Raw genomic sequence first — 56395 nt, 5'->3', positions numbered from 1 at the left:
GCTTGCAGCCGCTGCAGCTCTGGCGCAGTCAGCGGCAGCTGCATCACGGTCAGCGGAGGGCGCGGGCGGTAGCGGCGCTGGGGAATGTTCTTGCGGGGACGACTCATGGCAAAGCAATCAAAGCGATTCAAAGTTTAGACAGGCCAGACCACGCCGTTGTCATTGAGGATGGCGTCCAGCGGCAGGTCATGGGCCTCGGGCTGGAAGTCATCGACATAGCCATTGGTATAGCCCAGACCCACGGTGAAGGGGCGCGGGCTCAGCTCGGCCAGCGTGCGGTCATAGAAGCCGCCGCCATAGCCCAGGCGGTAGCCGCCGGCCGCGTAGCCTACGCAGGGGACAAACAGCAGCGTGGGCACCAGCAGTTCGGTATCCTTGGGCTTGGGAATGCCATAGGCGTCCTCCTCCATCGGGCAACCGGGGTACCAGGCGTGAAAACTCAGCGTCTTGCGCTGTTTGTCTATCACCGGCAGCCCGATTCTGCGCCTTTGTGGAGTACCCTGTAGCTCGCCATCTTCCTTCCAGCGATGCAGGGCTGGCAGCGGATCGAACTCTGCCTTGATGGGCCAGTAGGCACCAATCACGGTATCGGGCCGCTCCATCAGCCAAAAGCGCATCACCTGCTGCAGCGCATCGGCGCGTTGCAGGCGATCTGGAAGGTTGAGGCGCAGTTCAATCAACTTGCGGCGTAACGCTGCTTTGTCCATCGGATAATTTCCTCCATGCACTGGCTGAAGATTTTGACACCGCTTTGTGCGGCATCCCTGCTGACTGTAGCTGCTCCGTTTGCGCAGGCACAGAACTCGGGCGATGCCGTGTTGCTGGACATGCAAAAAGCATTCCGCAGCCGCAATCAGACGGCGCTGACCCAGCTCCTGCCTCAGGCTGCCGGTCACCCTCTCGAACCTTGGGCCGCTTACTGGGAACTCAAGAACCGCCTGGAAACCGCATCGCCCGATGAAATCCAGGGCTTTCTGAACCGCTATGCCGGCACCTACCAGGAAGACCGCTTGCGCAACGACTGGCTGCTGCTGCTGGGCAAGCAGCGCGACTGGAACACCTTCAGTCAGGTCTATCCCAAGTTCCGTATGCGCGACGACAAGTCCGTCACCTGCTACGCCCTGCTGGCCGACGCCTTGCAAGGCCGGGGCGCGCCCAATGTGGGCCAGCAGGTGCGCGATCTGTGGATGGCGCAAAAAGATGCCGATGACGGCTGCACCACGGCTGCCGGCCAGCTGTATGCGAACAAGCTGATCACCGACGCCGATGTCTGGCGCCGTGCCCGTGTGGCCACCGAAGCCAATCGCCAGAAGGCGGCCCGTGATGCGGTGGCCATCGTCGCTCCCGAGGCCGCCGACCAGGTGGCGCAGGTGTTTGCCTCGCCCGCCAAATACCTGGCAGGCCAGAGCAAGGCACGCGGGCGCGAGCGCAAGGAGCTGGCCCTGCTGGCCCTGATCCGCATGGCGGCCAGCGACCCCGATGCGGCCGCCACGCAGATCGACGGCGGCTGGGGTGCCCAGCTCAACGGCGAGGAGCGCAACTGGGCCTGGGCCGTGGCCGGCAAGCAGGCCGCCTTCAAGCTCTCGCCCGATGCCAATAGCTATTTCGGCAAGGTACGCCGCAACGAGGACCTGAGCGACGACCTGCTGGGCTGGAAGGCCCGTGCTGCGTTGCGCGCCGGCGACTGGAAGGCCGTGCGCCGCGCCATCGACGCCATGGGGCCGGAGCGCACCGACCCGACCTGGGCCTACTGGAAAGCCAAGGCCATGCTGGCGGGCCGCCCCAATGCCGAGGAAAAGGCCGAAGCCCGCCAGCTGCTGGAGGACACGGCCGGCAGCAGCAGCTTCTACGAGCAGCTGGCGCTGGAGGAAATCGGGCAGCGCATCACCGTGCCGCCCGCGCCCGCGCCGTTGACGGCGCAGGAAAAGGCGGCGGCGCGCAGCAACCCCGGCCTGAGCCGCAGCCTGTATGCGATTGGCATGGGCCTGCGCAGCGAAGGCGTGCGCGAGTGGAACTACTCCACCAATCTGCACCAGCCGGGAGGCATGGAAGATCGCGAGCTGTATGCGGCGGCCGATCTGGCCTGCGAGCGTCAGGTCTGGGATCGCTGCATCAACACCAGCGAGCGCACCAAGACCTTTGCCGACTGGAAGCAGCGCTTTCCCATGCCCTATCACGACACGGTGCTGGCCAAGTCGCGCAATATCGGGCTGGATCCGGCCTATGTCTATGGCCTGATCCGTCAGGAGAGCCGCTTCATCATGGATGCACGCTCGGGCGTGGGCGCTTCGGGGCTGATGCAGGTGATGCCGGCCACGGCGCGCTGGACGGCCAGGAAGATCGGCATGACGGGCTTCACGCCCGACATGATCAACGACCGCGACACCAACATCACCATCGGCACCTCCTATCTCAAGCTGGCGCTGGATGACTTCGAGGGCTCAATGGCGCTGGCTGCCGCGGGTTACAACGCCGGCCCGGGCCGCCCGCGCAACTGGCGCAACGGCCCCACGCTGGATGCCGCCATCTGGGCCGAAAACGTGCCCTTCAGCGAGACCCGCGACTATGTGAAGAAGGTGCTCTCCAACACGACCAACTATGCGGCGCTGATCACCGGCCAGCCTCAGTCGCTCAAAAGCCGACTGGGCACCATAGGCCCGCGCCCGGCCAATGATCCCGAGACCATGAAGGACTTGCCATAAGTGGGTGTTTCGATGAGCTGATTGCTCATTTAATGATAGTAAAAAGCGCTCTGCCTGAAAGGTGTGGAGCGCTTTTTTTATTGAACTCTTCAAGTGCTCAAACAAGACCCGCGCCGAGGCGCGCGCGAAATAGCATGCAAAGCCCCTTGTAGGTGAATAACCTACAAACAGATGGCGAATGAGACTGGTTTGCGTTTACAAAAGTACATAATTGCAACCGTCAGAGCCCATAACGTCACATACAACCTCGGCTTTGTCTCCCATTAGCTGCTTGCCAGCTGTCCAGAAGGCCCACCGGGCCGCCGCTTCCTACCCGTATCTGTGAACGACCTGCCCAAGGCAGGCCGAGGAGTCATCATGTCCAACGCAGCTCTGAGTCGCACCCGCCATATTCGCTGGCAACCCCGTTTACTGGCCCTGGCCGCTGCCGCCGCATGCGCCGGCAATGCCTTTGCGCAGGCCAGGGAGTCCACCATGGAGGAGGTGGTGGTCTCGGCCTCCGGCTTCGAGCAAGAGCTGAAAAATGCCCCGGCCTCCATCTCCGTCGTGACGCGCCAGGAGCTTGAGACCAAGAACTTCCGCGATCTGGCTGAAGCCCTGCAGGGCGTGGAAGGCATTGATGTGATGGGCGGCACCGGCAAGACCGGCGGTCTCGACATCAGCATCCGTGGCATGCCCAGCGACTACACGCTGATCCTGATCGACGGGCGCCGCCAGAACGTGGCGGGCGACGTCACGCCCAACGGCTTTGGTGCGGCGCTGACCAGCTTCATGCCGCCCATGTCGGCCATCGAGCGTATCGAAGTCATTCGCGGCCCCATGTCCACGCTCTATGGCTCGGACGCCATGGGCGGCGTGATCAACATCATCACGCGCAAGGTCAGCAAGGAGTGGGGTGGCGAAGTCAGCGTGGGCGCCGGCATTCCACAAGACAGCGAATGGGGCAACCAGTACAGGAGCAGCTTCTACATCAACGGCCCCATCAAGCAGGACGTGCTGGGCCTGGCCGTGCGTGGCAGCACCTTCAACCGCGATGCGGCCGACTGGGTGCTGGCCCCTGGCGCCGCACAGCCCGCCGGTGCACGCAACCCTGCGCCGGCACAGAGCCGCCAGCACAGTCTGGGCGCCAAGCTGACGCTGACGCCCAGCCGCTATCACGATATCTGGCTGGACGTGGACCAGGCCCGCACCTGGTACAACAACGAGGATGGCCGTTTGGGCAATCGTGATGCGGTTGCCAAGCCTGGTTCGCAGCCCGGTTATCGCGATGCGCTACGTTTCAACCGCGACCAGGTCAGCATCGGTCACACCAGCCGCCTGGGCTTTGGCACGCTGGAAAGCAGTCTGATGCACACCGAGACCGAAACTATTGGCCGCACCATCCCCGGCGCGTCGGTGCCCAAGGGCGACCCGCGTGCTGGCGCCGATCGCGAGCTCAAGACCACCAATCTCGTGCTGGACAGCAAGCTGGTGGCGCCTCTGGGTGATGCCCATATGCTGACCGTGGGCGGCCAGTTCTGGGATGCCAAGCTCAAGGACGGGCTGCTGCCGCAAAGCCACAAGCAGACCATGTGGTCGCTGTTCGTGGAAGACGAGTGGCGCCTGCGCCAGGGCCTGACCGCCACGCTGGGCGGCCGCTATGACCACCATGACGCCTTTGGCGGCCAGTTCAGCCCGCGTGCCTATCTGGTCTGGGATGCGACGACGAACTGGACCTTCAAGGGCGGCGTGAGTCAGGGCTTCAAGGCTCCGCGCCTGAATCAGCTGATCGACGGTGTCAGCGGCATTAGCGGCCAGGGCCAGACCATCAATATCGGCAACCCCAACCTCAAGCCCGAGACCAGCACCAATGTGGAGCTGTCGGCCCTGTTCGACAACAAGGCAGGCTGGACCAGCGCAGCGACCTTCTTCCACAACGATGTCAAGGACAAGATCGCCTCGGGCGGCTCCTGCCTGACTTCGGCCATCTCCAGCTGCGCCTTCAATCCCACGGCCGATTACTCCATCAACGTGGACAAGGCCAAGACCTGGGGTCTGGAGCTGAGCAGCCGCGCCCAGCTGGCCAAGGACTGGGCTGTCAAGGCCGGCTATACCTGGACCAACAGCGAGGTGATCGAAGGAGGCCGCAAGAACGGTCAGCTGGCCAATACCGCCAAGCATATTGCCAGCGCCCAGCTGGACTGGACCCCGACCAGCCAGTGGCGTCTGTGGGCACGCGGCGAGTACCGCAGCAAGAGCCCGCGCTTCAGCGGCTCCTACGACAATCTGAGCTCAGCCAACAAGGCCGTGTTTGATGCCGTGGGCGATATCAAGGGCTATGCGCTGTTCCATCTGGGCGGCAGCTATCAGGTCAACAAGAGCCTGAGCATCAACGCCAGCATCTTCAATCTGTTCGACAAGGATTTCCGCAAGTACCAGCAGGTCAGCGTCAACGGCACGCCGACCTGGGTGAACAGCTACTTCCAGGGCGGCTCCTCGGTGTCGGGCGTGACCCAGGCCGGTCGTACCTTCTGGGTCACGGCGAACATGAAGTTCTGAGGCTGAGCGCTTCAGCCGCGGCATGAGCTTCTGAATCAGGAGCTGTCAGCGTACTTTAACCATGGGTTTCAAACTGATTTAGGTCTGAAATCAAGGATGAAGAAGCGCAGGCAGCTCCTGTTTTCATATTGCTGATTATTGTTTACACTTCTTTACAAAGATCGTTTCTGCGGATGGCAGATCCATACCGAGTGAGGGAGAAAGTAGCAATGTCAGCAGCAAGAGGCCGCGTGCTCATCGCCACGCTGGGACTGGTCTGGGTCGGTGCCCTGATGGCGCAGCCCGTCTACAAATGGGTGGATGCGCAGGGGCAGACGCATTACGGCTCGCAACTGCCGCCGCAGCAGGCGGATGCGTCGCAGGTCAAGGTCTCGCCCAACGGCAGCTCGGGGGCGGGCGCGGGGCGCTTTGGCGAAGGAGCCGAGGCACGCAATCCCGACGGCACCAGGAAGCTGCCCAAGGGCGCTCAGGAAATGGCCGACGGTCTGGCCCAGGGCCTGAGAAAGGTCGACGGCAAGGAGGTGGCGCTGAACTGCGCGCTGGCGGTGGACAACATTCGCAGCCAGATCGAGACCATGCTGGAAAACGGCCAGAAAAACCTCAAGGGCGGCTATATCACCCAGGCCCAGTACGACAGCTCGGCGGGCAACTTCGTGAAGCTGCGCTCCCAGGCCACGGTCAGCGACTGCAAGGCCGCCACGGGACGCTCGCGCGATATGTACCAGTGCATGACCAGCATGTACAACCATCTGGTCGGCTGCGCCGAAAAGCACAGGCCCTGAGCAGTTCGGCCGCTTTCAGAACACGTTCTCAGGTCTCGGCCCACATGCGCAGCAGGTTGTGATAGTGGCCGGTCAGGCTCACGGTCTCCTCGGTTTCGCCAAGTTTTCCGCGCAGGCCGGTGATGGCCTGATCCATCTCGAACAGCATGGCGCGGCGCGCATCGTCACGCACCATGCTCTGTGCCCAGAAGAAGGAGCAGACCCGCTCGCCGCGCGTGACGGGCTCGACCCGGTGCAAGCTGGTGGAGGGGTAGAGGATGAGGTCGCCCGCAGGCAGCTTGACCTCGTGCGTGCCATAGGTGTCGACCACGACCAGCTCGCCGCCCTCGTAGTCCTCGGGCTCGCAGAGAAACAGCGTGCAGGACACATCGGTGCGCAGCCACTGCTCGGAGCCTGCGACGCGGCGCGCCGCGCCGTCCACATGCAGGCCGTAGGTCTCGCTGTCGCTGTAGCGGTTGAACAGCGGCGGCATGGTGCGCGCGGGCAGGGCGGCGCTGAAAAACAGCGGGCTGGCTGCCAGCGCCTGCAAGATGATGCGGCCCTGCTCCTGGGCCACGGGCGAGTGCTCGGGCAGCTGCCGGTTGCGCTTGACCTGGGCGCCCTGGCTGCCCACGGTGGCGCGGCCGTCGACCCAGTCTGCGGCATCGATGGCAGCACGCATGCTGGCGACCTGCTCGCGGCTCAGGACCTGTGGGATATGCAGCATCATGGTGAGAATTCTTTGAAATGGAGAAGCCCCGCTTGGGCGAGGCTGCAAGTCGGAAAGTGGATCGCTGCCGCTGAAGACGGCGCGATCCAGGTAAGAGACAGCGAGCAAGGGCCGCCCCGCAGCGAAGATGTCGTCCCCCTCCGGCGCTCAGCGCCAGAGAGGGGGAAGGCGCGGAGCGCCTCAGGGGGAGAACTTCCAATCAGAACTTGAAGTTTGCCGTCAGGCGGGCCGAGCGTGCAATGCCGGGGAAGTAGCGGTAGCCGCTCTTGTTGATGGCCGCCACATAGTCCTTGTCGAACAGATTGAAGACATTGAGCTGGATGTCCAGATTCTTGTTCACGCGGTAGCTGGCCATGGCGTCAAACACCCAGTAGGAGTCCGTGTGGCTGGGCGTGCCCACGGCACCGTCGGTGCCGCGCTTGAGGCCGCCCGCATAGCGCGCGCCGCCGCCAATCGTCAGGCCGAAGGGCAACTGGTAGGTGCTCCACAGGCTGAAGGCATTCTTGGGCGTATAGGTCAGGCCGTTACTGGCGTCGGCTGCCACCAGGGCGCCGGTGTCGACCTTGGTGTTCTGCACGGTATAGCCCGCGCTCACGCCCCAGGCCTTGTTGATCTGGCCGATCACGCCCAGCTCCAGGCCCTGCACGATCTTCTTGCCGGTCTGGCCCACGGTGCCGTCGGAGTTGGTGACGATCTCATTGGTCACCTCAGTACGGAACAGCGCGCCGCTGAGCATCAGATTCTTTTCCGCCAGCTCCCATTTGCTGCCCAGCTCCAGCGTCTTGGCCTTTTGCGGGTCCATATTCGGGTTGGCGGCATTGTTCACCGCGGCCGACAGCGCAAAGTTGCTGCCGCCCGGTGGCTGCTGCGAGAGAGCGTAGTTCAGATAGACGCTGCCATTGGGGGCGGGCTTGTAGAGCACGCCGGCCTTCCAGCTCAGCAAGGTGCCGGATTTGCTCAGGCCGTCCGACGTGGTGGGCACCACGGTGCCCACAGGGTTGCTGCCGCAGGGCTGGGTAGTCGAGCTGGCCGCGCAGACCGCCATGGCGTTGTACGAGGTCTTGTAACGGTCCAGGCGCAGACCCAGATTGGCCTGCCACTGGTCGTTGAATTTCAGCGTGTCGAAGGCATACAGCGCCACGGTGTCGGTCTTGCCCTTGCTGTCGGCACCGTTGCGTACATAGGCAGGCAAAGTGACGCTGGCGTCGGGGTTGTATACGCTGACCCGGCTGGGTACCGAGCCCGAGGTGGCCAGGCCGTAATTGGTCTGTTCCTCGCGCGTCAGCTCCAGGCCCAGGCTCAGATCATGCTGCACGCTGCCGGTGGCAAGGCTGGTGTTCAGATTGGTCTGGTTGGTCAGGATGCGGTTGACCTGATCCTTGGTGTTGATGAGGCGCGCCATCGACCATGTGGATGGATCGGCGGGGTTGGGAGTCTGCAGACCATTGCTGCCCAGTACTCCGCTCGCAGAATAGCCCTGGCCCATGATGGCCGAGAGCAGATAGTCCTGCTTGGTCTCGCCCCAGCGCGTGGTGTTGCGCAGCTTGGTGGTGGATGTGAAGTCATGTTCCACCTTCAGCGTGGCCATGGTGGCCGTCACATCGTCGTGATCGGAGGCCGTGCCGTAGAAGTTCTTGCTGTTGACGCGTGCTGCCGAATCCAGAAAGGCGCGGCGGCCTGCATAGCCTGCAGCGTCGGGCGAGGTGTAGCCGGGCAGGCCGATGGTGGCGACGCCGCCGTCGGGCACATTGCTCTGCTTGATGTGCAGCAGGTTCACGAACACGCGGGTGGGAGAGTTCAGGCCGAAAGCAATCGAAGGTGCAATACCCCAGCGGTTGTTCTCGATGCCGTTGCGGCCCGCCACATTGGCGTCCTGCGCCATGGCGTTCAGGCGCACGGCCGTGCCGGTCTCGGCATTGACGACGCGATTCAGGTCGATGCTGGCGCGCTTGTAGCTGGCCGAACCCAGGCCCAGCGAGCCGCCGAAGCTGTTGTTCAGATTGGCCTGCTTGCTCACCAGGTTGATGGCACCGGTGGGGGCGCTGCGGCCGTAGTCGGTGCCGGCTGGGCCCTTGGTGACCTCGACCTGATCAATGTTGAACATATCGCGCGAGATCGAGCCGATGTCGCGCACGCCGTCCACATAGATGCTGCTGGAGCTGTCGAAGCCACGCATATAGACGGCGTCGCCCGTGCTGGTGTTGCCGTTCTCGCCTGCGTAGAAGGTGCCGGCGCCGGGCACATTGCGCAGCGCCTCTGTCAGCGTGGTGGCGCCTTGCTCCTGCAGCAGCTGCTCCTTGATGACGTTGACGGTCTGCGTGGTGTTGACCAGCGGCTGGGTGAACTTGGGCGAAGACAGCTGGCCGGGCGTGTAGCCGGTGTCGGCATTGCCTTCCACCTTGACTTCCTTGAGTGTGGTTTCCGCAGACTGGGCCAGTGCCGGCATTGCCAGGGTGGCACCGGCCAGCACGGTGGCGCAGGCGACCAGACCGGCGGAGGAAGGCAAGCGACCCGCAGAATGCTTGCGGCTTTGGATATAGATGTTGGATTGAGCCATGTTGAAAGGACTTGGGTGAAGACAGTTGGCTGGCGGGTGTGGGCTGTCTGCACTTGTGATGCGGCCGCAGACGCCGGAGGGCGTGCTGGCGAAGTCCTGGCTGGCTAAAGCGTACTCGGGTACGAATGCAGCGAATGATAATGATTCTTAATATAACTTTGCGAAAGTTTACGGAGAATAATGTCTGGCGTTGTTGCACAGCAACATGGTCGGCATAGGCGGGCACTCGCTTCACTTCGAATATGAGAGCTGTTACCGCCCTTTCTATCTGCATTTCAAGGTACTAGAGCATTGAAATCATCGAGCAGCGTGCGCTGGATGCTTCTTTTTTAAGAGTCTTTACGGTCGCGTAGCCTGGGCGCTGTCCCTGGCCTGCAGCAGCAGCCCATGCAGCAAGCCCTGCTGGGCTTCGGGAAAGTCGCTGAGCAGCTCGGTGGCTATCTGCTCGCGCCGGTGTCTGAGCTGATCGAACAACTGTTGTCCCCGGGCGCTGAGCTGCAGGCAGCGCACGCGCTTGTCGGCTTCGCTGGCCGAACGCTCCAGCCAGCCCTTGTCCTGCAACTGGGCCAGGGTGCGCGCCATCTGGGCCTTGTCGGTGTGACTGTGCTCGACCAGTTCCTTTTGCGTGATGCCGGGGTGGCGGCCGGTGTGCATGAGGATGCGGAATTCGTTGAAGGTCAGCCCCGGTTGCACTGCTTCAAGCGACTCAAGCAGGCGCGCGCGAAACTGGTGCAGCAGATCGTGCAGCACCTCGAACACTTCGGCAGCGATGGATGAACTCATGGTGGGAAAGGTTGTTTGTTGACTTAGTCAACTTATTGATGGATATTTAGTGGACTTTATCAACTTAATGAAAATCATGTCCAACACCGAGACAGTGTCCATCATGCAGCGTGTACGCCACGAATTCCGCTCGCGCCATGTGCAGTTGCTGGCGCGCGAGCAGCTCAGCCCCGGCTTTATCCGCCTGACCGTGGGCGGCCCCGAGCTGGCAGGCTTTGTCAGCGCGGGCTTTGACGACCATACCAAGCTCATCCTGCCCCAGGCCGGGATGGACAGGCCCAATCTGCCGCAGATTGTTGACGGTCGCCCCCATATCGACGGCGAGCGCCCCACCATGCGCGACTACACGCCGCTGAACTACGACGCGGCCCGCAACACGCTGCAGCTGGAGTTCGCCGAGCATGGCTCGGGCCCGGCCGTGGAATGGGCGCGCACGGCACCCATCGGTCAGTGGCTGGGCCTGGCCGGCCCGCGCGGCAGCCTGGTCGTGCCCGCCGATTTGGACTGGCATGTGCTGCTGGGCGATGAAAGCGCCATGCCCGCCATGGAGCGCCGCCTGGCGGAACTGCCGGCCGGCAGCCGCGCCATCGTGCGGGTGCAGATCGGCAATCCGGCAGACCAGCGCCGCTGGAGCAGCGCTGCGCAGCTGGATCTGCAGTGGGTGGAGTCCCTGGCCGCTGCCGTCGATGCGCTGGAGCTGCCCGAAGGCGAGGGCTTTGTCTGGGCGGCGGGCGAGAATCGTGCCATGGCCGATCTGCGCAAGCGCATTCTGGCCAAGCCCGGTGCCAATCCCAAGCGCATGCGGATTGCCTCCTACTGGAAGCAGGGCGAGGCCGCCCACCACGAGGAACTGAGCGCGAATGACTGAGGAGGCAACCGCCTTCCTGATCCGCAGCCCTGGGGCGCCGAGCGCTCGATGCTCCTCCTGCCGCCATCGCGCGTCACTGATCGTACGTCATCCGACCCGCGTCAGCGGTTGAGCAGGATGGGAGTATCGGCCCCATCGCGCCGCAGCTCGGCTGCGCCGCTGGCCACAAGGCTCTCGATCAGGCTGTCCAGCCATTGCTGTGCAGTTTGCGCGCCAAAGTAGCTCTGGTGCAGAGTGTCGAAATAGGGGGTGGCATGAACCCAGTCCTGCAGCTCCTGCACTCCGATGCTTTGCCACTCCAGCAGCTTGTATTTGAGCAGCACCTTGGCGGCATAGCTGGCATGGCGCTCCGGCGCCTGGACAAAGCCGGCCAGCCGCTTGCGGGCAATGCCCAGAGCCGTCTGCACATCGCCAAACAAGCCGCCGTGTCCGGGTACGACAAGCTGAGGCTCCAGGCGCTCGATCACGTCCAGTGTCGCGGCGACCTCGTCAAAGGCGGCAATGCCTTCGATCTCGGGGAAGACCACGCCAAAGCCGTTTTCCCATAGCGCATCGGCAGAGATCAGGATGCGGCTGTCGGGCTCGAACACAATCACCGAATGCGGATCATGGCCCGGGGCTGCATGGATCTGCCAGTCGCGGCCCGACAGGCGTACCGTGCTGCCTGGCTGCAGCAGGCCCGTGATGGCAAAGCGTGGGCATTCCTGGCCCGTGGGGGCGTAGCTGAGGGCGGCTTCGTCCCAGCTGCGTACCTGCTCGGCCTGGCCTGGTGCGATAAAGGTCTGCACCTGTGGATAAGCCTGCTGCAGCGCGGCATTGCCGCCGCAATGGTCGCTGTGCAGATGGGTGTTGAGAATGCGCGCCAGCGGCTGACCTGCCAGCGTGCTTTCGATCAGCGCCAGGGTTTGCGCGCTATGCGTGACATAGCCGGTGTCGATGACGGCAGCGCCTTCGGCATCGCCGGCCTGCGCGGCAAAGACGATGTTGTTGGCCGACAGCCAGCCGCGCTCCAGCACGGTCATGCCGGGCGGCAGTGGGACATGCATTGCCGGGGATGCATTCATCGAGCTGGTCTCCTGTGCAGTGCTTGGTGTTTTGCCCAAGCCTAGCAGGCTGATCATCATGCAGCTGTCGCGCGGGCGGGCTGCTCAGTGCTGCTCAGTGCGATTCGGCCGAAGACAGGATGTTGCGGCGAATCACCACGGGCTTGCCGCCAAAGCGCTGCTTGGACAGCCAGTGCGCCAGGGCCGAATCGAGATGCGTGGCGTGGCCGGGAAACCAGTCCACCAGGGCTTTGGTCAGATCGCGGCAAAGGGCGACATTGCCTTCGGCGAGCTTGACGCGGACTTCTGCCACGGACTTGAGCACGGCCGCATGCTCGTCGATATGGCAGTCGCGTGGAGGGAAGCCGGTGCTCAGCATCCACTGGTCCTCTTCGGCAAAGTGGTGCTGCAGATGGGCCTCCATGGCTTGCAGCAGACTGGGCAGCTCGCTGTCTTCGGCGGTTTGCAGCGGGGCAATCAGCTCGACGAATTCCTCGTGCAGCTCGTCCATGGGCCCGTGGCCCATGAGCAGATGGTCTCCCCAGACCAGGGTGGCGGTGTGGCTCATGGCAATGTCTTCTTGTGAATGTTGCGGAGTGTGCGCAGCTTGTCTCTGAAGACCATTATGCAAGCCGTATCGGTGGACAGGCATCCTGCAAAAGAGGGAGGCGGTCTGCCGTGCAGGCAAAGAAAAAGCCTCTTGAACCGAAATTCAAGAGGCTTTGTCTGGTGCGCGATACATGGATCGAACATGTGACCCCTGCCGTGTGAAGGCAGTGCTCTACCGCTGAGCTAATCGCGCTGTAACTGGTGGGTGATACATGGATCGAACATGTGACCCCTGCCGTGTGAAGGCAGTGCTCTACCGCTGAGCTAATCACCCGAAGACCGCAATTCTAGCAGCAACTTTGGATGTCTTCGGGAAAACTCGTAAATTTTCTGAAAAAACTCAGTTCGACCGCAGCTCGCGCCGCAGGATCTTGCCCACATTGGTCTTGGGCAGTTCGTCGCGGAACTCGATATAGCGTGGCCGTTTGTAGCCCGTCAGCTGCTCCTGGCAGTAGCGCATGACCCGGTCTTCTGTCAGCGAGGGGTCGCTGCGCACCACATAGACCTTGATGGATTCGCCCTGCTGATCGTCCTTGACGCCCACGGCTGCACATTCGAGCACGCCGGGGCACATGGAGATGACGTTTTCCAGCTCGTTCGGATAGACGTTGAAGCCGCTGACCACCATCATGTCCTTTTTGCGGTCGATGATGCGGGTGTATCCCTCGTCGTCCAGCACACCGATATCGCCGGTGCGCATATAGCCGTCGGCCGTGAAGGCCTTGGCGGTTTCTGCAGGCTGGTTGTAGTAGCTGTGCATGACGTTGGGCCCCTTGATGCACAGCTCTCCCGCCTGGCCGTTGGGCAGGTTGCGGCCTTCATCGTCCTTGATGGCGACCGAGATGCTGGGCAGAGGCAGGCCTATGGTGCCGGTGAACTCCTTGTTGGTGACGGGATTGTTCGTGCCTATGGCGCAGGTCTCGCTCATGCCCCAGCCTTCAATCATGGCGCAGCCCGTGGTCTGCTGCCACTGACGCGCCGTGCCTTCGGACGCCGCCATGCCGCCGGCCTGGGAGATGAACAACTGAGAGAAATCGAGCTGGCGGAACTCCGGGTTGTTGAGCAGCGCATTGAACAAGGTGTTCACCGCAGGCAGCACATGGAAGGGCCGCTTCTTGAGCACCTTCACAAATTTCGGGATATCGCGTGGGTTGGGGATCAAACTGAGGCTTCCGCCCAGTCGCATGGCGAACAGGCTCACGGTGAGCGCGAAGATGTGATAGAGCGGCAAGGCCGCCACGATATGGGTTTCATTGGCCTTGACCCTGCCTTCCAGCGCAGGGGTGAACCAGGTATGGGCCTGCAGCGTGGCGGCGACGATATTGCGATGGGTCAGTACTGCCCCCTTGGACAGGCCTGTTGTGCCGCCCGTGTATTGCAGAAAGGCGATCGAGTCCAGCGTGGCCGTGCTGGGGATGAGCTTGCGTCCAGCGCCCTCGGCCAGGGCCTTGCTGAACTGGGTGACCTGGCGCTGCTGGCTGCCGGTGCCTGAATCCGAACCAAGGGGCAGGTCAAAGGCCGGCACCATCTTGGCCAGGTGGCGCACGGCAAAGGTGATCCAGCTGCCGTACAGGCCGCCGAGCAGATCGCCCATGCTGGTCAGGCAGATATGGCGGATATGGCTGCGCTCCAGCACCTGGGCCAGGGTGTGGGCAAAGTTCTCCAGGATGATGATGGCCGTGGCGCCCGAGTCCTTGAGCTGATGCTCGAGCTCGCGCGCGGTGTAGAGCGGATTGACGTTGACGCAGGTAAAGCCTGCGCGCAGCACGCCTGCCATGCTGACGGCGAACTGCGGCACATTGGGCAGCATGATGGCCACGCGAGCCCCTGGCTCCAGGCCCAGGCTCTGCAGCCAGGCCCCCATCTGTGCGGATAGCTTGTCCAGCTCGGCATAGCTCATCCAGCGGTCCATGCAGACGGAAAAAGGGCGTTCTGCATGCTGGGAAAAGGCTTCTTCGAGCAGATGTACCAGCGAGCGGTACTGCTCGGGCTGTACATCGTGCGGCACATTGGGCGGATAGTTCTTGAACCAGGGAGCGGCAGCGTCCATAAAAGAGGTACCTTGCAGAAGCCGCTCGTCGTCCAGGGAAGCGGGCGGCGGGTTGAACAAAGAAGGCCAGCGTGCAAAACCTGCGCTGCGGCTGATTCTGCGGATGCGCTCTGTCAGGGTCTACGGGGGCTTGTCCTAGGCGCTGAGCGGCATGCTTGCTACGCTAGCGCCTGGAGGTGCAGGCTTTGAATACCTGTTTCTGGCGCGCAGTGGTGATGGGCAGCTGGCTGGCGCTGCTGCTCTGGTGCGGCTATTGGTGGCCGCGCTCAGTGGCTGTGGCACTGCTGGGCGCGGGCCTGATTGCGGGCGGAGCCGGACTGCAGCTGGGCACGCAGATGCTGATGATGCGGGCGGTGCTGCGCCGCCGCGGTGTGCCGCTGCCATCCGCCATGATTGCGCTGCGGGCCTGGCTGTCGGAGTGGCGCTGGGCCTGGCGGCTGTTTGGCTGGCAGATTCCTTTTGGCGAACATGCAGAGCCCGATGGAGTGCCTGTAGATCGCGAGGGCATGCAGGTGCAAGGGTTGGTGCAAGGGCAGGTGGGTGTGGTGCTGGTGCACGGCTATTTCTGCAACCGTGGCGTGTGGACCGTCTGGCTGCGCAGGCTCAAGTCGCGCGGCATTGCCTGCATGGCCATGACGCTGGAGCCTGCGCATGGCAGCTCCGTCGACGCCATGGTGGACGATCTCGACAGATGCGTGAAAGCCATGGTCCAGCAAACCGGCTGTGCCCCGCTTCTGGTTGCGCACAGCATGGGCGGTCTGGTGGTGCGGGCCTGGCTCAAGCGGCTCGATGCAAATGAGCGTGCGCGTCATGCGGCCCATGTGGTCACCGTGGCCACGCCGCATGGGGGCGCCTGGCTGGCGCGGTTTGCGCAGCGCCTGCCGGCCGTGGAGATGCGCGAGGGCAGCGACTGGCTGCAGCGGCTGGGGCCGCCGCCCGAGGATGTGCCATTCAGCTGCTGGTGCAGCAGCAGCGACAACATCGTCTTTCCGCCCGATCAGGCTGTCCTGCCGAATGCGCAGCGCCATCAGGTCGACGATGCAGCGCATATGCAGCTGCTGTTCGATCCTCGGGTCTGGCAGCACTGTCTGCAGCTGCAGGCGCAACTGCAGGGGCGCCTGCAGGAGCGGTATCAGGCTGCAGAGGGCGGTGCCTCGGCAGCCGATGCCGGGGCGCGGGCCTGCGGGTCCTGAATCAGGTGGATGTCGGTGGCGGAGACCAGGGCGATATTCTGCTCGGCGCAGCGCTGCAGCAGGCCGAACAGCAGGTCGCTGCGCGTGCTGTAGACATTGCGCGAGCTCGAGACATGGCCGAAGCTGGTGATGTTGACCACGCTGCCATTGATGGAGTCCACATACATTGAAGGGGCCGGGGTGCTCAGCACGGCCTCATGCTCGGCATAAAGGCCCAGCAGCACCTCGCGCAGCTTGACGATATCGGTGTTCAGCGGCACCGAGAACGCGATCGATATGCGGCCCAGCGCGCCATCCATGGTCAGGTTCTGCACGGACTTGGTGATGAACTCCGAGTTGGGCACGATGACGGTGGATTTGTCATCGGTCTGGATCTCGGTGGCGCGCACGCTGATGCGGCGGATGTCGCCGACCTGATCGCCAATGCGCACGCGGTCGCCCAGCTTCACGGGGCGCTCGGCCAGCAAAATCAGGCCCGAGACAAAGTTCTGCGTGATGGCCTGCAGGCCGAAGCCGATGCCGACGGACAAGGCGCTGGCCAGCAGAGCCACTTTTTCAAAGCCTATGCCCAGGGCCGCCAGCGTCCACAGGCCGGACAGCAAAATGCCCATATAGCGGGCCACGGTGCTGATGGAGTTGCGTGCGCCTATATCCAGCTCGGTCTTGGGCAGAAAGGTCTCCACCAGCCAGTGCTGCAGGGCGCCAAACAGCGTCAGCCCCGCCACCAGCACCAGCAGGCCGCGCAAGATCGTCATGGGACGCAGGAAGGAGTCGCCCACGGGCAGGCCGTTGGTCAGCGTATCGGCCAGCACGATCAGGCTGCTGGAGTTGCCAAAGGGCGCGATCAGCGCCATCAGCCCCAGCAGCAGCAGGCAGACACGCGTGAATGCCGACAGCAGCACACCGACCTGCTCCAGGCGCGAGGGCTTGAGCCCCGTGCCGGCAGCGAAGCCCTGGCCGATACGGCTCTCGCTGGAGCACAGCCAGGTAAAGAGGTCGTCGGCAAACTTCATCAGCAGCGAGGTTGCCAGAACCACCACGGTGATCCAGACCATTTGCGTGGCTGCGAATACCGAGAAGTTCAGATAACCGATCAGCGCTGCGATCAGCGCGGCCAGCACCGTCAGATGCCCGCCCAGCCAGGCCAGCATCAGCCAGCGACTGGTTGCCGCAGGCCGGTAATCGTCACCATGGTGAGCGGCTTTCTCGCGCTCGGCCAGTTGCTGGCGCTTGCGCTGCTTGTTGATGACCATCAGCACCGACATGATGAGCAAGGCATAGACAAGCGCAATCAGTCCGTCAAGGGCCACGCTGCTGACGGCGCTGGTGCGTGCGGCAATGTCCACCGCGTTGAGCATCATGGAGAACCAGGTCAGACCGGCGGCTCCCCAGGCAAAGCGTGTGAGCGCAGGGGCGGCAATGTCGTCGATGTTGAGCAGTCGCCAGGTCGGACGCTTGGGCACCAGCAGGCAGGCGCTGACGGACAGGAAGAAGGCAGCGACAAATGAGGATTGAATCCAGGCATCGGCCACGGTCTGCAGGCGCGGTGCAATCGCGTCTATGGAGCGCAGGCTCTCGATGAATACCAGGCTGGCCAGGCCGGGTAGGGCTGTGCCTACTACCAGCATCCAGACAGCCAGACCCGTGCGGCGCAGCCGCCCGTTGGGCGCGCGTTCGGAGGCCGCAAATTTCCGGCCCGCATAGCGCAGGCCGATGCGCAGCGGAAACATTACGAACAGCGCCAGGGCGATGCCGGTCAGCGTGGCCGACCAGCCATGCTCGGCAATGGCGGCGTTGAAGCTGGTACGGCCCTGACGTGTCAGGGCTGCAATGCGTTGCAGATCGGTCGGCAGATGCTCGGCAAACTGCTTCCACAGCGAAGGCGACAGTGGGGATGCCACCTTGCGGGCGATCTGTGCGTTGAACTGCTGGGTGCGGATCTTCTCGATGCTGTCCGTGGTCTGCTTGGCCTCCATGGACAACAGCTTGCCGCGCTTGAGCGCGGAGTCCAGCTCGCTGTGTTGCTGCGCCAGATCCTTGCGCTGCAGGCTCAGTTCGGGGGATTCCTCGCTGCCTTCGGCCACCGGCCCCAGCTGGGCAATGCGGGCATCGATCTGCTTGAGCAGCGGCTCCAGCGCCGTGACGGCATTGTCGGCATCGCGTTTGGACTGCAGGGCTTTTTCGGACAGGGCCTGCAGCGTTTCGGACGTGTCGGCATCGTCCAGCGACTGGCGTACCTTGTCCAGCGTGTTCGACGCCTGTTGAATCTGGGCGATGGACGTGGTCTGGATATCGCCATTGGCAGGCAGTTCGGCCGCGACGGCCAGACCTATGCAAAGTTGGAGCGCTAAAAGCCAGCGCAGCAGTCGGTTGCAGCGGTAATGCATTGTGAAGAAGTGAGTGGGCGGCAGTTTGCCTCTGGCGCTCACTATAGGTGCAATGCTGCGGTCAGGGTTTCAGGGCGCAGCCAGGTCATGCAGTGCTTGCAGCCTGAATATTCCGCATTGATTGCTATTGAAAATGGAGCTTCACGCGCTTTTCTGAAAAGGGATAAAGCCGAATTTTCGTCAGAAAATTCGGCGCATGGACTCGCGCTTGCCGGGGCCCGAGCCGGTATACATCCGCTGACTAAATCAGCTGTTCGCCTGGCAGCAACTCCTTGGCACCAATGGTGGGCAGCTGACGCAGCTGCTCATACAGAGGCGCAAAGTCGGTATCGGCCAGGTTCAGCAGATGGGGCATGTCGTCGATCACGAAATAGGTCTGCTGATAGGTGTCGATCTTGTAGAGCGTGCGCATGGTGCGCTCCAGCTGCAGTGGCAGGCGATGCGGCTGCGGGCTGTTGACGCTGTACTCCAGCTCGCCCACGGAGCTGAGGATGCCTGCGCCATAGGCGCGTACGCCACCGCTCTCACGGATCAGGCCGAATTCCACCGTGTACCAGTACAGGCGCGACAGCATCTCGCAGGCGCCGAGCTCGGCGGCCTTGAGGCCGCCCTGTCCGTAGGCCTGGATGAAATCGGCCATGACGGGGTTGAACAGCAGCGGCACATGGCCGAAGAGGTCGTGGAAGATGTCGGGCTCGACGATGTATTCGAACTCCTCGGGCTTGCGTATCCAGTCGGTGACCGGAAATTTGCGCTGAGCCAGCAGCGAGAAGAACGGCACCTCGGGAATCAGACCCGGAACGCCGACGATCTCCCAGCCCGTGGCCTTGAACAGTCGTTCGTTGACTTCCTCGAAGCGCGGAATGCGCTCCTTGGCCCCCAGCGACGGCAGGGCGTCGATGAAATGCTGGCTGGCACGACCCGGCAGCAGCGCGGATTGGCGCTCGTAGAGGCGGTGGTAGGTGTCATGCTCGGCCTCGGTATAGGCGGCATAGTCCTGCGTGCAGGTGTAGTCGGCATGGGCACGCGTGTAGTCGCCGCGTGGTGGACGATCGGACTGGCCGTAGACGACGGGGGCCGCGCCGATGCCGCCGGTCATGGCGGTGCTGTTCTGGATGCTGTTCATAAGGCACTCCCTGAGATGAGGGGTCGCGAAGGCTGCGGCCGAAGCTCGTGGCCGGGGCGCAGCAGGGAAAAGGAGAAGCGAGCCGAAAGCTGGCTCAGTGCATCTGTATCTGGGCGCGCTTGACGAGCTGTCCGTAGCGCGCATGCTCGGACTGCACCAGACGGGCAAAGTCCTGCAGACGCAGGTCGTCGCGCACCACGCCCATGGCGTCGAAGTACTGCTGTATATCGGGCCTTTGCAGCGTCTGGGCAAAAGCGTCCGACCAGCGTTTGGCCTGGCTGTCCGCGATGCCGGCAGTGGCAAAGATGCCGAACCAGGTACTCAGATTCATGCCCTTGATGCTGTCGTCCAGGCTGGGCACCTCCGGCAGAGCCGGCAGCGGCGAGCGCCAGGTCACGCCAATGGCCTTGAGCCTGCCGGCGCGCAGATGGGGCAGGGCCGAGGCGATGTTGTCGAACATCAGATCGGCCGTGCCCTCGAGCAGGGCCGACAGAGCCGGTCTGGCTCCGCCAAACGGCAGGTGCTGCAGCGGAACCTGGGTCAGCGACTGGAACCACTGGCCCGCGATATGGCCGATGCTGCCGTTGCCCGCCGAGGCATAGCGCAGGGGCTGCCGGTGCTTGGACATGAAGCGCAGCAAATCTTCGGGCGTGTAGATGCGCCACTGCATGGCCAGCTCGCTGCGCATGACCAGCACATGAGGCATGCGGGCCACGAGTATCAGCGGCTGAAAGTCGCGCAGCGGATCGTAGGGCAGTTGGGGGTTGAGCCAGGGCAGGATGGCATGGGTGGCCACGGCGCCCATCAGCAGCATGGGCTCGCGCGCTCCCGCCCTGGCCACCATGGCTGCGCCCGTGGCTCCCCCCTCGCCCGCGACATTGAGCACATTGATGTTGCCCAGGGCCGTGGTTTCCTGCGTCAGCTTGCGCGCTGAACGGTCCAGCGGGCCGCCCGCTGTATAGGGCACGATCAGAGAGAGTTCGTTGCGGCTGCGGCTGGAATTCGACGGCAGGGCGCTGGCATCCCTGGCCGCATGCGCGTTGCTCGCGATCAAGGTAGTCGCGGAGGCCACCGCCAGCGACAGGGCCTGACGACGGGAAAGCACGGGCGCGTCCAGCCTCGGTGCTCTGCAGTCCTCTGGGGCTGTAGCGGGGGGCTGATGGGGGCGCGACACTTGATCCTTCCGGGCGTTGAAGCTGGCCGCGCCGACTCACGCCATGCGTGGATGCGGCAGTGCAGCATGACGGAAAGTATAGGGACGGAAAGCGATCGCCACATGGTCCGTTTGACGGAGTGGTAACCATTGGTATCTTTTTGAGGCAAGTCGTAGCACCAGAGCCCAGGCCGGCCACGCGGCAAGCGAGCGCAAGTGGCAGGTGCTGGGCGGGGTGGCGCATGATCGGCTCCGGAAGCGACTCAGGTCTTGAGCACGCCGCGGCGCATCTGGTCGAGCTCCATGGTTTCGAACAAGGCCTTGAAATTGCCCTCGCCAAAGCCGCTATTGCCCTTGCGCTGGATGAACTCGAAGAAGATGGGGCCCAGCTGGTTTTCGCTGAAGATCTGTAGCAGCAGCTCGCCGGGCTGGCCGTCCACCAGGATATTGCGCGCCAGCAGCTCGGCAATGGGCTCCTGCAGGTCCGGGATGCGCTTGGGCAGCAGCTCGTAATAGGTCTCGCTGGTGTTCAGCAGCTTGATGCCGTTCATCTGCAGACCGTCCACGGTGTCGTAGAGATTGGTCGAGCCCAGCGCGATGTGCTGTATGCCTTCGCCGTGGTACATGTCCAGATATTCCTGGATCTGGCCGGCCTTGTCGTTGCCTTCCTCGTTGATGGGAATGCGGATCTTGCCGCAGGGGCTGGTCATGGCCTTGCTCTTGACGCCTGTGGCCTGGCCTTCGATGTCGAAGTAGCGGATTTCGCGGAAGTTGAAGATGCGCTCGTAGAACTCGGCCAGCTCGGCCATGCGGCCGCGATAGACGTTGTTGGTCAGGTGGTCGATATAGGTCAGGCCCAGGCCCTCGGGGTGCAGATCGGCACCGGGCAGGGGCTCGAAGTCCACGTCGAAGAAGCTGATATTGCCCAGGTCCCCGTCTTTGGCGCCATTCTTGCCGCGCCATTTGTCGATGAAATAGATCAGGGAGTCGCCAATGCCCTTGATGGCGGGAATGCTCAGTTCACCGGGGGCGGCTTGCTGGGCATAGCCCCAGGCACCCAACGAGGTAGCGCGCTCGTAGGCGTACTTGGCGTCATTGACGCGCACGGCGATGGCGCAGACGCTGGGGCCGTGCAGACGCGCGAAGCGCTGGGCAAAGCTGTCGGGCTCTGCATTGATGATGAAGTTGATCTCGCCCTGGCGATACAGGGTCACGTTCTTGCGGCGGTGCTTGGCGATGGCCTGAAAGCCCATGCGCTCGAACAGCTGACCCATGGCCACGGGATCGGGGGCGGCGTATTCGACGAACTCGAAGCCGTCCGTGCCCATGGGGTTGTCCCAAGTCTGGAATGGGCTGGCGTTGCTTTGGGGCAGTGGGGCGTTCATGGCAGAGGTCTCCATCGGGTAGGGCTGCAACACATGAAGAACAGGTGTCGACGATGGATGCACTGTAGGGCAGGGCGCGAACAAGCTTCATGCAAAAATGCCTTGGCTGCAAACAGCTTGATGCATGAAAATTGCATGAAAAATCGATTTCGTGCAATTTAAATGGTTATAAAGGGTTAACCATTAATAAAAACTGCGCTGTTTTTATAATCTGCCGCCATGAGTCCCATGCACACCATCGACAAACTGGATAAGGCGATTTTGCGCCGATTGCAGGCCAATGGCCGAGAAACTTATGACGTCATCGGGGAGCAGGTCGGCCTGTCACCCAGTGCCGTGCTGCGCCGTGTCAAGCGTCTGGAGGAAAACGGTGTCATCGACCGCTATGTGGCTCTGGTGCAGCCCGAGACTGTGGGCCTGGGGCTGACTGCCTATATCAATGTGCGTCTGGAAAAATACACCGAAACCAGCAAGCGCAACCCCATGGATGTGTTCCGCGCCAGCGTGCAGACCTGGCCCGAGGTGGTGGAGTGCGTCTCCCTCACCGGCGAGATGGACTATCTGCTGCGGGTGGTGGTGGCAGACATGCAGCATTACAGTCGATTCATCATGGATACCCTGCTCAAACACCCCAGTGTGCAGGATTGCAAAACCAGCTTTGTCATGGATCGGGTCAAGGTCACGACGGCCGTGCCGCTGTAGACCTTCAGGGGAGTCCTTCATACGGACCATGACCTAGCTGGAAACAGGAGCTAAGGTGTTGAATTAGCGGAAAATCCTTACAGGATTGTTGCAATGCAACATGTGGCTTGTGAAACCTCGGGTTTTTACCTATATTTCAGGCTATGAACCTCCCCAAAGACTGGTTGAAATCGCCCTGGCAGGCCGGCTCCGGCTGGCTGCGAGACATGGGCAAGTCCCATGGCGCCGAGCGTCGCTCGCCGTCCTTGGTTCCCATCCGTTCGCTGAGTCCGCGCCATCGCGACCGCATCATCAAGCATCTGCTCAAGCTGGATGCGCGGGACCGCTATCTGCGCTTTGGCTATGCGGCCAACGATGAGCAGGTGCGCCGCTATGTCGAGCAGCTCAATTTCGATCGCGACGATATCTTCGGCATCTTCAACCGCCGCCTGGAATTGATCTCCATGGCGCATTTGGCGTTTGCCGGCCACCCCGAGCATGAGAAATGCGCGGAGTTTGGTGTCTCCGTGCTCAAGAGTGCACGTGGCAAGGGTCTGGGGGCGCGTTTGTTCGAGCGTGCCGTGCTGCATGCACGCAGCAAGAACGTGAGCATGATGTTCATCCATGCGCTGTCCGAAAATACGGCCATGCTCAAGATCGCCCGCAATGCGGGCGCCACGGTCAAGCGAGAAGGCTCGGAGTCCGAAGCCTATCTGGAGCTGCCGCCTGCCGACTTCGAGACCCATGTCAGCGAGCTGGTGACGGAGCACCTGGGCGAGATGGACTACCAGCTCAAGAAGCAGGCTGTCAATTTCTGGGCTTTCCTGGCCGGCGTGCAGGAAGTGCGCAAGGGTGTGCAGGAAGGCCGTCACAAGTCGGGCGAGTAAGCTGGCTTGTGAAGCTGGCAATGCTGCAGCCCAATAGAGACAAGTGCACGCAGCTATCAAAATAGCTTTGACCGAGCGGCCTCGGTGACAGCTGGTCATGGCTTTTGTGAGCTAGCAAGCCGTCTGTCAACACAATCCGTTATTCTTGGGGACTTGTTTGACTACCGCACGTCCTGCACTCCAAGACAGTGTCTGACCCCCATCCTGCGCGCCTTCCCGAGAAGGAAGACAAGCGAAGCTTCCTGCAAAAGGTGGCTGAGTTCATCCATCCGGCACCGGAATCTCCTGATGAACTGATCGAAACCCTGGCCGAAGCCGAAGACAACCAGGTCATCGGCACCGAGTCCCGCGTCATGCTGGAGCGCGTGATCCGAATGGCCGACATGAGCGCCGGGGAAGTCATGGTGGCTGCGCCACGCATGGATCTCATCAATATCGACGCTCCGTACGAAGAAATCCTGCACCAGGTTCTCACCACGGCGCATTCGCGCTTTCCGGTCTACCAGGGCGAACGCGAGAACATCATTGGCATTCTCATGGCCAAGGACTTGCTCAAGCTGCAGCGCTCTCCAACCCTGAATATCCGCGCTCTGGTGCGCCCGGCGGTCTTCGTGCCCGAGAGCAAGGGCTTGAACGACCTGCTGCGCGAGTTTCGCGCCAATCGCAACCATCTGGCCGTCGTCATCGACGAGTTCGGCCGTGTGGCCGGCCTGGTGACGATTGAGGATGTGCTGGAAGAAATCGTCGGCGAGATCGAGGATGAGTTCGACATCCCCGAGGATGAGGGCGATATCTTTGCCCTGGCCGACAACAGCTATCGCGTCGCGGGAGATGCCAGCATCGAGCATGTGAGCGAGGAGTTCGAGACCTCGCTGCATGCCAGCGACCCCGATGCCGAGTTCGACACGATTGGTGGATTGATCGCCCATGAGATCGGTCATATGCCCAAGCGCGGCGAGCAGATTCATCTGGGCGGGCTGGAGTTCACCGTACTCCACACCAAGGGCGGCGCGGTGCGCTGGTTCAAGGTGGTGCGCGATCCTTCGCCGGACAGCCTTGTTCGCAACTGATCGCGATTTGCGCAAATCCGGGTCAGGCCTGGTGTGATGCCGGTGGAAATACCGGTTGTGCCTCTTTGTTTGCGCAAGGCCTGCCGATACCTCGTATGCTTGAATTCACCCAACCACCCGGTTGGGTGTTTTGTTGGTACCCGTTGATTCCTATGACCACCACTGCCTCTTCCGTTCAGATTGCTGCTGTCAGGCCCCAAGGCTGGATGCACCGGCTTTTGCTGGTGATTGCAGGCAGTCTGCAAGCGCTTTCCCTGGCCTGGCCATGGGCTCGTGGCCAGGGCGACGGTTGGTTGAGCCTAGTCGGAGGCTATGGTCGTCCGCTGTGGTGGCTGCAGATTCTGTCGCTGGCGGTGCTGGTTCATGCGCTGTTGGCAGCCCGCTGCGCTGCTCAGGCGGCCGGCCGGGCGTGGTTGTTTGGCACGGCATGGCTTGTGGCTACCTTCTGGTGGCTGTTTATCTCGATGCACACCTATGGCGGGCTGGCGGCGCCGCTGGCCGTAGCTGCAGTGCTGGCGCTGGCGGGCTTTCTGGGGGGCTATTACGCCGCGGCTGCATGGTGCTTCAAGCGTTTGGCAAGGACGCCGGATGCAATGTCAACGATGGTCTTTGCTGCAATATGGACGCTGGCCGAGCTGGCGCGCGGTTGGCTGTGGACCGGTTTTCCCTGGGGTGCAGGCGGCTATGCCCATGTGGAGGGCCCGCTGGCCGTGCTGCCGCGCTGGATGGGCGTTTACGGCACGGGTTTTGTGGCGGCCTGGGCTGCGGCCTGGCTGGCGCTGCTGGTGTGGCGCATGCAGACCAGGTCGGTGGTGCTGAAATTCAAGCCGGCTCTTGCATCTGCTGTGACCCTGGGTCTGGTTTGGGGCGGGCTGTGGTGGTCGCGTGATGCTGCCATTGAAGCACCTGGTCAGCAGTCCGGTATGAGCGTGGAGCTGCTGCAGGGCAATATTCCTCAGGATGAAAAGTTTGAAATGGGCTCGGGCGTGGTGGTGGCACTGCGCTGGTATGCCCAGCAGTTGCATGACGCCAGGGCCCAGCTGGTGGTGGCACCTGAGACAGCCATTCCCCTGCTGCCACAGCAGCTTCCCGAAGGCTATCTGGACTTTGTGCGCGCACCTTTTACCGCCAAGGAATCCAGCCGCGCGGCTCTGGTGGGCCTTCCGCTGGGCAATTGGGACAAGGGCTTTACCAATACGGTTGAAGGCTGGTTGCCGGGGCAGACTCAGGCCTATCAGTACGACAAGCACCATCTGGTGCCGTTTGGTGAGTTCATTCCGCCCATGTTCCGCTGGTTCACCGATCTCATGAACATTCCGCTGGGCGACTTCAATCGCGGCGCACTGGGCCAGCCTTCCATGAGCTGGGCGGGTGAGCGACTGTCGCCCAATATCTGCTACGAAGACCTGTTTGGCGAAGAGCTTGCGGCCCATTTCGGCAATGCGGCGACTGCACCCACGGTGCTGGTCAATCTGAGCAATATCGGCTGGTTTGGCGACTCCGTGGCCATCGATCAGCATCTGTCCATCAGCCGAATGCGGGCGTTGGAGTTCGAGCGCCCCATGTTGCGCGCAACGAACACCGGGGCCACAGTGGTGATTGATCACAAGGGGCAAGTGGTGAAAGCACTGGCGCCATTCGAACGTGCGGTGTTGCAGGGCCGGGTTCAGGGGCGCGACGGGCTGACGCCTTATGCGCGCTGGGTGCATGCTTTGGGTCTGTTGCCTCTGACGCTGTTGTGCCTGGCGCTCTGCGCGCTGGCCTGGCGGTCGTCGAAAAGACCAGGGAAGGCGTAGTGACGCGCACGGAATAAGCCACGTTGACAGAAGCGGCTGTGGCATTTGTGGCAGAGTCTTGGGCCTGAAAACGGGTATTGTGTCCCGGGTAGGGCTGCGAGCCTTGATAATCCCCGGTTGTACCGCCCGCAGTGGGCGCGCGCAGCGGGCGCGGGTCCCGTCACCCAAAATACAGAGTAACAGGTAGCTTGCACAGGCTGCCGCGGAGCAATTGAGAGAATGGCTGAATCTTTTTCCTACGAACAACTGATCGCGTCCGGCGAAGGCAAGCTGTTTGGTGCCGATAGCGGACGTCTGCCCCTGCCTCCCATGTTGATGTTCGATCGCATCACACATATCTCCGAGGACGGCGGTGCCCACGGTCTGGGCAAGATTGTTGCGGAACTGGACGTCAAGCCCGACCTGTGGTTCTTTGATTGCCACTTCCGTGGCGACCCCGTCATGCCCGGTTGCCTGGGTCTGGACGCCATGTGGCAGCTGATCGGCTTTTACCTGACCTGGCTGCGTTTGCCGGGTCGCGGCCGCGCCCTGGGGGCAGGTGAAGTCAAGTTCACAGGTGAAGTAGGTCCTGATGTCAAACTCGTGACATATGAAATTGATATCAAGCGAGTGATCAAGCGCAAGCTGAACATGGCCATCGGCGACGCACGCCTGCTGGCCGACGGTAAGGAAATTTACGTGGCCAATGACCTGCGCGTGGGTCTGTTCCTGCGTGAAGGTGATGCCAAGGGAACGGCAGCATGAGCAAGAAGCGGGTAGTGATCACCGGCGCGGGCATTGTCTCGTGCATCGGCAATGACCTGGCAACCGTGGAGTCCTCGCTGCGCGAGGGCAAGAGCGGCATCAAGGCCATGCCCCAGTTCACGGAGCTGGGCATGCGCTCGCAGGTGGCAGGCATTCCCGAGATCGATATCGAAGCACGCATTGATCGCAAGCAGTTGCGCTTCATGGGTGATGCTGCGGCTTATTCGCAGATCGCTCTCGAGGACGCGATCAAGCAAGCCGGTCTCACACCCGAGCAGGTGAGCAACCCGCGCACCGGTCTGATCATGGGCTCGGGCGGCGGATCGCCCGCCAATCAGATCGAGGCAGCCGATACGCTACGTGAAAAGGGCATCCGCCGAGTGGGCCCTTATCAGGTCACACGCTGCATGAGCTCCACGGTGTCGGCCTGCCTGGCAACCAATTTCAAGGTCAAGGGCATCAACTACTCCATCACCTCGGCATGCTCCACCTCGGCCCACTGTATCGGTGCCGCGGCCCAGCAGATTGCCTGGGGCATGCAGGATGTGATGTTTGCCGGCGGCGGCGAAGAGCTGTCCTGGGGCATGTCGCTGCTGTTCGACGGCATGGGGGCGATGTCCAGCAAGTACAACGAGACGCCAGAGAAGGCATCGCGTGCCTACGACGCCAACCGCGACGGCTTTGTGATCGCCGGCGGCGGCGGTGCCGTGGTGCTGGAAAGCCTTGATCATGCGCTGGCGCGCGGTGCCAACATCCTGGCCGAAGTGGTGGGCTTTGGCGCCACCAGCGACGGTGAGGACATGGTTGCCCCTTCGGGCGACGGCGCCATCGCCTGCATGAAGCAGGCCATGGAAACCGTGGATGCGCCCATCGACTACATCAACACCCACGGCACATCGACCCCCGTGGGCGATATGCAGGAAGTTCGTGCCATGCGCGAGCTGTTCGGCGACCAGGTGCCGGCGTTCTCGTCCACCAAGTCGCTGACCGGCCACTCACTGGGCGCGACCGGTGTGCAAGAGGCGATTTACTGCCTGATCATGCTGAACAAGGGCTTTATCGCAGGGTCCGTGAACGTGGATACACCCGATCCGCTGCTGGGCGATATGCCTCTGGTCACCCAGACCCGCGATGCTGAACTCAAGACCGTGCTGTCCAACAGCTTTGGCTTTGGCGGCACCAATGCTTCCCTGGTGCTCAAGCGCTGGGAAGGGCAGTAAGCGCCGGAGTCCTGGATCGCGAGCCCGCTTGGCCTTGAGGTAAGCGGGCTTTTTTCTGTCGTCGACTACCGTCTCCCCCATGAAGATCGCAATTCTTGACCGTGATGGCACCCTGAACCAGTGGGGAGCTCAAGGTTTCATTGGCCGGCCCGATGAATGGGTAGCAGTTCCCAGTGCGCTGGAGGCCGTTTCGCGCCTGAACCGTGCTGGCTGGCATGTGGTGGTCGCCACCAACCAACCTGGGCTGGGGCGCGGGCTGTTCGATGTGATCGAGCTCAACGCCGTGCACGCCAAGATGCACAGGGAGATGGCCGCCGTCGGCGCGCGGGTGGAGGCAGTGTTTTTTTGCCCGCATGCTCCCGATGAAGACTGCCAGTGCCGTAAACCAGGCGTAGCGCTGTTCGAGCAGATTGCCGATCGCTACGGTGCGGAAGGCCATGAAATCTGGGCCATTGGCAGCGGCGTCGAGCATTTGCAGGCGGGCAAGGCTCTGGGCGCTCATCTGGTGTTCGTGGAGTCCACCGCCAGGCCCGAGTGCAGCAGCGATGCCGACCTGCCTGAAGGCAGCGAGCGCTATCCCGATCTGGAGGCAGTGGTGAATATGCTGCTGCCGCTGGGAGGCGATGAGGATGCTCAACCCCCGGATTCGGCGCCTGCCCCGCATTGAGCCCGGGTTTCAGGTCAAAATAGACTCAACTGCTTGAAAGAGCAGCGCAAGCTGCTATGTTTCTTGTTGAGAACCGTGCCAAATCAATGGGCCAGGCTTCAGGTCTGTGCTCATGTCATTCGATTGCTGTCATGCCCCTGATTCGCTCCGTCCTCCACATGTTGTGGATGGCTATTACCGTCATTCCCTACACTTTCGCGGTGCTGCTGGCCAAGTGGACCAGCGGTTCGTCGGCCAAGGCATACCGCGCTGCCCGCGCCTGGCTCAAGCTCTCGGTGGATAGCGCCCGCGTGATCATGGGGGTCCGGTATCGGGTGCAGGGCATGGAGAACCTGCCTGCGGACCCGAATCAGGGGGTGGTGCTGCTGGTCAAGCACCAGTCCACGTACGAGACCTTTCTCATGCCTGCCATCATGCCGCGCCCGCTGGCCTATGTGTTCAAGAAGGAGCTGCTGAAGGTGCCATTTTTCGGTTGGTCCATCGGTGCGCTGGACATGATCCACATCGACCGTGCCCAGCGCTCGCGCGCTTTTCACAAGGTGGTGGAGCAAGGCAAGCGCCTGCTCGACCAGGGCACCTGGGTCATCATGTTTCCCGAAGGTACACGTGTGAATCGCGGAGAAGTGGGTGAGTACAAGACCGGCGCCACCCGTCTGGCCATCATGACGGGTGCTCCCGTGGTACCCATCGCTGTTACCTCGGCCAAGTGCTGGCCGCGCAAGGCCTTCATCAAAAAGCCCGGTGTGGTGGATGTTTCCATAGGCAAGCCTATTTCTTCGGTGGGTCGCAAGCACGACGAGTTGATGGTCGAGGTCGAGGCCTGGATCGAGTCCGAAATGCAGCGCCTGGACCCCGAGGCCTACCGCAAATAAGGCAAAACTGCCCATGTCCACAGGCGATAGCTTGCAGCAAGCTTGGCAATGGCTGGTGCCGCCTGTGGTGGGGGATGGGCGAGGCGGGTTGATGCCGCGCAAGCGCCGGCGCAGCGACCCTGAAGCCATTGAACGGCGTTTGGATCAATCCGAGCTGGAATTTGAGAATAGTCAGTCTGTAGCGCCCGTCAGTAATTCGGTGGGTGCTATCGATTCGGACGAGGATGAGCTGCCTGCAGAGCCCACACTTCTGGTACATCCGGACGCCAGCCACAGCGCCCGCTTGCAAGGGCGTGAGGTGGCTTATCTGCTGCGCCGTTCGGCGCGCCGCAGCATCGGCTTCAGTGTAGGGCTGCAAGGGCTTGAAGTTACAGCTCCGCAATGGGTGGCCATGCGCGAGATCGAATCAGCGCTGCAGACCAAGGCCGGCTGGATTGTGCGCAAGCTGCAGGAAGCCGGACAGCGACAGCAGATCAAGCAGGAGGCGCGCATTCTCTGGCAGGATGGAGGCGTGCTGGACTATCTGGGGCAGCCCATGAGTTTGCGGCTGACCGGGGATGCGCTGCAACTGCTGCGTACGCGCCAGACGCATAGAGAGCAGGGGATCGATGGCTCGCAAAGCCTGCATCTGTCCTTGTCGACAGAGGCACCGCCTGCCCAGGTGCGCGCAGCCGTTCAGGCCTGGATACTGCGGGAGGCGCGCAGCTATTTCACGGCCCGCATGCTGCACTTTGCCGCACTCCTGGGCGTGCGCTGGAATGCGCTGCGCCTGACAAGTGCCAGCACGCGCTGGGGCAGTGCCAACAGCAGTGGGATCATTCGTCTGAATTGGCGGTTGATGCAGCACAGCCCGCAAATCATCGACTATGTGGTGGTGCATGAGCTCGCCCATCTGCATCATATGGATCACAGCCCGCAGTTCTGGGCTGTGGTGGCTCAGGTGCTGCCCGACTGGAAGCATTTGCGCAGAGCCTTGAGAGACAGGCCCTTACCCGTTTGGGAATAGCGGCAATGACCGAGACGAGGAATGAAATGAGCAATACAACCCAAATCCAACCTGCTGCCGGCTATGCCGGCGATGTGCCGGCGGAATTGGCATGGCAATGGCTGCAGGCTGGCGAGGCGGTTCTGGTCGATGTGCGCACCGATGCCGAGCGCGAGTGGGTGGGCAAGGTGCCGGGCGCTGTTGCCGTGGCCTGGAAGCAGTGGCCCGGCATGGCTGCCAACCAGAACTTTGACGCCGAGCTGCGAGCAGCGGTACCAGAAGGCAAGAAAGTGGTGCTGCTATGCCGCAGCGGTGTGCGTTCTGTTGCGGCAGCCCAGCGTGCTGCGGGTCTGGGGATCGAGGCCTACAACATTCTTGAAGGTTTTGAGGGCGACGTTGACGCCAACGGGCAACGAGGCCAGCTGGGTGGCTGGCGCAAGCGCGGCCTGCCCTGGCATCAGTAAAGCGCAGGGCTTGGCCTGCAGCTTCTAGGCTGAACGATAGCCGTTGGGGTTGCGGCTTTGCCAGCGCCATGTGTCGGCGCACATGGTGTCCAGATCATGCTCGGCTTGCCAGCCAAGGGTTTTCAGGGCGTGATCGGGGTTGGCGTAGCAACTGGCCACATCCCCGGGGCGGCGGTCTGTAATCGTATAGGGAAGGGTCTTGCCGCAGGCTTTTTCGAAGGCATGCAGCACTTCGAGCACGCTGTAGCCATTGCCTGTGCCCAGGTTGATGGTCAGCAACTCGGGCTTGGTCAGGCCGGCCAGTTTTTCGAGTGCCTTGACATGACCTCGGGCCAGGTCGACGACATGGATGTAGTCACGCACGCCGGTGCCGTCCGCGGTGTCGTAGTCGCCGCCAAAGATCTGCAGCTTTTCACGACGGCCCACGGCGACCTGTGCCACAAAAGGCAGCAGGTTGTTGGGAATGTCCGAAGGGTCTTCACCAATCAGGCCGCTGGCATGGGCTCCAATGGGATTGAAGTAGCGCAGAACGGCCAGCGACCATTGGGAGTCGGAGTGATAGAGGTCCGACAGAATCTCTTCCACCATCAGTTTGCTGCGGCCATAGGGGTTGGTGGCCGAAGTGGGGTGCACTTCATTGAGAGGCAAATATTGTGGCGAGCCATAGACTGTTGCCGAAGAGCTGAACACCAGATTGCGCACATTGTGCTTTTTCATGGCGCGCAGCAGCACCAGGGTGCCATTGACGTTGTTGTCGTAATAGTCCACAGGTTGAGCAACGGACTCGCCCACTGCTTTTTTGCCGGCAAAGTGCACGACACTGTCAATGCCATGCTCCCGCAATGCCTGCTCGAGTGCAGCTTGATCGCGTACATCGCCATTGATCACGGCAATGGTGCGTCCAGTGATTTTCTCCACGCGGCGGATGGCTTCAGGATGGCTGTTGCTGAAGTTGTCGAAAATCACGACTTCATGGCCTTTGCCTAGCAGTTCAATGGCGGTATGGCTGCCGATATAGCCGGCGCCGCCTGTGAGCAGAGTTTTCATAAGCTGCAGTCTAGCTTTGTCACGAATAAAAAAAGCGCTCTTCCGAGCGCTTTTAGGCATAACCGTATATGCAGGGCCGTATTTACAGCGCCGGGATGCGCAGCTTCTGACCGGGATAGATCCTGTCCGGGTTGCTGAGCATGGGCTTGTTGGCTTCAAAAATCACGTTGTACTTGTTGGCGTCGCCATAGTACTTCTTGGAGATGGCCGACAGGGTGTCGCCGCGCACCACATCATGGTACTGGGCTTCTGGCTCGGGGTTGGTGACCGTCATCAGGTTGTCCACGGACTGGACATTGGCGACATTGCCGCAGCACAGCGTCACTTTTTCCTTGACAGCCTGAGTGGGAGCCGTGCCATTGACCGTTACCTTGCCTTGAGAGCCATCGAACTGAACCTGCAGATCGGATACGCCCAGATTCTGGGTGTTGATATAGCTGGCGATCGCCTGAGCCGCCTTGGTATTCAAGTCTTCGGCCGGTGCGGCAGCATGTGCGTCGCTGCCGCCAAACAGTTTTTCTCCGGCTTCCTTGATGAAACTGAACAGACCCATGGTTTCGACTCCTCAAAAGTAGTGGAAGAAAGCGTTTCACTTTAACGGGAAATCGAAATGATTCCTTGCAGGATATGGACTCTGCGTTTTTTTGACAATTTCCTGCCCGCTTGTAATGAATGTGACAAGCGGCTGTCTGTCACAGAGAAAAGTGCTGATAATCCGCCGCATGACATTTTTGGCCATAGACATTGGCAACACCCGTTTGAAGTGGGCCATGTATGAAGATCATCGCCCAGGTGCTGCCTTGCTGGCCCATGGAGCGGAGTTTCTGGAGCATATAGAGCGCCTGGCAGAAGGTGCCTGGGCCGGGTTGCCAGCTCCCGAGCGCATGCTGGGCTGCGTGGTGGCCGGTGAGACGGCAAGGCGCAGGGTGCACGAGCAGATCGAACTCATGCTGGGATGGAATCTTGAGCCTCAATGGGTAGTACCCTCCATCGCAGAAGCAGGGGTGACCAATGGCTACGACCACCCGTCCAGGCTGGGTGCCGACCGATGGGTGGCCATGATTGGTGCGCGTCACCACATGTTGCAATTGGGCGAGGCCAGGCCTTTGATCACGGTTATGGTGGGCACCGCAGTGACGGTTGATGCCATGGACGCGCAAGGCTATTTTCTGGGCGGCCTGATCATTCCTGGGCATGGCATCATGCTCAGGGCCCTGGAAGGCGGTACAGCGGGCCTGCATGTGCCGACCGGTGAAGTCAGGTGCTTTCCCAAGAACACCAGCGATGCGCTGACCAGCGGCGGCACCTATGCCATTGCGGGGGCGGTGGAGCGCATGTACCAGCATCTGGCAGAACACTGCGGCGCAGAGCCCATGTGCATCATGGCGGGCGGTGCCGGCTGGAAAATGTCTCCCAGCATGACCAGACCTTTTGAGTTGATCAACAACCTGATCTTTGATGGCTTGCTGGTGATGGCTGAAAAGCGCTGGGCTTGAGTGCCTTGCTCCTTGCGATGATTCGAATTTTGATTTGAGGCTGTTTTCATGATTTTTGTAACTGGCGGTGCAGGCTTTATCGGCGCCAACTTTGTTCTCGACTGGCTGGCACATGTGAACGAGCCGGTAGTCAATATCGACAAGCTGACCTATGCAGGCAATCTGGAGAATCTGGCCAGCTTGAAGGGCGATGCCCGCCATGTTTTCGTGCAGGCCGATATCGGCGACAGTGCACAGCTGTCGCAATTGCTGGCGCAGCACCAGCCTCGTGCCGTGCTGAACTTTGCGGCCGAGTCGCATGTGGATCGCTCCATTCACGGTCCCGAGGATTTCATCCAGACCAATGTGGTGGGTACTTTCCGCCTGCTGGAGGCTGTGCGTGCCTATTGGAATGGCCTGGAGGGCGAGGCCAAGTCCGGCTTTCGCTTTCTGCATGTCTCCACCGACGAGGTCTATGGCACGCTGGCGCCTACGGATCCTGCGTTTACCGAAGAGCACAATTACGAGCCCAACAGCCCGTACTCGGCCAGCAAGGCGGCTTCGGACCATCTGGTGCGAGCCTGGCATCACACCTACGGCATGCCGGTGCTGACGACCAATTGCAGCAACAACTACGGCCCGCTGCATTTCCCGGAAAAGCTGATCCCGCTGGTCATTGTTAATGCGCTGGCCGGCAAGCCGCTGCCCATCTACGGTGACGGCATGCAGGTGCGTGACTGGCTGTATGTGCGCGACCATTGCAGCGCCATCCGCCGCGTTCTCGAGGCCGGCCAGCTGGGCGAGACCTATAACGTGGGCGGCTGGAACGAGAAGGCCAATATCGACATCGTCAAGACCGTGTGCAGCTTGCTCGACGAGCTGCGTCCGCGCGCCGATGGCAAAGCCTATGCCGAGCAGATCACCTATGTGACCGACCGCCCTGGCCACGATCGCCGCTATGCGATCGATGCGCGCAAGCTCGAGCGTGAGCTGGGCTGGAAGCCTGCCGAGACCTTCGAGACCGGCATTCGCAAGACCGTGCAGTGGTATCTGGCCAACCCCGAGTGGGTGGCCAATGTGCAGTCGGGCGCATACCGTGACTGGGTGCAAAAGCAGTACACCGCAGAGGCTTCGGCATGAAGCTGCTCTTGCTGGGCAAGAACGGGCAGGTCGGCTGGGAGCTGCAGCGAAGTCTCGCCCCTTTGGGCGAGGTGATTGCAATGAACCGCCAGAGCGTGAATGTGGATGGAAATGGTCTGTGCGGCGATATCGCTGATCTGCAGACACTGGCGCAGACCATTCGGAGCGTGCGCCCGGATGTGATCGTCAATGCCGCAGCGCATACAGCAGTGGACAAAGCCGAGAGCGAGCCGGATCTGGCCTTGCGCCTGAACGCCGAAGCTCCTGAAGTCATGGCGCTGGAGGCCAAAAGCCTGGGCGCCTTGCTGGTGCACTACAGCACCGACTATGTCTTCGACGGCTCTGGCAGTGCGCCACGCAAAGAGGGTGATGTGACCGGGCCGCTATCGGTCTACGGCCGCACCAAGTTGGAGGGCGAGCAGCGGATTGCGGCTACGAATTGTCGCCATCTGATTTTTCGCACCAGCTGGGTCTATGCCGCGCGTGGCGGCAATTTTGCCAAGACCATGCTGCGTCTGGCGCAGGAGCGTGAAGCGCTCAGCGTGATCAACGATCAGTGGGGCGCGCCGACCGGCGCCGATCTGATTGCCGATGTCACGGCCCATGGCGTGCGCCATGTGAGCGCCCACGAAGGCGATGGCGGTCTCTACCATCTGGTCGCGGCAGGAGAAACCAACTGGCATGCCTATGCCTGCCATGTGATCGAGCGCGCCCAAAGCCTGCGTCCGGATCTGGACTGGAAGGTGCAAAGCACTGCTGCCGTGCCGACCACGGCCTTTCCGACACCGGCCGCGCGACCCTTGAACTCGCGTCTGGATACGCAAAAGCTGCAAGCGGTCATGCAACTGCATTTGCCGGCATGGCAGCAAGGCGTGGAGCGCATGCTGCGCGAGATTCTGTAATCTTCCAATAATTCGCTTCAAGTGCCTATCAGTAGAGCGTTTGAAGCCATCCATTGATTCATCATGACGACACAGCGCAAAGGCATCATTCTGGCTGGCGGCTCCGGCACCCGTCTGCACCCCGCCACTCTGGCCATCAGCAAACAACTGCTGCCGATCTACGACAAGCCCATGATCTACTATCCGCTGAGCACGCTGATGCTGGCGGGAATCCGGGACATCTTGATCATCAGCACGCCGCAGGACACGCCTCGCTTTCAGCAACTGCTGGGCGACGGCAGTCAGTGGGGCCTGAACCTTCAATATGAGGTGCAGCCCAGCCCGGATGGCCTGGCCCAGGCTTTCCTGATTGGCGAAAAATTCCTCAACGGCGCTCCCTGTGCCCTGGTGCTGGGGGACAACATCTTCTACGGCCACGACTTCCAGCCGCTGCTCAAAAAAGCGGATGCGCGGCAGAACTGCTCCACGGTGTTTGCCTACCATGTGCAAGACCCCGAGCGCTATGGCGTGGCCGAGTTCGATGTCGACGGCAAGGTGCTGTCGCTCGAAGAAAAGCCTAAGCAGCCCAAGAGCAACTATGCGGTCACCGGCCTGTACTTCTACGACGAGCAGGTGGTGGAGCTGGCCAAGCAGGTCAAGCCTTCGGCGCGGGGCGAGCTGGAGATCACAGACCTCAACGGCATGTATCTGCAGCAAGGCAAGCTCAATGTCGAGCTGATGGGCCGAGGTTATGCCTGGCTGGACACCGGCACCCATGACAGCTTGCTCGAAGCCGGGCAATTCATCGCCACCTTGCAGCAGCGCCAGGGCCTGAAAGTGGCCTGCCCGGAAGAAATTGCCTATCGCCAGAAATGGATTGATGCCGCTCAGTTGGAGACGCTGGGCCAGGCGCTGGTCAAGAATGGCTACGGACAATATCTGCTGCAGGTGCTCAAGGAAAAGGTGCGCGTATGAAGTTCACGCCTTTGGCCATTCCCGATGTCTTTCTGATCGAGCCCAAGGTGTTTGGGGATGCACGCGGCTTTTTTCTGGAAAGCTTTCGCCAGGACCTCTTCAACCAGGCCACGGGCACGAACCACGCGTTCATTCAGGACAACCACAGCCGCAGCAGCAAAGGCGTGCTGCGCGGGTTGCACTACCAGCTGCCGCCCCATGCCCAGGGCAAGCTGGTGCGTGTGATCTCCGGCGCGGTGTTCGATGTGGCCGTGGATATTCGCCGCAGCTCGCCCACCTTTGGTAAATGGGTGGGAGCAGAGCTGAGTGCCGAAACTCACGGTCAGCTCTGGATTCCGCCGGGCTTTGCCCACGGATTTGTGGTGCTCAGTGATGTGGCTGATGTCGTGTACAAGACCACGGCCTATTACGCCCCGGAGTCGGAATGGGGTTTGCCCTGGAATGACCCCGACATAGGTATTGCATGGCCCCAGCTCGATATCGCTTTTTCTTTGTCTGAAAAAGATCAGCATCAGCCTGCATTCAAGCAGGCTGAACTGTTCGATTAGTTCTTTCTTGATTCAGCCATCTGGAGAAATGGCTGAATCAGCTGCGCATCGCGCCGCTCTCGCAGGCAGTACAGGTATTCGGGAAGACAGGGAACCTCGCCTTCCAGATCCAGCACGACGAGATCCGGGTGGGCCGATGCTTCGTGCCGCGCAAAAATGCTGATGCCCATCTGGCGTATCACGGCTTCGCGTATGGATTCGCGGCTGGCAATTTCCAGAATCCGGTGCGGGCTGACCTGAGCGGCCTCCAGCATCTGCTCGGTCATCTGCCGGGTCATGGAGCCGCGCTCGCGCAGGATCAGCGTGTTCTTTGCCAGATCCTTGATGGCTACGGACCTCTGCCCGGCCAGCGCGTGCTGCCGGTGCACGACCAGGGCCAGCGGGTCGCGCCCCAGCTCCAGGCGCAGCAGGCGCGGATCGGTGTCCAGGTGCGAAGAGGTCGCCAGGTCCACCTGGTACTCGGCCAGCGCCTGAATCATCTGGCGCGAATTGCCATTGACGATGCTCACTTCCACGAGCGCATATTGCTGCTGATAGCGCTTGACGATGTCCAGCACATAGTAGGGCGCTGTTGCGCCTATTCGCAGCTGGCCCTGGTTGACATGGCCTGACTGGCGCAGCGCCGATTCGATCTGGGCCGATTGCAGCAGCAGCTTCTCTACCCCGGGCAGCAGCTTCAGGCCCGCATCGGTGATGGCCAGCCTGCCGCTCTGGCGCGTGAACAGCTCGACTTCATACTGCTCCTCCAAGGCCTTGATCTGCGCTGTGACTGTGGGCTGGCTCAGCCTCAGCTGGCGCGCTGCCTGCGTGATGCTGCCGAGGCGGGCGACCCAGAAAAAGGATTTGAGCTGTGTGGCAAACATGACAAGGTCTTCAAGAAAGCGGTGCCCGGATTTCACCATGAACGCTGCGAACAGCAATGTGCAAGAGTTGCTTTGATTTCAATAGCTTATTGCGCATATATAAGATAGTTTTTGGATGGTTTTATATATAAATATGAGACTGGTAGAGCGCAATACGCTTCTGATTCAATAGCATCGCGATGGCCAACGCTGGCGCGGCGCGATGACTACAAAGTTTGCTGATGACATCCTTGGCAGATTTCAGTTCTGTGACACCAGCGTTTCACAGTGAGTTTCTACAGTTCCCTCATGCCGCCAAAGACCGTGTTGGTCGGGCGGCAACGATCAATCCAAGGGACTGTTATCCATGCGCCACGCTTTTGCACCCGCCACTCGCCGCTTCACCTTGATCGCCTTTGCCACGGTTGCCACGGCCTTGCTGGGCCTGACCTCCGCGGCCCACGCCAGGACCGATCTGCTCGTGTATTCGGCCCTGGAGGCCGACCAGATCAAGGCCTACAAGTCGGGATTTGAAAAAGCCCATCCCGACATCGAGCTGAAGTTTGTGCGCGACAGCACGGGCATCATCACTGCGCGCCTGCTGGCCGAAAAAGCCAATCCCCAGGCTGATGTGATCTGGGGCGTGGCCGCCACCTCGCTGATGTTGCTGGACAAGCAAGGCATGCTGCAGCCCTATGCGCCCAGGAACCTGGCCAAGGTGCGTTCCACCATGCGCGATGCGGCAGCCACGCCGACCTGGGTGGGCATGGATCTGTGGTCGTCAGCCGTCTGCTTCAACACTGTGGAAGGCGAAAAACGCAAGCTGCCCACGCCTGCCCGCTGGGCCGACCTGACCAGGCCCGAGTTCAAGGGCGCGATCACCATGCCTCACCCTGCGTCCAGCGGCACGGGCTATCTGATGGTCGCTGCCTGGTTGCAGATGATGGGTGAGGACAAGGGCTGGGCCTATATGGATGCGCTGCACCAGAACATCGGCGTCTACACGCACAGCGGCTCCAAGCCCTGCCGCCAGGCCGGCGCGGGCGAGTTTCCCGTAGGCCTGAGCTTTGAGTATCGGGCCAACAAGACCAAGAAGGATGGCGCGCCCATAGCCATCGTCTTCCCCAGGGAAGGCCTGGGCTGGGATGTGGAGGCCACGGCCATTATGAAAACCAGCAAAAAGCAGGAGGCTGCCAAGGCCCTGGCCGACTGGGCGGTGACGCCCGATGCCAACAAGCTCTACGCTGCCAACTTTGCCGTACTGGCCTTGCCTGAAGCCCAGGAGAAACACGAGTTCATTCCGGCCGATCTGGAAAAGCGCCTGGCCAGAAACGACTTCAACTGGGCTGCGGCCAATCGCGATCGCATTCTTTCCGAATGGAGCCGCCGCTACGAAGCCAAGGCGGAGAAGAAGTAACACCCCCTGAGGCGCTTCGCCTTTGCGGCGCAGCGCCTTCCCCCCTCTCTGGCGCTGCGCGCCGGAGGGGGACGATACCAGCGCGGCGGGGCGGCCCTTGCGCGGTGTCTCTGGGTTGGGGCGCGCCGGTATCGACCGGTATGCGCTCTGGTGGAGATAGCAGGCCGTCCGTTTTTGCACGTTGAAAGAGATACATGCTGCGCATTGACCATATCGCCAAGCAATACAGGGACCAGCCGGTGTTGCGCGACATTGACCTGTTGGTGGAGGGCGGCGAGTTCGTCAGCCTGCTGGGCCCTTCGGGCTGCGGCAAGACCACGCTGCTGCGCATTCTGTGCGGCATCGAGCAGGCCGACGCGGGTCGTATTGTGTTTCAGGGCGAGGACATCACGCGCTGGCCCGCCGCGCGCCGGGGCTTTGGCGTGGTGTTCCAGAGCTACGCACTGTTTCCGAACCTGACGGCGGCCCAGAATGTGGCTTTCGGCCTCAAGGGCCAGCCTGCGACGCAAGTGCAGGCCCGGGTGCAGGATATGCTGGCTCTGGTAGGCCTGGGCGCGCAGGCCCAGCGCTATCCGGCGCAATTATCGGGCGGCCAGCAGCAGCGCATTGCGCTGGCCCGCGCACTGGCGCCGCGCCCGCGCCTGCTGTTGCTGGACGAGCCGCTGTCTGCGTTGGATGCCCAGGTGCGCACCGAGCTGCGCAGCGAAATCCGCCAGCTGCAGCGCCAGCTGGGCATTGCCTGCGTGATGGTCACGCATGACCAGGAAGAGGCGCTCTCCATGGCCGACCGCGTGGTGCTGATGCACCAGGGACGTATCGAGCAGCAGGGCTCGCCCGAGCAGCTCTACGCCAAGCCGGTCAGCCACTTTGCGGCCGGTTTTGTGGGGCGCATGAATTTGCTGCACGCCGTGGCCGAGTCGGGCGATGCGGTGCGCGTGGGCGAGGGGAGGCTTGAATGCTGCACTGCCGGCTTTGAGGCCGGTGATGCCTTGCTGGTGGGCGTGAGGCCCGAAAGCGTGGTGCTGCACCCGGCCCAGCCCGCAGCACTGCCCAATCTGTTCCGGGCGCGGGTGGTTGAGACCTCGTTCCTGGGCTCACTGGTGCTGGTGCGCGTATTCAGCCCCACGCTGCAATGCCAGATCGATGTGCAATGGCCGCTGCGCCATGATGCGCGCCTGCCTGACTGGCTGCAGGGCGAGGTGCTGGTGGAGTTGCCGGCTGCCGCGCTGCAGTCGCTGGCCGCGCCAGAGATTCTGCGAAAGGCGGCATGAGCATGGATGCCTCTTCTTCTGCGCTGCCCGTGCGGAGCTATGCGCCCGCAGCGGCATCACGCCAGCAGCAAGGCACCTGCCCTGCGGCACCACGGCAAACACGCTTTGTTCATTGGGAAAAGCTGTGGCTGGGCCTGTCGGTGCTGGGCCTGCTGGGCGCGCTGCTGGTGGCCATTGCACTGCCCGTGGGAGCGCTGCTGGGCCGCAGCTTTGTGTCGGCCGATGGCAAGTTCTCGGGCCTGGCCCAGTACCTCGCCTATGCGCAAACGCCGGGCGTAGGCCAGTCGCTGTTCAACAGTCTGTGGCTGTCGGCCGTCAGCAGCACCTTGTGTGTGGCCCTGGCCTATGGCTATGCCTATGGCGTGATGCGCAGCTGCATGCCGCTGGCTCGGTTCTTTCGCGCCATTGCTCTGGTGCCTCTGCTGGCGCCGTCGCTGCTCATGGCCATCAGCCTGATCTATCTTTTTGGCGCCCAGGGTCTGCTCAAGAGCTGGTTGGCTGGCGGCACGGCCTATGGCCCGTTTGGCATCATCCTTGGCTCGGTGCTGTGGACGTTTCCGCATGCGCTGATGATTCTGTGCACCACGCTGGCCTCGGGCGATGCGCGCCTGTATGAGGCCGCCGCCACGCTGGGCGCAGGCCGCTGGCGCAGCTTCTGCCAGGTCACGCTGCCAGCCAGCCGTTATGGACTGATGATTGCCTGGATCGTGGTGTTCGTTCTGGTGGTCACCGACTTCGGCGTGCCCAAGGTGATTGGCGGCAACACGCAGATGCTGGCCACCGATATCTACAAACAGGTGATTGGCCAGCAAAACCTGTCCATGGGTGCCGTGGTGGCCATGCTGCTGCTGGTGCCTGCGGGCCTGGCCTTTGCGGCCGAGCGCCATTTGCGTGCCCGGCAGGCCGCTGCCATGAGCGTGCGGGCCGTGCCTCTGGTGCCGCAGCCCTGTGCGCCGCTTGACCGCGCACTGCTGGTGTATTGCAGCTTGATGGCTTTGGCGCTGCTGGCGGTGATGGGAGTGGCCGTGCTGGCATCTCTGGTCAGCTTCTGGCCCTACAACCTGACGCTGACCCTCAGGAACTACCAGTTCGACCTGATGGATGGCGGCGGCTGGGCCAGTTATGCCAACTCGCTGACCATGGCCGTGGCCACGGCTGCGGTGGGCGCGCTGCTGAGCTTTCTGAGCGCTTATCTGGTGGCCAGGCCCACGGGCTGGGGCCGCGCGCGCCAGTGGCTGCACGCAGTGGCCACGCTGCCCATGGCGGTGCCTGGGCTGGCGCTGGGTCTGGGCTATATCCTGTTCTTCAATGCGGGCAGCAATCCGCTGCACTTTCTGTACGGGTCCATGGGCATTCTGGTGCTGTGCTCGGTGGCGCATTTCTTCTCGGTGGCGCACATCACCCAGCTCACCGCCTTGCAGCAGCTGGACGCCGAATACGAACGCGTAGCCGATTCCATGGGCGTGCCGTTCTGGACGCTGCTGTGGCGCGTGCACCTGCCCGTGTGCCTGCCTGCGGTGATGCAGGTGGCGGGCTACTTCTTCGTGAATGCGATGACCACGGTGTCGGCAGTGGTCTTCTTGTACTCGCCCGAAACCACACTGGCCTCGGTGGCCGTGCTGGCCATGGATGACGCGGGCGATATCGCTCCCGCCGCCGCCATGGCCACGCTGATCTTTGCGACCGCAGCCACCGGTCGCCTGCTGATTGCGCTGCTGGATGCCTGGCTGCAGCGGCGTACCCAGCACTGGCGCCAGCGCTGAGGCCTTTCTCCACATCACTTGATCCCCTGAACATCTCTAGCTGCATCGCCTTGGCGCTGCGGCAGGGACTTGGCTTGTCTGCTGTTTTGTAACGCTATGAAAAACTACGATCTGATCGTCGTCGGCGCCGGCATTGTCGGCCTGGCCCATGCCTATACCGCGGCCACGCGCGGCCGCTCCGTGCTGGTGATAGAGCGCGACGGCGCCTGCCTGGGCGCCTCGATTCGCAACTTCGGCTTTGTCACCATCACGGGCCAGCGCGCCGGCGCCCATTGGCGGCGCGCCATGCGCTCACGCGATGTCTGGGCCGAGATCGCACCCAAAGCCGGTATCGATGTCCTGCATGCCGGCCTGTGGCTGACGGCGCGTCGTCCAGCAGCAGCGGCTGTGATCGACGCATTCATGCAAACCGAGATGGGCGCGGGCTGCGAGCTGCTGACGCCCTCCCAGGCCGCGGCGCGCCATTCGGCGCTGCGCACCGACGGGCTGCAGTCCGTGCTTTACAGCCCGCATGAGCTGCGCGTGGAGTCGCGCACCGCCATCCCCTTGCTGGCGCAATGGCTGCGGCAGGCGCAGGGAGTGGATTTCCGCTTTGGTGAAAGCGTGACGGAAGTGGCAACCCCGCGCGTCACCACCTCGCGAGGTACTTACCATGCTGAACGTGTGGTGGTCTGCAACAACGCCGATCAGGGTGGGCTGTTCGCCAGCGGATGGACTGATCACAAAGTGCAGCTGTGCCAGTTGCAGATGCTGCGCGTCAAACCGCAAGCAGGCTTCAAGCTCGAAGGATCGGTCATGGGGGATCTGAGCCTGGTGCGCTACGAGGGCTATAGCGCGCTGCCCGAAGCCGCTGCACTGCGCGCCGAGCTTGAGCGCGAGGAGGCGCAAAGCCTGAAGCACGGCATCCACCTGATTGCTGTGCAAAGCGCCGACGGCTCGCTGGTGGTGGGCGATTCGCACCACTACGGCAGCGCGCCCCAGCCTTTTGCCAGCGAAGCCGTCGACCAGCTCATGCTGCGCCATATGCACGAGGCGCTTCATATCGACAAGGCTCAGGTCGTGGAGCGCTGGACGGGCATTTACCCCTCCAGTGCGGAGGCACCTTGCTTTGTGAAGGCGCCCGATGCAGCGACACGCGTGGTGGCCGTGACCAGCGGCTCGGGCGCGAGCACGGCGTTTGGCCTGGCCGAGGAAGTCTGGGGAAATTGGTAGACACCTCCCTGAGCGGCTTTGCCGCCTCCCCTCTCTCTCGCTACGCGGTAGAGGCGCGACACCCGCGCTGCGGGGCGGCCGGCTCAGGTACTTGCTCGGTGTCTCTGGCAGGTATGGCAGGCGATCATTGCTGCACAAACAGCGGTGCGATCAGCATGACGAACAGGATGGCTGCCAGTACGGCAAACATGATCTTGACCCAGCTGTAAGGCCGCTCGCCTGCAATCTGACCGGTATAGCCATTGGCCACGATCTGGTAGGTCTTGCTGCCATAGGTGTAGCCGACCAGCCAGACCGGCACCAGCGTGTGCTTGAAGCTGCGGCCCGAGTATTGGCGCTGGACCTGCAGATTGCGCTGCGTGTCGCCCGGTACCTCGCGCGCGCACATGCTGCGCAGCTGGCTGTCCATGTCTTCCTCGTTGATCCTGGCGGCCTTGGACAGATCGACTTGGTAGCGTTCCACCGTCCAGCCGCGCACAAACTCCGGGCTGTAGGGCTTGAGGTCGGTGGTGGTCGGGAAGGGCTCCACCTGGCGCAGCAGATGGGCGTGCACGCCAACGGTGCCGGGCACCAGCTCATCGTCGAAGAAATGCTGCAGGCTGCCCGATGCCGGCTCCCAGCGCACATGCTGGACCTGGCGGGTCTGCAGATTGCCGTTGGCGTCCCGATAGGACTCGGTGGTGTAGTAGTAATAGCCGGCCTCTGCCCGCCACTGTGCGCTGGCATGGGCGTCAAAGGTCCAATAGGGCAGATAGACGCCGTGCAGCGTGTCCGTCAGTGCGGCGCTCTTGAGCTTGCTGGGGGCAAACCAGCGGCTGCCATACCACTGGCGGATCTTGTCGCGAATCTGGCCGTCGCTGATCTTGAACGGCAGGATGCTCTGCGGCGTGATGGCGTCGCTGCGCTCCTCATGGGCGACGATGGCCGGCGAGCCGCAGAAGTCGCAGCGCTGGGCCACGTTCTTGCCGAGAAACACCGAGATGGCGCGGCAGTTCTGGCATTGCACCTCATAGCGCTCGTCCGAGCCCCAACCGCGACCGCTGGCCGGGTTGCGCAAGGCCTCGGCCAGATCCTGCTCCACCACGGCGCGTCCCAGCTCGGGCTGCGTCTGCTCGCTCCAGGGAACGACGGTGCCGCAGTAAGGACATCTGAGCGACTGTGCCTTGGCATTCCACTCCAGATTGCCGCCGCATTCGGGGCAGACATGCCTGCCCACCATGGAGGGGGGTGCCGTCTCGGAGACAGGAGTGAATGCAGATCCGGAAGAGCGAGAGGAAGATGCAGGTGTGGCCACGGCAAAAACGGGTTCAGGCAGCAGCAGCGGCTGGATGAGTTTCGTAGAAGGTCACGCAGTTGCCATCCTCGTCGAGAAGGCTGAATTCCTGGGTGCCCCAGGGCTGCTGGCGCAGACCGCCGTTGGGGTGAACCGCATTCTCGGCCAGACACTGCGCATGCAGGGCGGCAATTCCCGCCACCTGGATGCGGCAGCTGGTCTGCCTGGGAATCTCCGGATCCTGGCAGGCCCAGAAATGCAGCTCCAGCCCGCCCAGCGAGACGATGGCGTACTCGCCGGGCTGGGCGTGAACGGTTCTGGCGCCCAGCACGCGGGCATAGAAAGCCACGGTGCGCGCCATGTCCAGCGATGCCAGCACCGGAGTGGTGCTGATGAAAACCGGTTTGTGTTCATTCATGACGTGCACCCGAGGCCATGGAGTGGGGGTCAGCCGCGCAGGAATTCGTCCAGCGCAGCCTGGGCGATGCGCCACTGGCTGCCGATCTGGCGGGCCTTGAGGTTGCCGGCCTGGATTTCGGCCAGTACATCGGCTTCGGCCACGCCCAGCACCTGCGCCGCCTGGGCAGGGGTCAGCACCTGCAGACCGGCGGCGGCAGGGGCGGCAGGCGTCTGGGCGGCTTGCGCCGCAGCTGGCGAGAAGGGGTCTGCCGCAGCAGCGGCCGGGGCGCCTGCAGCGCCGCCGCCTTGCATGCCCTTCATCATTTCCTGGGCCATGCCGAAGCCCATGGCCATGGTGGCCGGAATGGTGGCCGCCGCAGCGCCTTCGCCGCCGTTGGCCATGGCCTGGCCCATCTGGTACTTCACATAGTCGTTGAGGTTGCCGATGGCGCCCATGCTGGAGCGCTTGTCGATGGCCTGCTCCACCTCGGGCGGCACGGAAACGTTTTCCAGCAGGAAGCTGGTGATTTCCAGGCCGTATTTCTCGCTGACGGCGGGGTTGATGAGCTGCAGCAGTGCGTCGCCCAGTTCGCTGTAGCGCTGGGCCACATCGAGTGCCGGCACCTGGGCCTTGGCCAGGGCTTCGGAGAAGATGCTGACAATGCGCGAGCGCATGGTGTCGGCAAACTCGTCGATGCGGAAGTTCTGGTCCGTGCCCGCCACTTCCTTGAGGAACAGGGCGGCGTTGGTGATGCGGAAGTCATAGGTACCGAAGGCGCGCAGACGGATCACGCCAAAGTCCTTGTCGCGCATCATGATGGGGTTGGAGGTGCCCCATTTGTTGCCCGTGAACAAGCGCGTGTTGATGTAGTAGACATCGCACTTGAAGGGCGAGTTGAAGCCGTACTTCCAGCCGCGCAGCGTGGACAGGACCGGGATGTTCTGCGTGGTCAGCAGATGGCGGCCCGGGTTGAACAGGTCTGCAAACTGGCCTTCGGAGACGAACTGCACCTGCTGCGACTCACGCACGATGAGCTGGGCGCCGTTCTTGATTTCCTTGTCTTCATCGGGCCAGCGATACGACAGCGTGTCGCGCGAATCATCGGTCCATTCGATGATTTCGATCAGTTGCTTGGTGATGATTTTCATGAAATCCATGACGTGCTCCGAAAGAGGATGACGGGAAAGGAATCATTCTAGGAGGCAAACCGCAGCAGCCGGCTCCGGGATGCATGGCAGTTGCGCGGAAATTGTTAAAAAGTGAGCGCACTACGCTTGTTATTCAAGAGTTTCATGGTCTATTGATGCTGAATTTGCCTGCTCATGGGTGGTAAGCGCTAGCATTTTGATTTTCACATTTTGAAATCACCGGCTGGAGCCCTTTCGTGAAAATGCCTGCTGTGGGGCCGCGCAGACAGACTACGTCCGTGATCAGTGGCACAGACTTAGAATCTACCGCTTATGCGGTCGATACCGCACAGAACACCTCTTAATGAAGATGCCGCCCGCAATCGCCAGTGATTGCTGACGTGCGAACGTATACAAGTCATGCTGACCTTCCAACAAATCATTCTGAAACTGCAGTCCTACTGGGCCGAACAGGGCTGTGCATTGCTCCAGCCCTATGACATGGAAGTCGGCGCCGGTACCTCGCACACCGCGACCTTTCTGCGTGCCATCGGCCCCGAGCCCTGGAAGGCCGCCTATGTGCAGCCCAGCCGCCGCCCCAAGGACGGCCGCTATGGCGAGAACCCCAACCGCCTGCAGCACTACTACCAATTCCAGGTGGTGCTCAAGCCCGCACCCGACAACATCCTTGAGCTGTATCTGGGCTCGCTCGAAGCCCTGGGCTTTGATCTGAAGAAGAACGACATCCGCTTTGTCGAGGACGACTGGGAAAACCCCACGCTGGGCGCCTGGGGTCTGGGCTGGGAAGTCTGGCTCAACGGCATGGAAGTGACCCAGTTCACGTATTTCCAGCAAGTGGCCGGCATCGACTGCAAGCCCGCGACCGGCGAGATCACCTACGGGCTGGAGCGTCTGGCCATGTATCTGCAGGGCAAGGAATCGGTGTACGACCTGGTCTATACCGACGGCCTGTCCTATGGCGACGTGTTCCATCAGAACGAAGTGGAGCAGTCCACTTACAACTTCGAGCATTCGAATGCCGATTTCCTGTTCAGCGCCTTTGCGGCCCACGAAGGCACGGCCAATCAGCTGATCGACGCCCAGCTGGCGCTGCCTGCCTATGAGCAGGTGCTCAAGGCCGCCCATACCTTCAACCTGCTGGACGCCCGTGGCGCCATCTCGGTGACCGAGCGCGCTGCCTATATCGGCCGCATCCGCAATCTGGCCCGCGCCGTGGGCAAGAGCTATCTGGACAGCCGCGCGCGCCTGGGCTTCCCCATGGCGCCCAAGGCCCATGCCGACGAGGTGCTGGCTGAGCTGGCCAAGGCCGCAGAGCAGGCAGCCAAGAAAGCCGCTTAAGCCTGTCTGAGCCGCTTTCACGCTACCACCGTCCCAAATTCCAAAATTTCAGCAGCCAGCCTTGATCTAGAAAGCGCTGACTGCTATCAAAATCATCATGAACGCATCGAATCTACTGGTTGAACTGTTTGTCGAAGAGCTGCCGCCCAAGGCGCTGCAAAAGCTGGGTGACGCTTTTGCCGCCGTCATCTTCGAGCAGCTCAAGGCCCAGGGACTGCTGGCATCGACCGAGTCGCGCCTGACCGCCTACGCCTCGCCCCGCCGTCTGGCCGTGCACATCACCGAAGTGCTGCCCCAGGCCGAGGACAAGGCTGTCTCGCAAAAGCTGATGCCTGTCTCCGTGGCGCTGGATGCCGAGGGCAAGCCCACGGCTGCACTGCTGAAAAAGCTGGCGGCCCTGGGGACCGACGAATCCGCCGTGGCCGCTCTGAAGCGCCAGGGCGAAGGCAAGGCCGAAGCGCTGTTCTACGAATCCACGGCCAAGGGCGTGCTGCTGACCGATGGCGTGCAAAAGGCGCTGGATGAAGCACTGGCCAAGCTGCCCATCCCCAAGGTCATGCGCTACCAGTTGCAGGACGGCTGGACCAGCGTGCACTTTGTGCGTCCGGCCCACGGCCTGGTCGTGTTGCATGGCACCCAGGTGCTGATCGGCGTGAAGGCCCTGGGCCTGACGGCCGGTGCCGCCACCCATGGTCACCGCTTTGAAGCCGCTGTGGACCCCGTGGTCATCCAGAATGCCGACAGCTATGCCGAGCAACTGCGCGAAGAGGGCGCCGTGATCGCCAGCTTCACCGAGCGCCGTGCCGATATCGCCCGCCAGCTGCAGGCCGCCGCCGCACGCCTTGGTGGCGACGTGCGCCCCATCGACGACCCGGCCCTGCTGGACGAGGTGACGGCCCTGGTCGAGCGCCCCAATGTGCTGGTCTGCGAGTTCGAGAAGGAATTCCTGGCCGTGCCCCAGGAGTGCCTGATTCTGACCATGAAGGCCAATCAGAAGTACTTCCCGCTGCTGGATGCCAATGGCAAGCTGACCCACCAGTTCCTGATCGTCAGCAACATCCAGCCACAGGACGCTTCGGCCGTGGTCGGCGGTAACGAACGTGTGGTGCGCCCCCGTCTGGCGGACGCCAAGTTCTTCTTCGACCAGGACCGCAAAAAGACCCTGGCCAGCCGCGTAGAGCAGCTGGACAAGGTGGTCTATCACAACAAGCTGGGCACCCAGGGCGAGCGCATCGCGCGCGTACGCGCCATCGCCAAGAGCATTGCCCAGCAGTTGGGCAACTCCGAGCTGGGCCGTCTGGCCGACCAGGCCGCCATGCTGGCCAAGACCGATCTGGTCACCGACATGGTGGGCGAGTTCCCCGAGCTGCAAGGCATCATGGGCCGTTACTACGCCCAGAACGACGGCCTGGATGTGGCTGTGGCAGATGCCATCGAAGACCACTACAAGCCCCGCTTTGCCGGCGACGAACTGCCGCGCGGCGATGTCGGCGTGATCGTGGCTCTGGCCGACAAGCTCGAAACCCTGGTCGGTATGTTCGGTATCGGCAACCTGCCCACGGGCGACCGCGACCCCTTCGCCCTGCGCCGTCATGCGCTGGGCGTGATCCGCATGCTGGTCGAAAAGGATCTGGAGCTGGATCTGGAAACCCTGCTGGTCAGCACCTTGCCCGCCTTTGGCGACAAGATTCAGGACGCCACGCCCCAGCTGGTCGAATTCATCTACGACCGCCTGGCCAATATGTTCCGCGAGCAAGGCTACAGCGCCCAGGAAGTGGAAGCCGTGCTGGCCCTGCAACCCCAGCGTCTGTCTGACGTGCAAAAGCGCCTGGAAGCCGTGCGTGCGTTTGCGACCCTGCCCGAGGCTGCGGCCCTGGCTGCGGCCAACAAGCGTGTGGGCAATATCCTGAAGAAGGCTGAAACCGACGTTCAGTCCCAGGTGAACGAAGCGTTGCTGGTGGAACAGGCTGAGAAAGACCTGTATGCGGTGCTGCAACAAGTGGCGCCCAAAGCCCAGCAACAGTTTGCAGCAGGTGATTACACCGCCAGCCTGCAAACACTGGCAGCATTGCGTGCTTCGGTCGATGCGTTCTTCGAACAAGTCATGGTCAATGCTGAAGATCCAGCGCTTAAGGCCAATCGACTGGGCTTGCTGGCCGCCTTGCATGAGACGGTGAATCGGGTAGCGGATCTTTCGCGACTGGCAATGTAAAAATCCAGAGCAGTTGTATCCCTCGATAGTGCTTCTTGTTTTTGCAACCCAAAGGTGGCATCCCCATGCCAATGAAAGGTATCAGCCTCCATTGGTATGGGTGTAACGCAAAAGCCTGTTCATCTCTGTTATGACGCAGCTGGAAATCTGCCCAGACACTGCTTCTCAGGTTTTGGCGTAAAGCAGCAAGTGCCATACAAGAACATTCAAAGGTTTCTTCAACGATGAGCAATAAACCCATCTACGTCACTCAGCCCTACCTCCCGCCGCTGGAGGATTTCATTCCATATCTGGAAAAAATGTGGGCCAACAAGGTGCTCACCAATGGGGGGCCATTTCATCAGCAGCTTGAACAGGCCCTTTGTGACTACCTCGGTGTTAAGCACATCGCACTGTTTTCCAATGGCACTCTGGCCCTAATTACCGCGCTGCAGGCCCTGCGTGTTACGGGTGAAGTCATTACCACCCCGTATTCCTTTGTCGCCACTGCGCACTCGCTGCTGTGGCACGGCTGCAAGCCCGTGTTTGTGGATGTGGAACCGCACACCCTTAACCTCGATCCTGCCAAGATTGAGGCCGCCATTACCCCGCACACCACGGCCATCATGCCAGTGCACTGCTACGGTAACCCCTGCGACACGGCTGCCATCCAAAAAATTGCGGATAACTACAACCTGCGCGTTATCTATGATGCCGCCCACGCTTTTGCCGTGCAGGACGTCGGCGGCAGCATACTGCGTCATGGCGATCTGTCGGTGCTGAGCTTTCACGCCACCAAGGTGTTCAACACCTTTGAAGGTGGAGCCATCATCTGCCCCGATGCAAAAACCAAGCAGCGCATCGACCACTTGAAAAACTTTGGTTTCGTCGATGAGACCACTGTTGTTGCCCCTGGCATCAACGCAAAGATGAGCGAGATCAACGCTGCCTTTGGCCTGTTGCAGCTCAAACATATGTCGCAGGTGCTGGAGCTTCGCGCCACTATCGACGCCCGCTACCGCCAAGCGCTGCAAGGTATCAAAGGCATACAGTGCCTGAGCCAAGGCCAGCAAACCGTGGCCAACCATTCCTATTTCCCTGTGCTCGTGCAGTCCGACTATCCGCTCAGCCGCGACGCGCTCTATCAAAAGCTCAAAGACCAGGGAATCCACGCGCGGCGCTATTTCTATCCACTGATTTCGGACTTCCCCATGTACCGAGGGCTGCCATCGGCAGAACGCGATCGCCTGCCCGTGGCCGCTAATGCGGCAGAGCAAGTGCTGTGTTTGCCGATTTATCCAACGCTGAGTAATGAACAACAAGCTCGCATTGTGGCCGTCATTGCGGAGGTCATGGCATGAGGGGGGCCATCATGCAGCCATATTTCTTTCCCTATTTAGGCTATTTTCAGCTGGTCTATGAGGTGGAGAGATTTGTTTTTCTAGATGATGTTAATTATATAAAAAAAGGATATATTAATAGAAACTCAATACTATTAAATGGTGCACGACACGAGTTTTCCGTCGCTGTATCAAAAGTTAGCCAAAATCGAACCATTCGCAATCATGACTACGTAAGTGAATTTACTGGATTCTTAAAGCTTATAGAGCAAAACTACAGGAAGGCTCCGTATTTTCACGCCGTCATGCCATTAATTGAAAAGGTTGCATTGGATTCGAACAATAATGTCGCATGCAAAAATGCAAAAAGCGTGAGATCAGTATTTGACTATTTGGGGGTGTCGCGCGATTTTTCTTTCTCGTCTGATACGCACCTTGAACAAAGCTGCAAAGGGCAAGATAGAATTATTGCGCTTTGCAAAAAGCTTGGTATTGAAAAATATCGTAATGCTATTGGTGGGCAAGATATTTATAGTCAAGAAGCATTTTTCGAAAACGACATTGAACTGAAATTTATTCAAAGCAATATTCAACCTTATGCTCAGGGGAAACATGAATTTGTTTCACACCTATCGATTATTGACATGCTGATGCACTGCGACAAGAAAACTATTCAAGAGCATATTTCTAATTATTCACTTGTGTAATTTTCTATGCGCATTCCAGAATCCGTATTAGCTTTGATTGAAAATGAACAAAAATCCCAGAATGGGCTTTTTGTGCCCGGTGATTCCGAGTATTTTGAAAAACTCGCTCGCCATGCAGAGTTGATTATCCATCAAGATAGCTCTGGTGTTCTTGGATATGTATTTTTCTATTGTAATGCCGTGGACAAAAAAGCCAGTTACATCACTCTTATTGGTACATCGGCGCAGTCTCGTGGCAAAGGCGTAGGATATGGACTTCTGCAGCATGTATTAAATATCAGCAAACAACGCGGATTTTCCTGCTGTCAGTTGGAAGTGCGTAAGGAAAATACGCGTGCCTTCGATTTTTACCGACAAATTGGCTTTGCCGTGGAGGAAGATCGTGGTGAAAAATATCTGATGAGTATTGCAACTCGGTAATACGAAGTGTCTCTCCGAAAAAACATTATCGCAAACTACGCTAGCCAGCTTTACGTTACGGCAGTTGGCATTGTCATGGTGCCGCTATATATCCGATATATGGGAGCGGAGGCGTATGGCTTGGTAGGTTTCTTCGCGATGCTGCAAGCTTGGTTCAACTTGTTGGACATGGGATTGACTCCTACCATGGCGCGAGAGAGTGCGCGTTATCAGGGCGGGGCTATAACGCTACTGGATTATCGGCAACTGGCCCGAGCGCTGGAGGGGGTGTTCGCCGCTATTGCCTTGCTGGGCGGCGTGCTGCTGTTTTCGCTGGCGCCGTCCATAGCGGGCAAGTGGCTCAATGCCAGCCAGCTTCCACAGCAAGAGATTACCCAAGCGCTGCAGCTCATGGCTGTCATCATTGCCCTGCGTTGGATGTGCGGGCTGTACCGAGGGGTCATTACTGGGGCCGAGCGGCTGGTGTGGCTCAGTGGCTTCAATGGTCTGATCGCCACCGGACGTTTTGTGCTCATTCTGCCGGTGCTGATGTTTGTCTGCGCCTCGCCTCAAGCGTTTTTTGGTTTTCAATTGGGGGTGGCGCTGCTCGAGGTAGCCGGCCTTGTCTGGATGGCCTATCGCCTGTTGCCCTCCATACCCAGAGGTCAACGTATCCAATGGAAATGGGCGCCACTCAAGCCTGTGCTCAAATTCTCGCTTTCCATCGCCTTTACCTCGTCTGTGTGGGTGCTGGTGACGCAGACAGATAAGCTGGTGCTGTCAAAAATTTTGCCTCTGGCCGATTACGGCTACTTCACCGTGGCGGTATTAGTGGCCAGCGGCATCATGATTGTCAGCAGCCCCATCAGTAGCGCTCTCATGCCACGCATGACGCGCCTGCAGGCCGAAGGCCAACATGACGCCCTGATTGCTATTTACCGTCAAGCTACGCAACTCGTTACCGTCACCGCCATCCCTGCCGCGCTAGCGCTTATCTTTTTCGCGCCCCAGGTGCTCTGGGCCTGGACGGGCGATGCTGCGTTGGTGCAGCGCGCCGCACCAGCGCTCAGTCTCTATGCCATCGGCTACGCTTTTCTCGCCGTGGGCGCGTTTCCGTATTACTTGCAATATGCCAAAGGTAATTTGCACCTGCATTTGATCGGCAATGCGCTATTCATGCTGCTGCTGATACCCAGCATCATCTGGGCAGCCAGTCATTACGGCATGGCTGGCGCGGGTTGGGCGTGGCTGGTTTCTAATGCGATGTATTTCTTGCTGTGGACGCCGCTGGTACACCGCAAGTTTGCCCCAGGCATTCATTTTGGCTGGCTGCTGGCCGATATTGTCCGACCCGCTTTTCTGCCTCTGGCCGCTGCTATGCTGGCAGTGCAATATATGAACTGGAGCGATGAACGCATAACGCTGATGCTGGAGCTGGCGGCGGTGAGTGTTGTATTGCTGTTGTTGGCATATCCGCTGGCGGGGCGTATCAATATGCATATTAAATTGAGCCGAAAAAATGCACCCTATTGAGTTAGACCCAAAACTTGGCCCGGTAGTTTTCCTTGGCGGCATCAATGCAATGCCGATGATGTATGCACTGGAGTTGAGAAAAAAAGGAATTGAAGTTCTCTATTTCGTGGATTGCCCAGAATCCGATACGCTTTCGCGACCAGAGAACCACTTTCAAGATATCAGATACCCCTATCCCAACTGGATTGTGGAATGGGTTTTGCCAACGCAAATTGTTCTACCTTTGTTTCCCAGATGTTTTGCATACTTTACGAAGCAGAGGATTTTTAAAAAAACAAAAAAACCTCCGCAAGCTATTTTTTTGAATGGCTTTTTCTGTAGTTTGGCACCATATTTCATGCAGGGTGTGCCAAAGATATTTTTGCCTGGAGGGTCGGATCTTGACTCCTGGGCAGATGTTGAGCGAGCCGACAATTTAGGGGAAAGTTTCTCGAATAGATCGATATTTAAATATATTCCAAAAATAATATCTAAAAAAATAATAAAAAAAATAGTGAAACGACAATTTTTTGGGGCATCTAAATGTTCGAAAGTTGTTTATTTTCCCAAAGGGTTCAATGAGGCGGGGGATAAAGTATTAAGTAGGCTAGAGGATGAGAATGTTGAAGTTCTTGGACGTTATGACGTCTCATTTGAGCCACTAAAATATGAAAGACGTGGGGTGGTTAATGAAAATAATAATATGGTCATATTCTCGGGGGTGCGCTTTATTTTTAAGACGTTTCCCGATGGAAATATGGAGTATAGCAAAGGAAACAATATAATTATAGAGGGCTTGGCTCAGTACTATCAACGTAATAAAAACATTGAAGTTCATTTTGTTGAGAAAGGTGAGGACGTTTCTGAGGCAAAAAAAATGTGCACGGAACTTGGGTTGACCGATGTGGTTATATGGCACAAGGAGATGAAATTTACCGAATTATTGAGGCTTTATCAGAAAGCAGATGTGTGCTTCGATCAGGTAGGTAAGCATTGGATTGGTGCAATTGGAATTTATGCCCTTTGGTTGGGAAAGCCTTTAATCTCTAATGATGAACGTGCAATTAATAATGGGCTTTGGGATGCAGAGGCTCCAATATTGAGTGCGAAAACAGCATTGCAAATAAAAGAGCAGCTAATCAGACTTGAGTCATTAGAGTTAAGGCGCTCTATTTCACAGAGATCCATGGACTTCTCTGAGGCTAGGCTTGGTCCTCAAAAAGTGTTGAAAACTATTTTTAATGGTATTTCATAATGGATGCACTTGATTTTTTGGCTGGTTCTTTTTATTTATTAATATCGTTGTTTATTTTTATTCGCATCTGGAAAAAGAATTTATTTTGGTGCTATTTTTTGGCGATTGAATATTTTTTTATTATTGGGCTTGGATTTTATCCGGTGCTGCTTGCTTTAGGATTTGTAGATAAGCCTGATATTTTCAATGAAAATATTATTTCAATATTAATACCGTTGCATATTATTTTTTATGCAATTGGTGCTTTTTTAGGCTTTTCTTTGGGTTCAAAAAGAATTTCGTCACGGGTCGCGGATTTTGCTGTTAATTTAAATGTGGATGCAAGGAAATCATTCTTTTTTATTTTTTCTATATGTATGGTATTTTTTATATTGTACGTATCAAGTGTCGGGCTGGAACAGGCGATTTTAGGGGCAAGTTTTGCAAGAATGGGGGAGTTCGATTATTTTGATTCTGGAGCAAAGTTTGCATTTTTAACGCGCCCAATGATGATTGGTCTCTTAACGGCTGCATATGCTTATTTTTTTATTTTCACTGAAAAACGACCATATTTTTATCTGATTTCTTCTGTTTGCATTGGGATGGCTATATATTCTGTGACGGTTTCTCGATATGCATTACTTGAGGCCATTGTATTGCCATTTCTTATCTATGTGATTTATTTGCTTCGCGGAGGAGTGGTTGGGAAAATATTGGCACTTAATATTATTGGGGTAGGTTGTGCTTTTGCATTGGCTGTTTTTATTTATGGGAAGTTTATCTTATATCAAATTGCCAATTACTTTGTAAGTGGTGAGGGTATTAATCTCAATGTTGAAGGAAATCAAGGCGCTGATTTTGGGGCATTTGCACATCTTTATTACAGTATTGGTGCGGGTGCAGAAAATTTCTTTAATGGGGGTGTAGTATTTTTCAAGGATATATGGCTCTCCCCTTTGGGGATCTTTCCCAGTTCAACTTTAGATGCCATTGGATTGGCGTCACTTAGTT

50 protein-coding genes and 2 tRNA genes (1 of these 52 cut by a window edge) are annotated in these 56395 nt (G+C 60.4%); 32 read left to right on the top strand and 20 right to left on the bottom strand.

The window, feature by feature from the left end; translation table 11 throughout:
* Positions 1 to 107, bottom strand: the beginning of a protein-coding gene (locus CTATCC11996_RS04275; RefSeq protein WP_003073480.1) for a hypothetical protein. It extends 154 nt beyond the left edge of the window; 107 of the gene's 261 nt are visible here — the first part of the coding sequence; its start codon is at positions 105 to 107; the stop codon falls past the left edge of the window.
* Between the two features lie 27 nt (positions 108 to 134).
* On the bottom strand, positions 135 to 707 hold the full coding sequence (locus CTATCC11996_RS04270; protein ID WP_003073478.1) for a 5-formyltetrahydrofolate cyclo-ligase: 573 nt from the start codon (positions 705 to 707) through the stop codon (positions 135 to 137).
* A gap of 15 nt (positions 708 to 722) precedes the next feature.
* Between CTATCC11996_RS04270 and CTATCC11996_RS04265 the strand changes: the two genes are divergently transcribed.
* The 3 genes from CTATCC11996_RS04265 (at position 723) to CTATCC11996_RS04255 (ending at position 6022) form a co-directional block, all read left to right on the top strand.
* Positions 723 to 2702 (top strand): lytic transglycosylase domain-containing protein, encoded by a 1980-nt coding sequence (locus CTATCC11996_RS04265; RefSeq protein ID WP_003073476.1) that lies wholly within the window; start codon positions 723 to 725, stop codon positions 2700 to 2702.
* A gap of 357 nt (positions 2703 to 3059) precedes the next feature.
* On the top strand, positions 3060 to 5240 hold the full coding sequence (locus CTATCC11996_RS04260; RefSeq protein WP_003073474.1) for a TonB-dependent receptor domain-containing protein: 2181 nt from the start codon (positions 3060 to 3062) through the stop codon (positions 5238 to 5240).
* A gap of 209 nt (positions 5241 to 5449) precedes the next feature.
* The gene (locus CTATCC11996_RS04255) at positions 5450 to 6022 is read left to right on the top strand and encodes a DUF4124 domain-containing protein (RefSeq protein WP_003073472.1); all 573 of its coding nucleotides are present in this window, start codon (positions 5450 to 5452) and stop codon (positions 6020 to 6022) included.
* 28 nt (positions 6023 to 6050) lie between these two features.
* Here the strand turns inward: CTATCC11996_RS04255 and CTATCC11996_RS04250 are convergent, their stop codons facing one another.
* From CTATCC11996_RS04250 to CTATCC11996_RS04240, 3 genes are all read right to left on the bottom strand, one after another.
* Positions 6051 to 6731: a Fe2+-dependent dioxygenase gene (locus tag CTATCC11996_RS04250; RefSeq protein ID WP_003073470.1), complete on the bottom strand. Its 681-nt coding sequence runs from the start codon at positions 6729 to 6731 to the stop codon at positions 6051 to 6053.
* Between the two features lie 199 nt (positions 6732 to 6930).
* A complete protein-coding gene (locus tag CTATCC11996_RS04245; protein WP_003073468.1) occupies positions 6931 to 9288 on the bottom strand; it encodes a catecholate siderophore receptor Fiu in 2358 nt (785 codons plus the stop codon).
* A gap of 339 nt (positions 9289 to 9627) precedes the next feature.
* Positions 9628 to 10071: a MarR family winged helix-turn-helix transcriptional regulator gene (locus CTATCC11996_RS04240; protein WP_003073467.1), complete on the bottom strand. Its 444-nt coding sequence runs from the start codon at positions 10069 to 10071 to the stop codon at positions 9628 to 9630.
* A gap of 67 nt (positions 10072 to 10138) precedes the next feature.
* On the opposite strand from CTATCC11996_RS04240, the gene CTATCC11996_RS04235 reads away from it, so the two are divergent.
* Entirely contained in the window at positions 10139 to 10939 is an 801-nt protein-coding gene (locus CTATCC11996_RS04235) for a siderophore-interacting protein (RefSeq protein WP_034348207.1), read from the top strand.
* A 101-nt stretch (positions 10940 to 11040) separates the two neighbouring features.
* Here the strand turns inward: CTATCC11996_RS04235 and CTATCC11996_RS04230 are convergent, their stop codons facing one another.
* The 5 genes from CTATCC11996_RS04230 to CTATCC11996_RS04210 all read right to left on the bottom strand — a co-directional run bounded on the left by CTATCC11996_RS04230 (position 11041) and on the right by CTATCC11996_RS04210 (position 14641).
* A complete protein-coding gene (locus CTATCC11996_RS04230; RefSeq protein WP_003073463.1) occupies positions 11041 to 12003 on the bottom strand; it encodes an MBL fold metallo-hydrolase in 963 nt (320 codons plus the stop codon).
* 94 nt (positions 12004 to 12097) lie between these two features.
* Complete coding sequence (locus CTATCC11996_RS04225; protein ID WP_003073461.1) at positions 12098 to 12550, bottom strand: bacteriohemerythrin; 453 nt, start codon at positions 12548 to 12550, stop codon at positions 12098 to 12100.
* A 159-nt stretch (positions 12551 to 12709) separates the two neighbouring features.
* Positions 12710 to 12784, bottom strand: a tRNA-Val gene (locus CTATCC11996_RS04220).
* Between the two features lie 6 nt (positions 12785 to 12790).
* Positions 12791 to 12865: transfer RNA gene (locus CTATCC11996_RS04215), tRNA-Val, on the bottom strand.
* Positions 12866 to 12931: 66 nt separating this feature from the next.
* Positions 12932 to 14641 carry an AMP-binding protein gene (locus CTATCC11996_RS04210; protein WP_003073459.1) on the bottom strand — a complete coding sequence of 570 codons (1710 nt, stop codon included), beginning with the start codon at positions 14639 to 14641 and terminating at the stop codon, positions 12932 to 12934.
* A gap of 185 nt (positions 14642 to 14826) precedes the next feature.
* On the opposite strand from CTATCC11996_RS04210, the gene CTATCC11996_RS04205 reads away from it, so the two are divergent.
* Positions 14827 to 15834 (top strand): esterase/lipase family protein, encoded by a 1008-nt coding sequence (locus CTATCC11996_RS04205; protein WP_003073457.1) that lies wholly within the window; start codon positions 14827 to 14829, stop codon positions 15832 to 15834.
* Here CTATCC11996_RS04205 and CTATCC11996_RS04200 read toward each other — a convergent pair.
* The 4 genes from CTATCC11996_RS04200 to hppD form a co-directional block, all read right to left on the bottom strand.
* A complete protein-coding gene (locus CTATCC11996_RS04200; RefSeq protein ID WP_003073455.1) occupies positions 15774 to 18221 on the bottom strand; it encodes a DUF3772 domain-containing protein in 2448 nt (815 codons plus the stop codon). The two genes, CTATCC11996_RS04205 and CTATCC11996_RS04200, sit on opposite strands and share 61 nt — an antisense overlap.
* 241 nt (positions 18222 to 18462) lie before the next feature.
* Positions 18463 to 19347: a phenylalanine 4-monooxygenase gene (gene phhA / locus CTATCC11996_RS04195; RefSeq protein ID WP_003073454.1), complete on the bottom strand. Its 885-nt coding sequence runs from the start codon at positions 19345 to 19347 to the stop codon at positions 18463 to 18465.
* A gap of 94 nt (positions 19348 to 19441) precedes the next feature.
* Positions 19442 to 20452 (bottom strand): Bug family tripartite tricarboxylate transporter substrate binding protein, encoded by a 1011-nt coding sequence (locus tag CTATCC11996_RS04190; RefSeq protein ID WP_003073452.1) that lies wholly within the window; start codon positions 20450 to 20452, stop codon positions 19442 to 19444.
* Positions 20453 to 20763: 311 nt separating this feature from the next.
* Positions 20764 to 21885, bottom strand: coding sequence for a 4-hydroxyphenylpyruvate dioxygenase (gene hppD / locus CTATCC11996_RS04185; RefSeq protein WP_003073450.1), 1122 nt, complete (start codon positions 21883 to 21885; stop codon positions 20764 to 20766).
* 219 nt (positions 21886 to 22104) lie between these two features.
* Here hppD and CTATCC11996_RS04180 point away from each other — a divergent pair, with 219 nt between their 5' ends.
* From CTATCC11996_RS04180 to CTATCC11996_RS04135, 10 genes are all read left to right on the top strand, one after another.
* Positions 22105 to 22587, top strand: coding sequence for an Lrp/AsnC family transcriptional regulator (locus CTATCC11996_RS04180; RefSeq protein WP_003050977.1), 483 nt, complete (start codon positions 22105 to 22107; stop codon positions 22585 to 22587).
* Between the two features lie 143 nt (positions 22588 to 22730).
* Positions 22731 to 23453 carry a GNAT family N-acetyltransferase gene (locus tag CTATCC11996_RS04175; RefSeq protein WP_034348206.1) on the top strand — a complete coding sequence of 241 codons (723 nt, stop codon included), beginning with the start codon at positions 22731 to 22733 and terminating at the stop codon, positions 23451 to 23453.
* A 188-nt stretch (positions 23454 to 23641) separates the two neighbouring features.
* On the top strand, positions 23642 to 24523 hold the full coding sequence (locus CTATCC11996_RS04170; protein WP_003073445.1) for an HlyC/CorC family transporter: 882 nt from the start codon (positions 23642 to 23644) through the stop codon (positions 24521 to 24523).
* Positions 24524 to 24729: 206 nt separating this feature from the next.
* Positions 24730 to 26319, top strand: coding sequence for an apolipoprotein N-acyltransferase (lnt, locus tag CTATCC11996_RS04165; protein ID WP_172590587.1), 1590 nt, complete (start codon positions 24730 to 24732; stop codon positions 26317 to 26319).
* A 219-nt stretch (positions 26320 to 26538) separates the two neighbouring features.
* Positions 26539 to 27063, top strand: a complete 525-nt coding sequence (gene fabA / locus CTATCC11996_RS04160) for a bifunctional 3-hydroxydecanoyl-ACP dehydratase/trans-2-decenoyl-ACP isomerase (protein ID WP_003073442.1) — start codon at positions 26539 to 26541, stop codon at positions 27061 to 27063.
* Positions 27060 to 28283 (top strand): beta-ketoacyl-ACP synthase I, encoded by a 1224-nt coding sequence (fabB, locus tag CTATCC11996_RS04155; RefSeq protein WP_003073440.1) that lies wholly within the window; start codon positions 27060 to 27062, stop codon positions 28281 to 28283. Before fabA ends, fabB begins: the two co-directional genes overlap by 4 nt.
* 79 nt (positions 28284 to 28362) lie before the next feature.
* A complete protein-coding gene (locus tag CTATCC11996_RS04150) occupies positions 28363 to 28950 on the top strand; it encodes a D-glycero-alpha-D-manno-heptose-1,7-bisphosphate 7-phosphatase (RefSeq protein ID WP_003073438.1) in 588 nt (195 codons plus the stop codon).
* 131 nt (positions 28951 to 29081) lie between these two features.
* Entirely contained in the window at positions 29082 to 29822 is a 741-nt protein-coding gene (locus CTATCC11996_RS04145; protein ID WP_034348205.1) for a lysophospholipid acyltransferase family protein, read from the top strand.
* Positions 29823 to 29835: 13 nt separating this feature from the next.
* The gene (locus CTATCC11996_RS04140) at positions 29836 to 30828 is read left to right on the top strand and encodes a M48 family metallopeptidase (RefSeq protein WP_003073434.1); all 993 of its coding nucleotides are present in this window, start codon (positions 29836 to 29838) and stop codon (positions 30826 to 30828) included.
* A 26-nt stretch (positions 30829 to 30854) separates the two neighbouring features.
* A complete protein-coding gene (locus CTATCC11996_RS04135; RefSeq protein WP_003068022.1) occupies positions 30855 to 31271 on the top strand; it encodes a rhodanese-like domain-containing protein in 417 nt (138 codons plus the stop codon).
* Between the two features lie 24 nt (positions 31272 to 31295).
* Here CTATCC11996_RS04135 and galE read toward each other — a convergent pair whose 3' ends face one another.
* Positions 31296 to 32318, bottom strand: a complete 1023-nt coding sequence (gene galE / locus CTATCC11996_RS04130; RefSeq protein ID WP_003073431.1) for a UDP-glucose 4-epimerase GalE — start codon at positions 32316 to 32318, stop codon at positions 31296 to 31298.
* Positions 32319 to 32400: 82 nt separating this feature from the next.
* Complete coding sequence (lysM, locus tag CTATCC11996_RS04125; protein ID WP_003073430.1) at positions 32401 to 32871, bottom strand: peptidoglycan-binding protein LysM; 471 nt, start codon at positions 32869 to 32871, stop codon at positions 32401 to 32403.
* A gap of 169 nt (positions 32872 to 33040) precedes the next feature.
* Between lysM and CTATCC11996_RS04120 the strand changes: the two genes are divergently transcribed.
* The 5 genes from CTATCC11996_RS04120 to rfbC all read left to right on the top strand — a co-directional run bounded on the left by CTATCC11996_RS04120 (position 33041) and on the right by rfbC (position 37337).
* Positions 33041 to 33814 carry a type III pantothenate kinase gene (locus tag CTATCC11996_RS04120; RefSeq protein WP_003073428.1) on the top strand — a complete coding sequence of 258 codons (774 nt, stop codon included), beginning with the start codon at positions 33041 to 33043 and terminating at the stop codon, positions 33812 to 33814.
* Between the two features lie 48 nt (positions 33815 to 33862).
* Positions 33863 to 34933 (top strand): dTDP-glucose 4,6-dehydratase, encoded by a 1071-nt coding sequence (gene rfbB, locus CTATCC11996_RS04115; RefSeq protein ID WP_003073426.1) that lies wholly within the window; start codon positions 33863 to 33865, stop codon positions 34931 to 34933.
* Positions 34930 to 35835, top strand: a complete 906-nt coding sequence (gene rfbD / locus CTATCC11996_RS04110) for a dTDP-4-dehydrorhamnose reductase (RefSeq protein ID WP_003073424.1) — start codon at positions 34930 to 34932, stop codon at positions 35833 to 35835. Before rfbB ends, rfbD begins: the two co-directional genes overlap by 4 nt.
* A gap of 63 nt (positions 35836 to 35898) precedes the next feature.
* Positions 35899 to 36789, top strand: a complete 891-nt coding sequence (gene rfbA, locus CTATCC11996_RS04105; RefSeq protein ID WP_003073422.1) for a glucose-1-phosphate thymidylyltransferase RfbA — start codon at positions 35899 to 35901, stop codon at positions 36787 to 36789.
* Positions 36786 to 37337 (top strand): dTDP-4-dehydrorhamnose 3,5-epimerase, encoded by a 552-nt coding sequence (gene rfbC, locus CTATCC11996_RS04100; protein ID WP_003073420.1) that lies wholly within the window; start codon positions 36786 to 36788, stop codon positions 37335 to 37337. The genes rfbA and rfbC overlap by 4 nt, the downstream gene beginning before the upstream one ends.
* Here rfbC and CTATCC11996_RS04095 read toward each other — a convergent pair.
* On the bottom strand, positions 37334 to 38200 hold the full coding sequence (locus CTATCC11996_RS04095) for a LysR substrate-binding domain-containing protein (RefSeq protein ID WP_034348230.1): 867 nt from the start codon (positions 38198 to 38200) through the stop codon (positions 37334 to 37336). The two genes, rfbC and CTATCC11996_RS04095, sit on opposite strands and share 4 nt — an antisense overlap.
* Positions 38201 to 38546: 346 nt before the next feature.
* Here CTATCC11996_RS04095 and CTATCC11996_RS04090 point away from each other — a divergent pair, with 346 nt between their 5' ends.
* The 4 genes from CTATCC11996_RS04090 (at position 38547) to CTATCC11996_RS04075 (ending at position 43842) form a co-directional block, all read left to right on the top strand.
* Entirely contained in the window at positions 38547 to 39596 is a 1050-nt protein-coding gene (locus CTATCC11996_RS04090; RefSeq protein ID WP_003073416.1) for a putative 2-aminoethylphosphonate ABC transporter substrate-binding protein, read from the top strand.
* Positions 39597 to 39790: 194 nt separating this feature from the next.
* Positions 39791 to 40867: an ABC transporter ATP-binding protein gene (locus CTATCC11996_RS04085; protein WP_003073414.1), complete on the top strand. Its 1077-nt coding sequence runs from the start codon at positions 39791 to 39793 to the stop codon at positions 40865 to 40867.
* A gap of 2 nt (positions 40868 to 40869) precedes the next feature.
* Complete coding sequence (locus CTATCC11996_RS04080; protein WP_085959842.1) at positions 40870 to 42630, top strand: putative 2-aminoethylphosphonate ABC transporter permease subunit; 1761 nt, start codon at positions 40870 to 40872, stop codon at positions 42628 to 42630.
* A 96-nt stretch (positions 42631 to 42726) separates the two neighbouring features.
* On the top strand, positions 42727 to 43842 hold the full coding sequence (locus CTATCC11996_RS04075) for a TIGR03364 family FAD-dependent oxidoreductase (protein WP_003073409.1): 1116 nt from the start codon (positions 42727 to 42729) through the stop codon (positions 43840 to 43842).
* Between the two features lie 124 nt (positions 43843 to 43966).
* Here CTATCC11996_RS04075 and CTATCC11996_RS04070 read toward each other — a convergent pair whose 3' ends face one another.
* From CTATCC11996_RS04070 to CTATCC11996_RS04060, 3 genes are all read right to left on the bottom strand, one after another.
* The gene (locus CTATCC11996_RS04070) at positions 43967 to 45061 is read right to left on the bottom strand and encodes a TFIIB-type zinc ribbon-containing protein (RefSeq protein ID WP_003073407.1); all 1095 of its coding nucleotides are present in this window, start codon (positions 45059 to 45061) and stop codon (positions 43967 to 43969) included.
* An 88-nt stretch (positions 45062 to 45149) separates the two neighbouring features.
* Positions 45150 to 45533, bottom strand: a complete 384-nt coding sequence (locus CTATCC11996_RS04065; protein WP_003073405.1) for a bleomycin resistance protein — start codon at positions 45531 to 45533, stop codon at positions 45150 to 45152.
* A 29-nt stretch (positions 45534 to 45562) separates the two neighbouring features.
* The gene (locus CTATCC11996_RS04060; RefSeq protein WP_003073404.1) at positions 45563 to 46672 is read right to left on the bottom strand and encodes an SPFH and helix-turn-helix domain-containing protein; all 1110 of its coding nucleotides are present in this window, start codon (positions 46670 to 46672) and stop codon (positions 45563 to 45565) included.
* Positions 46673 to 47062: 390 nt separating this feature from the next.
* On the opposite strand from CTATCC11996_RS04060, the gene glyQ reads away from it, so the two are divergent.
* The 8 genes from glyQ to CTATCC11996_RS25420 all read left to right on the top strand — a co-directional run.
* Positions 47063 to 48001, top strand: coding sequence for a glycine--tRNA ligase subunit alpha (gene glyQ, locus CTATCC11996_RS04055; protein ID WP_003073403.1), 939 nt, complete (start codon positions 47063 to 47065; stop codon positions 47999 to 48001).
* Positions 48002 to 48098: 97 nt separating this feature from the next.
* Entirely contained in the window at positions 48099 to 50213 is a 2115-nt protein-coding gene (gene glyS / locus CTATCC11996_RS04050; RefSeq protein ID WP_003073402.1) for a glycine--tRNA ligase subunit beta, read from the top strand.
* Positions 50214 to 50437: 224 nt separating this feature from the next.
* Positions 50438 to 51553 (top strand): DegT/DnrJ/EryC1/StrS family aminotransferase, encoded by a 1116-nt coding sequence (locus CTATCC11996_RS04045; RefSeq protein WP_003073401.1) that lies wholly within the window; start codon positions 50438 to 50440, stop codon positions 51551 to 51553.
* Between the two features lie 11 nt (positions 51554 to 51564).
* Positions 51565 to 52239 (top strand): WbqC family protein, encoded by a 675-nt coding sequence (locus CTATCC11996_RS04040; RefSeq protein WP_157999242.1) that lies wholly within the window; start codon positions 51565 to 51567, stop codon positions 52237 to 52239.
* 6 nt (positions 52240 to 52245) lie between these two features.
* The gene (locus CTATCC11996_RS24770; RefSeq protein ID WP_080569826.1) at positions 52246 to 52659 is read left to right on the top strand and encodes a GNAT family N-acetyltransferase; all 414 of its coding nucleotides are present in this window, start codon (positions 52246 to 52248) and stop codon (positions 52657 to 52659) included.
* Positions 52660 to 52665: 6 nt separating this feature from the next.
* Complete coding sequence (locus CTATCC11996_RS04030) at positions 52666 to 54171, top strand: oligosaccharide flippase family protein (protein WP_034348204.1); 1506 nt, start codon at positions 52666 to 52668, stop codon at positions 54169 to 54171.
* On the top strand, positions 54158 to 55405 hold the full coding sequence (locus tag CTATCC11996_RS25425) for a glycosyltransferase family protein (RefSeq protein WP_115597195.1): 1248 nt from the start codon (positions 54158 to 54160) through the stop codon (positions 55403 to 55405). The genes CTATCC11996_RS04030 and CTATCC11996_RS25425 overlap by 14 nt, the downstream gene beginning before the upstream one ends.
* On the top strand, positions 55405 to 56395 hold a 991-nt coding region (locus tag CTATCC11996_RS25420; RefSeq protein ID WP_003073392.1), incomplete at its 3' end, for an oligosaccharide repeat unit polymerase. The genes CTATCC11996_RS25425 and CTATCC11996_RS25420, both read left to right, overlap by 1 nt.

It is taken from the genome of Comamonas testosteroni ATCC 11996, assembly GCF_000241525.1.
Lineage (GTDB): Bacteria > Pseudomonadota > Gammaproteobacteria > Burkholderiales > Burkholderiaceae_C > Comamonas > Comamonas testosteroni.
This window is presented reverse-complemented; position numbering and strand designations above follow the sequence as displayed.

Excerpts from the sequence above, each read along its gene's own strand:
- CTATCC11996_RS04260 (WP_003073474.1), top strand. The coding sequence starts at position 3,060 with ATGTCCAACGCAGCTCTGAGTCGCACCCGCCATATTCGCTGGCAACCC.
- CTATCC11996_RS04040 (WP_157999242.1), top strand. The coding sequence starts at position 51,565 with ATGCAGCCATATTTCTTTCCCTATTTAGGCTATTTTCAGCTGGTCTAT.
- CTATCC11996_RS04065 (WP_003073405.1), bottom strand. The coding sequence starts at position 45,533 with ATGAATGAACACAAACCGGTTTTCATCAGCACCACTCCGGTGCTGGCA.
- fabA (WP_003073442.1), top strand. The coding sequence starts at position 26,539 with ATGGCTGAATCTTTTTCCTACGAACAACTGATCGCGTCCGGCGAAGGC.
- lysM (WP_003073430.1), bottom strand. The coding sequence starts at position 32,871 with ATGGGTCTGTTCAGTTTCATCAAGGAAGCCGGAGAAAAACTGTTTGGC.
- CTATCC11996_RS04175 (WP_034348206.1), top strand. The coding sequence starts at position 22,731 with ATGAACCTCCCCAAAGACTGGTTGAAATCGCCCTGGCAGGCCGGCTCC.
- lnt (WP_172590587.1), top strand. The coding sequence starts at position 24,730 with ATGCACCGGCTTTTGCTGGTGATTGCAGGCAGTCTGCAAGCGCTTTCC.
- CTATCC11996_RS04120 (WP_003073428.1), top strand. The coding sequence starts at position 33,041 with ATGACATTTTTGGCCATAGACATTGGCAACACCCGTTTGAAGTGGGCC.
- CTATCC11996_RS04075 (WP_003073409.1), top strand. The coding sequence starts at position 42,727 with ATGAAAAACTACGATCTGATCGTCGTCGGCGCCGGCATTGTCGGCCTG.
- CTATCC11996_RS04060 (WP_003073404.1), bottom strand. The coding sequence starts at position 46,672 with ATGGATTTCATGAAAATCATCACCAAGCAACTGATCGAAATCATCGAA.
- CTATCC11996_RS04070 (WP_003073407.1), bottom strand. The coding sequence starts at position 45,061 with ATGGTGGGCAGGCATGTCTGCCCCGAATGCGGCGGCAATCTGGAGTGG.
- CTATCC11996_RS04230 (WP_003073463.1), bottom strand. The coding sequence starts at position 12,003 with ATGAATGCATCCCCGGCAATGCATGTCCCACTGCCGCCCGGCATGACC.
- CTATCC11996_RS04270 (WP_003073478.1), bottom strand. The coding sequence starts at position 707 with ATGGACAAAGCAGCGTTACGCCGCAAGTTGATTGAACTGCGCCTCAAC.
- CTATCC11996_RS04250 (WP_003073470.1), bottom strand. The coding sequence starts at position 6,731 with ATGATGCTGCATATCCCACAGGTCCTGAGCCGCGAGCAGGTCGCCAGC.
- fabB (WP_003073440.1), top strand. The coding sequence starts at position 27,060 with ATGAGCAAGAAGCGGGTAGTGATCACCGGCGCGGGCATTGTCTCGTGC.
- CTATCC11996_RS04225 (WP_003073461.1), bottom strand. The coding sequence starts at position 12,550 with ATGAGCCACACCGCCACCCTGGTCTGGGGAGACCATCTGCTCATGGGC.
- CTATCC11996_RS04255 (WP_003073472.1), top strand. The coding sequence starts at position 5,450 with ATGTCAGCAGCAAGAGGCCGCGTGCTCATCGCCACGCTGGGACTGGTC.
- CTATCC11996_RS04245 (WP_003073468.1), bottom strand. The coding sequence starts at position 9,288 with ATGGCTCAATCCAACATCTATATCCAAAGCCGCAAGCATTCTGCGGGT.
- CTATCC11996_RS04080 (WP_085959842.1), top strand. The coding sequence starts at position 40,870 with ATGGATGCCTCTTCTTCTGCGCTGCCCGTGCGGAGCTATGCGCCCGCA.
- CTATCC11996_RS04180 (WP_003050977.1), top strand. The coding sequence starts at position 22,105 with ATGAGTCCCATGCACACCATCGACAAACTGGATAAGGCGATTTTGCGC.
- CTATCC11996_RS04140 (WP_003073434.1), top strand. The coding sequence starts at position 29,836 with ATGTCCACAGGCGATAGCTTGCAGCAAGCTTGGCAATGGCTGGTGCCG.
- rfbA (WP_003073422.1), top strand. The coding sequence starts at position 35,899 with ATGACGACACAGCGCAAAGGCATCATTCTGGCTGGCGGCTCCGGCACC.
- CTATCC11996_RS04145 (WP_034348205.1), top strand. The coding sequence starts at position 29,082 with ATGCCCCTGATTCGCTCCGTCCTCCACATGTTGTGGATGGCTATTACC.
- CTATCC11996_RS04090 (WP_003073416.1), top strand. The coding sequence starts at position 38,547 with ATGCGCCACGCTTTTGCACCCGCCACTCGCCGCTTCACCTTGATCGCC.
- rfbD (WP_003073424.1), top strand. The coding sequence starts at position 34,930 with ATGAAGCTGCTCTTGCTGGGCAAGAACGGGCAGGTCGGCTGGGAGCTG.
- galE (WP_003073431.1), bottom strand. The coding sequence starts at position 32,318 with ATGAAAACTCTGCTCACAGGCGGCGCCGGCTATATCGGCAGCCATACC.
- glyQ (WP_003073403.1), top strand. The coding sequence starts at position 47,063 with ATGCTGACCTTCCAACAAATCATTCTGAAACTGCAGTCCTACTGGGCC.
- CTATCC11996_RS25425 (WP_115597195.1), top strand. The coding sequence starts at position 54,158 with ATGCACCCTATTGAGTTAGACCCAAAACTTGGCCCGGTAGTTTTCCTT.
- phhA (WP_003073454.1), bottom strand. The coding sequence starts at position 19,347 with ATGAACAGCATCCAGAACAGCACCGCCATGACCGGCGGCATCGGCGCG.
- CTATCC11996_RS24770 (WP_080569826.1), top strand. The coding sequence starts at position 52,246 with ATGCGCATTCCAGAATCCGTATTAGCTTTGATTGAAAATGAACAAAAA.
- CTATCC11996_RS04150 (WP_003073438.1), top strand. The coding sequence starts at position 28,363 with ATGAAGATCGCAATTCTTGACCGTGATGGCACCCTGAACCAGTGGGGA.
- rfbC (WP_003073420.1), top strand. The coding sequence starts at position 36,786 with ATGAAGTTCACGCCTTTGGCCATTCCCGATGTCTTTCTGATCGAGCCC.
- rfbB (WP_003073426.1), top strand. The coding sequence starts at position 33,863 with ATGATTTTTGTAACTGGCGGTGCAGGCTTTATCGGCGCCAACTTTGTT.
- CTATCC11996_RS04135 (WP_003068022.1), top strand. The coding sequence starts at position 30,855 with ATGAGCAATACAACCCAAATCCAACCTGCTGCCGGCTATGCCGGCGAT.
- CTATCC11996_RS04200 (WP_003073455.1), bottom strand. The coding sequence starts at position 18,221 with ATGCATTACCGCTGCAACCGACTGCTGCGCTGGCTTTTAGCGCTCCAA.
- CTATCC11996_RS04240 (WP_003073467.1), bottom strand. The coding sequence starts at position 10,071 with ATGAGTTCATCCATCGCTGCCGAAGTGTTCGAGGTGCTGCACGATCTG.
- CTATCC11996_RS04085 (WP_003073414.1), top strand. The coding sequence starts at position 39,791 with ATGCTGCGCATTGACCATATCGCCAAGCAATACAGGGACCAGCCGGTG.
- CTATCC11996_RS04045 (WP_003073401.1), top strand. The coding sequence starts at position 50,438 with ATGAGCAATAAACCCATCTACGTCACTCAGCCCTACCTCCCGCCGCTG.
- hppD (WP_003073450.1), bottom strand. The coding sequence starts at position 21,885 with ATGAACGCCCCACTGCCCCAAAGCAACGCCAGCCCATTCCAGACTTGG.
- CTATCC11996_RS04235 (WP_034348207.1), top strand. The coding sequence starts at position 10,139 with ATGAAAATCATGTCCAACACCGAGACAGTGTCCATCATGCAGCGTGTA.
- CTATCC11996_RS04265 (WP_003073476.1), top strand. The coding sequence starts at position 723 with ATGCACTGGCTGAAGATTTTGACACCGCTTTGTGCGGCATCCCTGCTG.
- CTATCC11996_RS04210 (WP_003073459.1), bottom strand. The coding sequence starts at position 14,641 with ATGGACGCTGCCGCTCCCTGGTTCAAGAACTATCCGCCCAATGTGCCG.
- glyS (WP_003073402.1), top strand. The coding sequence starts at position 48,099 with ATGAACGCATCGAATCTACTGGTTGAACTGTTTGTCGAAGAGCTGCCG.
- CTATCC11996_RS04095 (WP_034348230.1), bottom strand. The coding sequence starts at position 38,200 with ATGTTTGCCACACAGCTCAAATCCTTTTTCTGGGTCGCCCGCCTCGGC.